38 protein-coding genes, 1 tRNA gene, 1 rRNA gene and 4 pseudogenes (1 of these 44 running past the window's edge) are annotated in these 57,671 nt (G+C 64.6%); 20 read left to right on the top strand and 24 right to left on the bottom strand.

All coding sequences use genetic code 11. From position 1 onward, the window contains the following. Positions 1-191: 191 nt before the first annotated feature. The 3 genes from rrf to SPDO_RS00020 all read left to right on the top strand — a co-directional run bounded on the left by rrf (position 192) and on the right by SPDO_RS00020 (position 2,407). Positions 192-306: ribosomal RNA gene (rrf, locus tag SPDO_RS00010) — 5S ribosomal RNA — on the top strand. A 124-nt stretch (positions 307-430) separates the two neighbouring features. After that, positions 431-507 (top strand) — tRNA-Met (locus tag SPDO_RS00015). Between the two features lie 697 nt (positions 508-1,204). Beyond that, positions 1,205-2,407, top strand: a complete 1,203-nt coding sequence (locus SPDO_RS00020) for a serine hydrolase domain-containing protein (protein ID WP_088365444.1) — start codon at positions 1,205-1,207, stop codon at positions 2,405-2,407. 54 nt (positions 2,408-2,461) lie between these two features. On the opposite strand, the gene SPDO_RS00025 is transcribed toward SPDO_RS00020, so the two are convergent. Then, positions 2,462-3,964 (bottom strand): flavin-containing monooxygenase, encoded by a 1,503-nt coding sequence (locus tag SPDO_RS00025; RefSeq protein WP_088365445.1) that lies wholly within the window; start codon positions 3,962-3,964, stop codon positions 2,462-2,464. Between the two features lie 103 nt (positions 3,965-4,067). Then, positions 4,068-4,895 (bottom strand): SDR family NAD(P)-dependent oxidoreductase, encoded by an 828-nt coding sequence (locus SPDO_RS00030; RefSeq protein ID WP_088365446.1) that lies wholly within the window; start codon positions 4,893-4,895, stop codon positions 4,068-4,070. A gap of 111 nt (positions 4,896-5,006) precedes the next feature. On the opposite strand from SPDO_RS00030, the gene SPDO_RS00035 reads away from it, so the two are divergent. Beyond that, the gene (locus tag SPDO_RS00035) at positions 5,007-6,248 is read left to right on the top strand and encodes a TetR/AcrR family transcriptional regulator (protein WP_088365447.1); all 1,242 of its coding nucleotides are present in this window, start codon (positions 5,007-5,009) and stop codon (positions 6,246-6,248) included. A gap of 18 nt (positions 6,249-6,266) precedes the next feature. Here the strand turns inward: SPDO_RS00035 and SPDO_RS00040 are convergent, their stop codons facing one another. From SPDO_RS00040 to SPDO_RS00050, 3 genes are all read right to left on the bottom strand, one after another. After that, on the bottom strand, positions 6,267-9,284 hold the full coding sequence (locus SPDO_RS00040; protein WP_158212123.1) for a TonB-dependent receptor domain-containing protein: 3,018 nt from the start codon (positions 9,282-9,284) through the stop codon (positions 6,267-6,269). Positions 9,285-9,383: 99 nt separating this feature from the next. Continuing rightward, on the bottom strand, positions 9,384-10,829 hold the full coding sequence (locus SPDO_RS00045; RefSeq protein WP_158212124.1) for an MFS transporter: 1,446 nt from the start codon (positions 10,827-10,829) through the stop codon (positions 9,384-9,386). 494 nt (positions 10,830-11,323) lie between these two features. Continuing rightward, a complete protein-coding gene (locus SPDO_RS00050) occupies positions 11,324-11,962 on the bottom strand; it encodes a TetR/AcrR family transcriptional regulator (protein ID WP_088365450.1) in 639 nt (212 codons plus the stop codon). Positions 11,963-12,012: 50 nt separating this feature from the next. Here SPDO_RS00050 and SPDO_RS00055 point away from each other — a divergent pair, with 50 nt between their 5' ends. From SPDO_RS00055 to SPDO_RS00065, 3 genes are read left to right on the top strand one after another with little or no spacing between them, the layout of a single operon-like run. Then, complete coding sequence (locus tag SPDO_RS00055) at positions 12,013-12,858, top strand: oxidoreductase (RefSeq protein WP_088365451.1); 846 nt, start codon at positions 12,013-12,015, stop codon at positions 12,856-12,858. A gap of 22 nt (positions 12,859-12,880) precedes the next feature. Beyond that, positions 12,881-13,180: a superoxide dismutase gene (locus SPDO_RS00060; protein ID WP_088365452.1), complete on the top strand. Its 300-nt coding sequence runs from the start codon at positions 12,881-12,883 to the stop codon at positions 13,178-13,180. Between the two features lies 1 nt (position 13,181). Then, entirely contained in the window at positions 13,182-13,685 is a 504-nt protein-coding gene (locus SPDO_RS00065; protein ID WP_143559545.1) for a DUF2867 domain-containing protein, read from the top strand. A 57-nt stretch (positions 13,686-13,742) separates the two neighbouring features. Here SPDO_RS00065 and SPDO_RS00070 read toward each other — a convergent pair. From SPDO_RS00070 to SPDO_RS00095, 6 genes and pseudogenes are all read right to left on the bottom strand, one after another. Then, positions 13,743-13,967 (bottom strand): annotated as a pseudogene (locus tag SPDO_RS00070) (tyrosine-type recombinase/integrase); the annotation flags it as partial. After that, a pseudogene (locus tag SPDO_RS00075) lies at positions 13,955-14,157 on the bottom strand (IS3 family transposase); the annotation flags it as partial. The pseudogenes SPDO_RS00075 and SPDO_RS00070, both read right to left, overlap by 13 nt. Before the next feature lie 111 nt (positions 14,158-14,268). Then, positions 14,269-15,684, bottom strand: coding sequence for an efflux transporter outer membrane subunit (locus SPDO_RS00080; RefSeq protein ID WP_088365453.1), 1,416 nt, complete (start codon positions 15,682-15,684; stop codon positions 14,269-14,271). A gap of 11 nt (positions 15,685-15,695) precedes the next feature. Further along, the gene (locus tag SPDO_RS00085) at positions 15,696-18,875 is read right to left on the bottom strand and encodes an efflux RND transporter permease subunit (protein ID WP_088365454.1); all 3,180 of its coding nucleotides are present in this window, start codon (positions 18,873-18,875) and stop codon (positions 15,696-15,698) included. A gap of 149 nt (positions 18,876-19,024) precedes the next feature. Continuing rightward, positions 19,025-20,284: an efflux RND transporter periplasmic adaptor subunit gene (locus SPDO_RS00090; RefSeq protein WP_088365455.1), complete on the bottom strand. Its 1,260-nt coding sequence runs from the start codon at positions 20,282-20,284 to the stop codon at positions 19,025-19,027. After that, complete coding sequence (locus tag SPDO_RS00095) at positions 20,281-20,658, bottom strand: hypothetical protein (RefSeq protein ID WP_143559546.1); 378 nt, start codon at positions 20,656-20,658, stop codon at positions 20,281-20,283. Before SPDO_RS00095 ends, SPDO_RS00090 begins: the two co-directional genes overlap by 4 nt. A gap of 423 nt (positions 20,659-21,081) precedes the next feature. On the opposite strand from SPDO_RS00095, the pseudogene SPDO_RS00100 reads away from it, so the two are divergent. From SPDO_RS00100 to SPDO_RS00115, 4 genes and pseudogenes are all read left to right on the top strand, one after another. Continuing rightward, positions 21,082-21,777 (top strand): annotated as a pseudogene (locus SPDO_RS00100) (integrase core domain-containing protein). A 787-nt stretch (positions 21,778-22,564) separates the two neighbouring features. Continuing rightward, a complete protein-coding gene (locus SPDO_RS00105; protein WP_158212125.1) occupies positions 22,565-25,816 on the top strand; it encodes a PAS domain-containing protein in 3,252 nt (1,083 codons plus the stop codon). A 247-nt stretch (positions 25,817-26,063) separates the two neighbouring features. Then, positions 26,064-26,405, top strand: coding sequence for a class II aldolase/adducin family protein (locus SPDO_RS00110; protein ID WP_211279964.1), 342 nt, complete (start codon positions 26,064-26,066; stop codon positions 26,403-26,405). Between the two features lie 133 nt (positions 26,406-26,538). Next, positions 26,539-27,158: pseudogene (locus SPDO_RS00115) on the top strand (transposase). Between the two features lie 10 nt (positions 27,159-27,168). On the opposite strand, the gene SPDO_RS00120 reads toward SPDO_RS00115, so the two are convergent. After that, a complete protein-coding gene (locus SPDO_RS00120; RefSeq protein WP_088365458.1) occupies positions 27,169-28,767 on the bottom strand; it encodes a sulfatase-like hydrolase/transferase in 1,599 nt (532 codons plus the stop codon). 193 nt (positions 28,768-28,960) lie between these two features. Here SPDO_RS00120 and SPDO_RS00125 point away from each other — a divergent pair, with 193 nt between their 5' ends. Continuing rightward, a complete protein-coding gene (locus SPDO_RS00125) occupies positions 28,961-29,884 on the top strand; it encodes a formylglycine-generating enzyme family protein (RefSeq protein ID WP_088365459.1) in 924 nt (307 codons plus the stop codon). Between the two features lie 45 nt (positions 29,885-29,929). On the opposite strand, the gene SPDO_RS00130 is transcribed toward SPDO_RS00125, so the two are convergent. The 3 genes from SPDO_RS00130 to SPDO_RS00140 all read right to left on the bottom strand — a co-directional run bounded on the left by SPDO_RS00130 (position 29,930) and on the right by SPDO_RS00140 (position 33,112). Then, positions 29,930-31,189 carry a protease-associated domain-containing protein gene (locus SPDO_RS00130; protein ID WP_088365460.1) on the bottom strand — a complete coding sequence of 420 codons (1,260 nt, stop codon included), beginning with the start codon at positions 31,187-31,189 and terminating at the stop codon, positions 29,930-29,932. Then, positions 31,186-32,097, bottom strand: coding sequence for an alpha/beta fold hydrolase (locus tag SPDO_RS00135; RefSeq protein ID WP_088365461.1), 912 nt, complete (start codon positions 32,095-32,097; stop codon positions 31,186-31,188). The genes SPDO_RS00130 and SPDO_RS00135 overlap by 4 nt, the downstream gene beginning before the upstream one ends. A gap of 91 nt (positions 32,098-32,188) precedes the next feature. Beyond that, positions 32,189-33,112 (bottom strand): LysR family transcriptional regulator, encoded by a 924-nt coding sequence (locus SPDO_RS00140; protein WP_088365462.1) that lies wholly within the window; start codon positions 33,110-33,112, stop codon positions 32,189-32,191. 103 nt (positions 33,113-33,215) lie between these two features. On the opposite strand from SPDO_RS00140, the gene SPDO_RS00145 reads away from it, so the two are divergent. Next, entirely contained in the window at positions 33,216-35,543 is a 2,328-nt protein-coding gene (locus tag SPDO_RS00145) for a TonB-dependent receptor (protein WP_088365463.1), read from the top strand. 606 nt (positions 35,544-36,149) lie between these two features. Further along, positions 36,150-36,713: a glycosyltransferase family 4 protein gene (locus tag SPDO_RS00150; protein WP_211279965.1), complete on the top strand. Its 564-nt coding sequence runs from the start codon at positions 36,150-36,152 to the stop codon at positions 36,711-36,713. A gap of 46 nt (positions 36,714-36,759) precedes the next feature. Here SPDO_RS00150 and SPDO_RS00155 read toward each other — a convergent pair whose 3' ends face one another. From SPDO_RS00155 to SPDO_RS00170, 4 genes are read right to left on the bottom strand one after another with little or no spacing between them, the layout of a single operon-like run. Then, complete coding sequence (locus SPDO_RS00155) at positions 36,760-37,128, bottom strand: hypothetical protein (RefSeq protein ID WP_143559548.1); 369 nt, start codon at positions 37,126-37,128, stop codon at positions 36,760-36,762. Beyond that, complete coding sequence (locus tag SPDO_RS00160) at positions 37,109-37,591, bottom strand: hypothetical protein (RefSeq protein WP_088365465.1); 483 nt, start codon at positions 37,589-37,591, stop codon at positions 37,109-37,111. The genes SPDO_RS00155 and SPDO_RS00160 overlap by 20 nt, the downstream gene beginning before the upstream one ends. A 12-nt stretch (positions 37,592-37,603) precedes the next feature. Continuing rightward, on the bottom strand, positions 37,604-37,945 hold the full coding sequence (locus tag SPDO_RS00165) for a hypothetical protein (RefSeq protein ID WP_088365466.1): 342 nt from the start codon (positions 37,943-37,945) through the stop codon (positions 37,604-37,606). Continuing rightward, a complete protein-coding gene (locus SPDO_RS00170) occupies positions 37,935-38,384 on the bottom strand; it encodes a helix-turn-helix domain-containing protein (RefSeq protein ID WP_088365467.1) in 450 nt (149 codons plus the stop codon). The genes SPDO_RS00165 and SPDO_RS00170 overlap by 11 nt, the downstream gene beginning before the upstream one ends. A 715-nt stretch (positions 38,385-39,099) precedes the next feature. Between SPDO_RS00170 and SPDO_RS00175 the strand changes: the two genes are divergently transcribed. The 3 genes from SPDO_RS00175 to SPDO_RS00185 all read left to right on the top strand — a co-directional run bounded on the left by SPDO_RS00175 (position 39,100) and on the right by SPDO_RS00185 (position 45,856). Further along, entirely contained in the window at positions 39,100-42,042 is a 2,943-nt protein-coding gene (locus tag SPDO_RS00175; protein WP_158212126.1) for a TonB-dependent receptor plug domain-containing protein, read from the top strand. A gap of 204 nt (positions 42,043-42,246) precedes the next feature. After that, positions 42,247-45,360, top strand: a complete 3,114-nt coding sequence (locus SPDO_RS00180; RefSeq protein WP_245828925.1) for a WD40/YVTN/BNR-like repeat-containing protein — start codon at positions 42,247-42,249, stop codon at positions 45,358-45,360. Between the two features lie 172 nt (positions 45,361-45,532). Continuing rightward, positions 45,533-45,856, top strand: coding sequence for a hypothetical protein (locus SPDO_RS00185; protein WP_088365469.1), 324 nt, complete (start codon positions 45,533-45,535; stop codon positions 45,854-45,856). 41 nt (positions 45,857-45,897) lie between these two features. Here the strand turns inward: SPDO_RS00185 and SPDO_RS00190 are convergent, their stop codons facing one another. The 5 genes from SPDO_RS00190 to SPDO_RS00210 form a co-directional block, all read right to left on the bottom strand. Next, the gene (locus SPDO_RS00190; RefSeq protein WP_245828928.1) at positions 45,898-48,711 is read right to left on the bottom strand and encodes a M14 family metallopeptidase; all 2,814 of its coding nucleotides are present in this window, start codon (positions 48,709-48,711) and stop codon (positions 45,898-45,900) included. Between the two features lie 51 nt (positions 48,712-48,762). Next, positions 48,763-50,037 (bottom strand): M20/M25/M40 family metallo-hydrolase, encoded by a 1,275-nt coding sequence (locus tag SPDO_RS00195; RefSeq protein ID WP_088365470.1) that lies wholly within the window; start codon positions 50,035-50,037, stop codon positions 48,763-48,765. Positions 50,038-50,195: 158 nt separating this feature from the next. Further along, positions 50,196-50,900 carry a cysteate racemase gene (cuyB, locus tag SPDO_RS00200; protein ID WP_088365471.1) on the bottom strand — a complete coding sequence of 235 codons (705 nt, stop codon included), beginning with the start codon at positions 50,898-50,900 and terminating at the stop codon, positions 50,196-50,198. Continuing rightward, positions 50,900-51,910: a D-cysteate sulfo-lyase gene (gene cuyA / locus SPDO_RS00205; RefSeq protein WP_088365472.1), complete on the bottom strand. Its 1,011-nt coding sequence runs from the start codon at positions 51,908-51,910 to the stop codon at positions 50,900-50,902. Before cuyA ends, cuyB begins: the two co-directional genes overlap by 1 nt. Before the next feature lie 158 nt (positions 51,911-52,068). Next, positions 52,069-53,007 carry a LysR family transcriptional regulator gene (locus SPDO_RS00210; RefSeq protein WP_088365473.1) on the bottom strand — a complete coding sequence of 313 codons (939 nt, stop codon included), beginning with the start codon at positions 53,005-53,007 and terminating at the stop codon, positions 52,069-52,071. Between the two features lie 290 nt (positions 53,008-53,297). On the opposite strand from SPDO_RS00210, the gene SPDO_RS00215 reads away from it, so the two are divergent. The 3 genes from SPDO_RS00215 to SPDO_RS00225 form a co-directional block, all read left to right on the top strand. Further along, a complete protein-coding gene (locus SPDO_RS00215; protein ID WP_245829120.1) occupies positions 53,298-54,317 on the top strand; it encodes an efflux RND transporter periplasmic adaptor subunit in 1,020 nt (339 codons plus the stop codon). Further along, positions 54,314-57,409, top strand: coding sequence for an efflux RND transporter permease subunit (locus SPDO_RS00220; RefSeq protein WP_088365474.1), 3,096 nt, complete (start codon positions 54,314-54,316; stop codon positions 57,407-57,409). Before SPDO_RS00215 ends, SPDO_RS00220 begins: the two co-directional genes overlap by 4 nt. 77 nt (positions 57,410-57,486) lie before the next feature. Beyond that, on the top strand, positions 57,487-57,671 hold the 5' end (the start) of the coding sequence (locus tag SPDO_RS00225) for a TonB-dependent receptor (RefSeq protein WP_088365475.1). The gene runs 1,747 nt beyond the window's last position; only the first 185 of its 1,932 coding nucleotides appear in the window; its start codon is at positions 57,487-57,489; its stop codon lies off the right edge, out of view.

The raw sequence follows: 57,671 nt of genomic DNA on the forward strand, positions 1-57,671 counted from the left end.
CTTGATAGATCGGATGTGGAAGTGCGGTAACGCATGGAGCTAACCGATACTAATCGTCCTATTCGCGCTTGAGAGTTCCACCATCAACAACAGCGTTGGTGCTGCGATGATCAAGTCAGACGCCAGAAACAACCATTACACATCGTAAAGTGTGCATCGATTTTAGAACCGTACAACCGCCAGCTTCATTGCCTGGTGACCATAGCGTCGGTGTCCCACCCGATCCCATCTCGAACTCGGCCGTGAAACCCGACTGCGCCAATGGTACTATCGCCTAAGCGATGGAAGAGTAGGGCGTCGCCAGGCATTGCAGCTTGCGGTTGTACGTAAAACGAACCCATTCACAAACGTCCGTCCAACAAGGACACACCGTCGCCTCCGCCACAACGCGGAGGCGTTCGTGTTTCCCCAAACGGACCACATACGGTGACGCGGGGTGGAGCAGCCCGGTAGCTCGTCAGGCTCATAACCTGAAGGTCACAGGTTCAAATCCTGTCCCCGCAACCACCATTATAGAGCACGACACGCCGCCCTTCGAGGCGGCGTTGTCGTTCGTGGCCCAGGTGATCAGATCCGAGACCTTCGCCACCAACTCGGCCTCAGCGCCATCCTCGCCGTCTGAGTAGAACGTCACCCTCTCCATGAGCGTTGACAGGTGACATCTGCGTTGCCGCGGCTCTTATGATTGAGTCGTCACAGCTTACTGCTCAACCTTAGCAAGACAATCGCGGCACCAGATGGCCGCTGAGAACCATACTTGAATGTCTCATCTCGGGAAGGTTGCGCATCGCCAGTGCGACCCGGTCGCCCGGGGCGACGCTCCGCGCCTCCAGATGCTGCGCAAGCGCAGCCACCGCGCGGAATCATGCGGCATGTGATCCGGTCCTCTTCAAGGATCACGAACGTCTGCTCACCATGGCTGCGAGCGTGCGAGGCGCGATGGGTGAGCGTGTGTGGCGCATGTTTCCAGACCGGCGTCCGGACCCCGTCGATCACCGCATCCACGATCTCGTGCGATCTCGTGCGATCCGTCTGAGCCGCAGAGCAGGGCGGTGCCTCGATCCAGCGACAAGGCCGGCCACCCGTCTGCTACCTTTTCGATTGCAGATACCGGTACGCACTCCCAAGATAATGGTCGCTGCGACTTTACACCGCTCAGGAGTGGATTAGTCAACGTGTGATCTACGGCAATGGTGGACTCGGTATGGTGAGTATGGACGGCTTCGATGAAGACAGGTTGCGCCGCCTGGCCGCGCATTTTCGGACCCGGTATATCGATCGCGGCATGCTGCCCCATGTGCAGTTGCTCGTCGCGCGCGAGGGCCGGATTGTTCACCGATCCGGCGCCGGAACGGCGCGGTCGGATGGTACCCCGCTCCGCGACGATGCCATTTTCCGGATCGCATCGATGACCAAGCCGCTGACCGCGGTTGCCTTCATGGCGCTGGTCGAGGAAGGGCGTGTCGCGCTCGACGATCCGGTCGCCGATGTGATTCCTGAATTCGCCGATCTTCGCGTGTTCGAAAGCGGTGGCGGCGATGTGCCGTGGATCACGCGACCGGCGCCGCCGATGCGCATGATCGACCTGCTTCGGCACACGTCGGGGCTGACCTACGGCTTTCTCAGCCGGACCAACGTCGATGCCGCTTATCGCGCGGCCCGGCTATTGTCGCCCGGCGGGGAGCGGGACGACGATGCGTTCGTCGCCGCGCTGGCGCAAATTCCCCTGGAGTTCGCGCCGGGGACCGCGTGGAATTACTCGGTATCGACCGACGTTCTGGGCATCGTCGTCGCGCGGCTGGAAGGGACCACGCTCGACACGGTGCTGCAGCGCCGGATCCTTGCGCCGCTCGGCATGGACGACACGTTCTTCCACTGCCCGCCCGACAAGGTCGACCGACTCACCGATGCGTGGATGATGACCCCGGCGGGTGCCAAGGTGATCGATCGCGGCTCGGATGGCCGCGCGACGCGAGAGCCCCTGCTGAAGGCGGGCGGCGGCGGCCTGTTATCGACGACCGGTGACTATCACCGCTTTTGCGCGATGATGCTGGGGGGAGGCGTACTTGACGGCGCGCGCGTGATCGGGCGCAAGACGATTGATCTGATGACGCGCAATCACCTGCCCGGCGGTGCCGATCTTGCCACGATCGCGCGCGCGCCGATCGCGGATTCCGGATCGGGCGGCCCTGGCTTCGGCCTCGGCGTGGCCGTGACGGTCGATCCCGCGCGTACAATGGTGCCGGGTTCTGCGGGCGAGTATTTCTGGAGCGGGATCTATTCGACGCAGTTCTTCATCGATCCGGTGGAGCGGATCCATGCGATCCTGATGACGCAACAGATGCCGGTGCCCAGCATTCCCGTGCGCCGCGATTTTCGCACCATGGTTTACGCTGCTCTGGCTTGAGGCGCGAAAAGGGGCGGGGCGTCGCTGCCCCGCCCGATCCCCATGTACGTTCGGCTATTCGGCGGCCTCGAACGCCATCGGCGCCGCGGTACGCCACGGCTGCCCCGCCTTGACGAGTCGGAGCACGCCGTCTGCGATCGGCTCCTTCAGCATGATACGCCGATCGGTGACATAATCCTGGTGAACCTGCCACGGATGCTCGATGCCCTGCCGCGGCATGTCGTCGCGCGCGCGCACGACATAGCCGGAGGTGAAGGTCTGCATCCATGTCGTCTTCATCGACGCCACGTGCGCCGCCGGTACCGCGATATCCGCACCGCGCCGATCGAGCTCCTTTAGCACACGCACCATGTAACGCGCCGCCAGATCCGCCTTCAGCGTCCACGACGACCCCGTATAGCCGAACACGAGGCTGAAGTTCGGGATGTTGGAGTACATTGCGCCCTTGTAGATCACCGTATCCTTGAGGTTCGCCGGCTCGCCGTCGACGCTTAGCGCAACGCCGCCGCCGCGCAGCAGCTTCAGGCCGGTCGCCGTGACGATGATGTCAGCCTCCAGGACGCGGCCCGACGCCAGCTTCACCCCTTCGGGCACGAAGCGGTCGACCGTGTCGGTCACCACCGATGCCTTGCCGCGGTGGATGGCCTTGTAGAAGTCGCCGTCGGGCGCCAGGCAGATGCGCTGTTCCCACGGCTGGTGCTTCGGGGTGAAGTGGGAAATGTCATACCCCTTGGGCAGCGACATCTTGGCCATGCCGATCAGCATCGGGCGCGCCTTGCTGGGATCCTGCATCATCCGCTGGCGCATCTTGCGGGACATGAGCACGTTCTTCCATCGCACCGCGATGCCGGCCAGGTTATGCGGCAGCAGCGTCTTGAGCCGATTGGCGTGCTTGTCGCGTCCCGGCCGCGCGACGATGTAGCTCGGGGAGCGCTGCAGCATGGTCACGTGCGCGGCGGTCTGCGCCATGGTCGGGATCAGCGTCACGGCCGTCGCGCCCGATCCGATCACCAGCACATTCTTGCCCGTGTAATCCAGCCTCTCCGGCCAGAATTGCGGATGAACGACCTGCCCGGCGAAATCCTCCTGACCTTCGAACACGGGCGCGTGGCCCTTATCATAGTCGTAATAGCCCGATCCCATATAGAGGTATCGAGCGGCGAAGACGACGCGGGTGCCATCCTTGCGTTCGGCACAGACGCGCCAGCGAGCACGGTCGCTCGACCAGTCGGCGCTGATCACGCGGTGTCCAAGCCGCAGGTGCGGGCGGATGCCGAACCGGTCGATCGTCGCCGCGATATAATCCTTGATCTTGCCACCGGCGGCGATCGCATCCTTGTCGCGCCAGGGATGCAGCGAAAAGCCCAAGGTGTGCATGTCGCTGTCCGAGCGGATGCCGGGATAGCGGAACAGATCCCACGTGCCGCCCACGTCGTCGCGCCCTTCCAGCACCACATAGCTTTTCCGCGGCGCCTTCTTGGCCAGCCACGCTGCGCCGCTGACCCCCGAAAGGCCCGCGCCAACAACGACGACGTCGACGCCGATTTCATCCATCATCCCACTCCCATCCCTCGCCGCAATGTGCCCCCGGAACGCATCGTCTGCGCACAGCAAGGTTCCGGTCAGATCATCGATCTCAAACCATACCGAGTTCTTTGTTTCAGTTCAATTGAGTTGGTCGCGAGATCGTGGCGGCGGCCGCTTGGGCGGCGGCCGGGCGCGGAGTCTGGGGGTGAACGGCGGTAAGTCCGCCATCGATAGCGATCGCCTGCCCGTTGATGAAGGACGCCGCGTCCGAGGTCAGGAACAATGCCAGTCCGGCGACCTCGTCGGGCTGTCCGGGGCGGCGGGATAGGTTGGTCGAGCCGACCATGTTGCCGAAGCCGGCGGCCCGGGCCTGGTCGATACGCCGCTTGGTCATGTTGGTTTCGATCAGCCCCGGGCAGATCGCGTTGATCCGCACCTTGGTACCGGCGAACTCCAGCGCGGCGACCTTCACCAGATTGACCACGCCAGCCTTGGATGCCGAATACGCGGCCGGTCCGGCGCCGCCGCGCAGCCCGGCTACCGACGCTGTGCATGTTATTGCGCCGCCGCCGTTAGTGCCGATTACGGGGGCGGCGTGCTTGATCGCGAGCGCCGGCCCGACCAGGTTAACGCGCAGCACCTCCAGCCATTGCGCGGAATCCGCCTCGCTCAGCGGGACCAGCCCGCCGGTGATCCCGGCATTGGCGAAGAAGCCGCGCAGCGTGCCGTGGCGCGATGCTTGCGCGATCAGCGCGGCGACATGTGCTTCGTCGCCGGCATCCCCGCGCAGCGCGGTGCAAGTGCCCGGCGGGGCTTCGGCGGCAACGGCCTCTACGCCGTCCGCGATATCGCTCGCGATCACCGTTGCGCCGGCTTGGGTGAAGGCGGTGACGCTTGCGCGCCCAATCCCAGAGGCTGCGCCGGTTACGATAACCACCGAACCCGTCCACTCGTTCTGCATGCCCACTCTCCTTGCCATACCGATTTCTTTGTTCCTGTTTTGCATAGCTGAGGGGCGAGCACAATCGGGTTGCCATGACGATCGCGGGGGATTGTGCTAGCGCGGGCCGACATGACCGAAACCGCCGCCCTCGAAAGCAAGACCGCCAAGTTCCAGGCGCGCCGTGATCGCCTGATCGATGCGGCCGCTACGCTGATCAACCAGCATGGGCTGAAGGGCATGACGTTCGCCAATGTCGCCGCGCTGGTCGACATGAACCAGAACAGCGTCGCTTATTATTTTAAGCGCAAGGAGATGCTGGCTCACGCCGCTTACGTCGAAACGCTGGGCCGGATCGCCGCCAAGGTGGCGGAAGCCGCGACGCGTCCGGATCCGCGCGCGCGGCTGCGCCATTATCTTCATCTCGTGTTCGTGTCGCATCGGCGCATGCTGCTGGGGCAGGATCGGCCGATGACCGTGCTGACCGGCATCAACTCTCTGCCGGAGCCCTATCGCGGCGAAACCAGCGCGCTGTACCAGTCGGTGCTGCGCGGGATGCGCGATTGGTTCGGCCCCACCGCGACGCCGGCGGAACTGGCGGTGAACACGGCGCGCGCGCATGTTGTACTGGAAAGCGTGTTGTGGCAGCCGGTGTGGCTGCGGCTGCATGCCGTTGAGGAGTTCGACCGCGTCGAGCGGCGCATGTTCGAGCTGTGGGAGCACGGCGTGGCCCCGCTCGGCAGTGCGCTTGCCACCATGTCCTTCTCGCCGGCACCCGCGTCGGCCGGGCGCTCGGAGGTGGATGGCGACGCCTTTCTGCGCGCCGCCACCCGGCTCATCAACCGCGATGGCTATCGCGGCGCGTCGGTCGATCGCATCGCATCCGAACTGAACGTCACGAAGGGCAGTTTCTACCACCATCTCGAGGGCAAGGACGATCTCGTGCTCGCCTGTTTTGGCCGCAGCTACGATACGATTGCGCGCGCACAAGACGACGCCCAGGCAGCCGGCGGTACGATGTGGGATCAATTGTCGCGCGCCATCACCGCGCTGATCGAGGTGCAATTCTTCAGCGACGGCCCGCTGATGCGCACCACTGCGCTCGCTGCCCTGCCAGCGGAGCATCGCGGCGAAGTGATCGCGCAGTCGAATATCCTCGCGCGCCGCTTCGCCGGCATGATCATCGACGGCATTTCCGAAGGGTCGATCACCGCCGTCGATCCGCTGATCGCCAGCCAGTGGCTGATGTCGATGCTCAATCGCGCGGTCGATCTGCACGATTGGGCCGAGCGGCTGGGCCGGGAGCGCTCCGTTGCGACCTATGCGGCGATCTTCGCGCATGGATTACTGTCGGATGCCGCACGCGCGGCGTAAGCGCGCCCGCTCGGCGGCTCAGAATTTCTTCGTCACGCCGATCTTCCACTGCCGGCCAAGCGCATTGCCGGTGAACGGATCATAATTGAGGTCGAGCCGCGCGAAGCTGGGATCGCGATCGGTGATGTTGAGCACCGACAGGCTGATCGTCGTTCCCTCGATCGGCTCCGCCCGCAGCGTGAAATCGACCGTTGACCAAGCGCCGATCTTCTTGCCGCGCGCGATGACCGGCGCGCCCGGCAGTTCGACGCGCGGCGCAAACGGCGCGGTGCGCTGATCGACGTAGCTGTCGACATAGTTGAAGGTGAAGCGGCCATCTATTCCGTCGACCCCGAATTGCGCATAGGCCTGCCCACGCCAGCGCGGGATCGGATAGGCACTGGTCTGGTAATTGAGCTTGCCCACCGCATCGAACGTCGGCTGGACCAGCACGCCCTCGACCACCTGATCGCTGATCTTGTAATCGATGACATAGGTGGCGGTGACGCCCAATCCCAGCCTGCCGCCGAGCACGTCCTCCTGATCATAATTGGCCAGGATATCGAGCCCGGAATTGGTCACCTTCGCGCCGTTCAGATAGAAGGTGTCGAGCCGCGCGACATTGTTGATCGCGCACGCGCCGTCGAAGGCGAAGCGGGCGCGTAGCGCGGCAAAGGCCGGGTTGTTGCAATTCGCAGATCCGCTGGCACCGAAGAAGGCATTGGTGATGCCGGATACCGGATCGGCGACGATCAGGTCGGTCAGTTCGTAGCGGAAATAGTCGACGCTCAGGCTCACGCCGCCGAGCTTGACGATCGCACCGGCCGAATAGTTGGTGGCCTTTTCCGGGCGTAGATTGGGATTGTTATAGACGCGCACCGCGCGCGACGAATTGCCGATCACCTGCAACGAGGTGACGTAGCCGTCCTGTAGCAGCGTATCGGGCGGGCCGCGGAACGTAGTGCCGACCGAGCCGCGCAAGGCCAGCCAGTCGGTCGTCTGCCAGCGCAGCGTCGCCTTCGGATTGAAGGTCGAGCCGACCCCGCCGCCATAATCCTCGTACCGCGCGGCGAGCTGCAGATCGAGCGTGTTCAAGATCGGCGCACGCAGCTCGGCGAACAGCGCATATACGTCGCCGTTGACGGCGAGCGGCCGGCTGGAGCCTAGATAGGCGAGCGGCCCGGATTGCGGCGAGCAGGTGACGTTGCCGGTGATCGGCGTGTCACGGCACGGATTGATCTCGAGGTTGTTGAAAGCGCCCTGCATCGAATTATAGGTCTCGCGGCGATATTGCCCGCCGACCGCGAACGCGACATCGCCGCCTGGCAGCGTCAGCGGCGTACGGCCGCTGATCGATGCCTCGCCGACGAACAACCGCGTCCTGGTCGTGGTGCGCGACCGTTCGTACAACCATTGTGAAAGCGCCGACGAGTTGGCGACCGATGCATTGTAGCCCGGATTGGCGACGCCGGTAACGACATTGCGCTCGATGGCGTTGGAAAAGGGATTGAGGAACTGGCATCCGTTGGTGCCCGCCGCGCCGCTGATGCGGTTGCAATCGGGCCCGCCGAAGCCGCGCAGCGCCAGCTGCACTCGATCGACGATCGTGTCGAGGTTCGACGTTTGGCGCGTATATTGATGAAACATGCCGGAGACATCGAAATTAAGTGCATCGCTCAACGCGCCGGTCAGTGCGCCGGTGAAGCGCATCGATTCGGATTCGCGCCAGCCCGAACTGTCGACGCCATTGGCGCCGCCGAGCAGGAACGGGCGGAACAGCAAGGCCGGGAAGGTCGCGCCAGCGACCGGAATTCTCGACACGCTGGTCGGCAGGCTTCCGGGGTTGGCGGCAGCATAAGCGGCATAGCCGGGGTTGCTGGTCGGCACGAAGAAGCCGGGCTGTGCCGTCGCGCCGAACGCGGCGGGCAACGTATAGGGCGAAGGGCGCTGCAGGATCGTGAAGGACGGCGAGCTGCGCTGGTGCGGCACCTGCGACCAGCCGTATAGCGCGGTCACCTCCAGCTCGACGTCCGGCGTCAGGTCGACGCCGACCTCCAGATACGCCTGCAGCCGATCCTCGGTATCGGTCAGCGCGTTGAAGCCGAGATATTGATTGCCGCACCGCTGGTTGGGTACGCCGTTGCTCGCCAGCGCGACCCCGCCCAGCGGCACGCAGCCGGCGTCGAGCCGTAAACCGCCGGCTGCCTGGCCATTGCCGAACACCGGCAGGAACACGCCGGGGTTGCCGCTTTGAGTGAATCCGTTCTCGGGACTGCTGGTGTAGGGCCCGATCGCGAAGTCACGGTCGGTGACCATCAACTCGCTGCGATGCTGATAACCGAACGAGGCGAGCACCCGCAGCGCCCCTTCATTGTGGCCGAAGGCGGCGCTTGCGGTCCAATCGCCACCGGACCCGCGGATGCCCTTATAGTCGCCGCTGACCACCAGCCCCTTGAGCGACCGATTGGTGATGAAATTGACCACGCCCGCGATCGCATCTGATCCGTAGGTGGCGGCAGCGCCGTCCTTGAGGATGTCGATGCGGCCGATCGCGGCGAGCGGGAGAAGGTTGACGTCCACTGTCGGAACGCCGTTGCCGGCGCGCACCAGCCGGCGGCTGTTGAGCAACACCAGCGTGCGCGACGGTCCCAGCCCGCGCAGGTTTATGCTGGCGATCCCTTCGGCGCCCTGGCTGCGATTGTCGAACTGGTTCGAATCGCCCAGCGTGCCATTCGCGACCGGCAGCGCCTTCAGCAGCTCCACGACGCTCGGGCTGCCCTGCCGCTGGAGCTCGCCGGCGGTGATCACATCCACCGGCAGGGCGGCATCCTCCTTCTGCCCGCGGATCAGCGAGCCGGTGACGATGATGTCCTGGGCGACGCGATCGTCGAGCGGCGGCTGAACCGCCGTCGATTGCGGCGGTGTCACCGAGGGCGCGGGAGCAGGTACCGTTCCGGCCGGTGGTACCGCCAGATCACCGACCTGGGCGAGGGCAGGCAGGGGTGACAGAATGGTCAGCAGGGCGCCGCTTGTGAGCAGGCAGGAACGCAGCCGCATAATCATCTCCTTGATCGGCCTCACTCTGGGGCGAGTACCGTGTTTGTTGGCTTGGGGCCGGATAGCGGTAAGGCCCGGCCAGGGATCGCCGTAGTATGGTCAGCTGGTCGGCAGGATCGCCGGTGATAGTTTGGCCGGCTCGCCGGCACGCGCCGAGAGGTCCTCGACCACGCCGTTCTCGCGCACGCGGCGCACGTTCTCCTCGTGCCGCGCGCGGTCGATCCGGTAGAAAGAGAGAAACACGATCGCGATCGCCCACAGCATGGCCATCGCCGGGATGTAGAGGCCCACCATCCGATCGATCACCGCCGCCGGCACCTGGCCCGGAACCGCCTTGGCCGGGAAGTCGGCGAGGCTGAGCAGCAGCCCCGCGCCCAGCACGCCAAAGCCGCTGGTGCAGGTCTTCATGAAGGCATTGGCGGCGAAGAACGTGCCGGCGGCATGGCGCCCCGTCCGGACCATGCTGTCCTCCACCACGTCGGCGATCATGGCGCTGGTCATGATCTGCGAGGTTGCGGAGAACATGCCGTAAATCGTGGCGAGCGCGAACAGGGTGAGCACCAGCGGCCCTTCCGGATCGACGGGCAGGAACAGCCCGAGCTGCCGCAGCAGCAGCGGCGTTAGCCCGAACGTCGCGCCTAGCACCGCCGCGCCGATCGCGACCGCGCGCTTGCCGAAGCGCTTTGCCGCTCGCGGCGCGACGAACAGCGCGACCAGCGCCGCGATCACGCCATCGAACGCCAGCAGGCCCATGCTCTTGGCGGTCAGCTCCCACACATAGGTGCCGAGGTACACGGCCATCGAGGCGTAGAGCCCCATCGCGGAGAATTTCAGGATGCCGAACGCCAGCAAGGCCAAAAACCCGCGATGGTTGAGCGTGCGGAGCAGCTCGCGGACATGCTGTCCGGCTGATTGCTGCGCGCGGATCGGCGGTTGCGGCGCGGCACGCCCCCGGGCCTGCGTGCCCCAGGCACAGAGCAGGATCGCACAGAAGATCAGCACCGCGCCGACGATGCCGAGCTGGTGATAGCCTTGCGGATTGAGTTGACCCACCGGATGCGCCGACGTCGGGCGCAGCAGCACGAAAAACAGCAGGGTGGCGATACCGAGCCCGCCGACGTAACCGAAAAAATAGCGCCACGTCATCAGCGACGTACGCTCGTCATAATCGTCGGACAGTTCGGGTGTCAGCGCTGCCGATGGCAGTTCGTACAGGTTGATCGACAGCCGTCCGAGTGTCGCGACGGCAAGGATGTACCAGAACAGGGCGTCGTTGCTCCAACCCTGCGGCGGGTTGAACATCAGCCAGAAGCAAAGCGCGGTCGGCAGCGCCGCCGCGTACATGAACGGATGGCGGCGACCCCAGCGTGAGCGCATGTTGTCGCTGACATGGCCCAGGACCGGATTGCTGATCGCATCCACCAGCAGCGACACCATCAACGCGGCCGATACGGTTGCCGCGGGCACGCCCATCACCTGATTGTAGAAGATCAGCAGGTACGAACCGAAGGCGACCGTCTGCGCGCCTTCCGCAAGCGATCCCATGCCGAACAGCAACTTCGTTCGACGATCGAGCGGCGCTGCTCCTGGCAGACCGCTTGCAGCGTTTTTTCTCTCCATACCCAAACTCGCTCTCCGACGGCGGGCTGTTATTCAACGTACCGCTTTCTTCAATATGCGCAAGGTGAGATTTGATGAGCGGTGTTGATGAGTGAGAGGTTGTCTATCGATGAGCCGAACGGCTTCGCCGATCCATGAACGAGAGGCAGGTTTCGGGTGGCGGAAGGGCGTGGGTGAATGACCGAAAGTGGGTCAATTCACGGCTGCTTAGCTAAAGGCGTTAAGCGAGTGGTGCCGGGTTGGTACGGGAAGATCGGCAGGCGCTTGTAGCTGCCAGATGAGGAAGGGTGGCATCTGACCGCTTGGCATGCGCTTGCTTGAAGTAGAGACGCCGCCAAGGTCGGGGCGCTCTCTTAGACTGAGGAACAACAGCCCTGAACGCATCGCGGAGCGACCGGCCTGTGGTTCGCTTTCCGGTCTCATTCGGGTTCTTGCTGCGCCGGGCTGCCGATCGACTCCCGCTGCCCGTCTACCACTCCCAGTAGGATCGCTACAGCCATCTCACGCGCGCGCGCGGCGAGATCATCATCGGCGAGCTCGCCGGCGGTCCAGAACGAGAGGACGCCGCGAAAGCCGAAGGCGAGCTGCCGAGGAAGCGTTAGCATTGCCTGCTTGCGTGCCGCGGGCGCGAGCCCGTCGCCAAAGGCGAGCGCAAGCGCCCAGAAGGCTTCCGAGCGTGCCAAAGCGGTGCCAGCCGCCGGGCTGGCGGTGCCGATCCACCCCATCACCGATCGGTTCACTACTGGCTCTTCGAGCATGACCGAGACCGCTGTGTTGACCGCCACGAGCACGCGGTCGAGAGCGTCGCCGGGCGGCGCGGCCTTCCTGAAGCGCGCATTCATCAGCTCGACCCGCCGGGCGGAGATCGCGTGCATGATCGCCGCCTTGCTGCCGAACTGGTTGAACGGCGTCGCGAAGCTGACGCCGGCTTCCGCCGCGAGCTCACGCATCGAAAACTCCGCTTTGCCTTGGCGCAGCAGCCGCTCCGCTGCTTCGATCACGCGCAGGCGTACCGGTTCACCCCGCACCAATGACCTATCGCTCTTGCTCTCATTCATGGCTCTATCTATATCATGATATATTGAAGTTGTCGTCTAGGAGCTAGACCATGGGTGCCTCGACCCAAAAGACCTTCCTCATTACCGGGGTCAGCTCCGGCCTTGGCTGCACCTTTGCCGAGGGCGCGCTTGCCGCCGGCCACCGAGTCGTAGGAACAGTGCGGCGTGAGACCGACGCCGAAGCGTTCGCCGCTTCCGCGCGCGACCGGGCGTTCCCGCTGGTGCTCGACGTGACCGACTACGGCGCCATCGTCACCGCTGTCGCCGACGCGGAGCGGCGGGCGGGTGCCATCGACGTGCTGGTGAACAATGCCGGCTATGGTCACGAGGGCGTGCTCGAGGAGTCATCTATCGACGATCTCCAGCGCCAGTTTGCCGCCAACGTGTTCGGACCGGTGGCGATGATGAAGGCTGTGCTCCCCGGCATGCGTGAGCGCCGGCGGGGGGACATCGTCAACGTGACCTCGATGGGCGGCTTCATTACCATGCCGGGAATCAGCTTCTACTGCGGCAGCAAGTTTGCGCTAGAGGGCATCTCCGAGGCGCTCGGCAAGGAGATCGCTGAGTTCGGCATCCGGGTCACCGCGCTCGCACCCGGACAGTTCCGAACCAACTGGGCGGGCCGTTCGATGGATCGCACGCCGCGCAGCATCGCCGACTATGACGCGGTGATGGACCCGATCCGCGCCGCACGGCACGCCAAGAGCGGCAACCAGCCGGGCGATCCGGCTCGAGCCGCTCAGGCGCTGCTGGCGCTGGTCAATGCGGAGAACCCGCCGGTACGCCTGTTCCTCGGCGAAGACGCGCTCGGGTTAGTCGATCAGAAGCTCGACGCCATGCGGGACGAGATCAAGGCGTGGGACGCGCTGTCGCGCTCGACGAGCTTTGCTGCCTGACCCAACTTATTGGAGATCGTCCATGAAGTTCCTTGTCCTGCTCACCCCCGCTCGCGGCAAGACCCCTGACGACTTCAAGCCGCACATGGTGCGGGAAGTCGAGGCAGTCTGGGCGTCGTATGTTGGTGACGAGCTGCGCGAGTTCTACTTTTCCAAGGATCCGCAGGTGCTCACCCTGATTTACGAGCTGCCCTCAGCAGAGGCAGTTCACGGCACGGTCGACGCGCTGCCGATGGTAGAGGCGGGGCTGCTCGACCGGCAGGTTGTCCATCTCGGCCCGTTCAATCAGATTGCGGCTCTGTTCACCCAGTCCGGCGCCTGACGTGCTTGGCGGTTGGCCCGTCCAGCGCGTCGAGCCCCCGACTGCCAGTGCGATCAGCGGCTGGCACGCGGGTGCGGACCTGCTGGACAGCTATGGCGTCCACGCGCCGGCGGATGGTGCAACGATGCGGGCAATCGCCGAGCGGGCGCTCGGGGCGCCGCCGCTCTGGTTCAAGGCGCTGATGGCGGTGAGCGACGCCGCGGTTACGCCGTTTGGCGTGCGAACGTCCGGCGAGTTGCGCCGCGCGCGACCGGATCGAGCTTACATCGACTTCTTCCCCATTCTGAGCGAGAGCGCCGATGAGATCGTGCTCGGGGAGGACGACCGCCACCTCGACTTCCGGCTATCGCTCCTGCGCCAAGCCGGACCGCATGGGTCGATGCTGATCGCCACCACCGCGGCCCGCACGCACAACCGACTCGGCCGCCTGTATCTTCGCGCAATCCACCCGTTCCACATCCTCGTCGTGCGCGCGATGATAGCCCGAGCGGCTGCCCGATGCTGAACGAAGGTCTGGTTCCGGAGCCCGGCAGCGGGGCTGCGAGACCGATTGTGGGTCTGCTCAGACCTCCGTGCGTTCGGCCAATTCCAGAGCATCCTCTACGTCCACGCCCAAGTACCGCACAGTGCTGTCGATCTTGGCATGGCCAAGGAGGATCTGAACGGCGCGAAGATTGCCGGTGGCCTTGTAGATGATCGACGTTTTCGTGCGCCGAAGCGAGTGCGTTCCGTATTCCTGAGGCGGCAGGCCAATGCCGACTACCCTTTCGTGTAGATGCCCTGGTCGACGTCGATCGCCAGCGCCTCACGCATGAACGCCACGGTCAGTGCCCGCAACCGGCGACCTTCGAACGGGCGTCGGAGACGAAGTTCATCGACCACATCTCGTTGGCCGCCGCAGCCGCAGGCTTCCGGTTGCGGTTGGCAGCGCTGACGTTGCACCAGGGGTTCTTGAGCCGAAGGCTCAGTTTATCATCCCAATCGCCATTGCTCGTCGGCGGCGTTAAACGAGCTTGTCACGCTGGCGGGCCAGTTTGCGGCAAAGAGTCAAGCTGCCGAGCGGTCAGTTGGCGAATACCGCTGCTCGGTCAGCGCCAGCCGCCACCCAGCGCGCGAAAGACGTCGATCTGGGCGCGCGTGATCTGCGCATCGGCCAGCGCGAGCGCCGCCTCCGCGTCGGCAAAGGTGCGCTCGGCATCGAGTTGCGACAGGCTGTCGATCTGCCCCTCGCGCCGCTGCGCGCGGGTGATGCGCGCGGCGCGCTCCGCGGCACTGCGCGCTTCCGCGAGCGCGCTGCGCCGTGCGATCGCCTGCTGATAGGCCGACAGGGCGGTTTCGGTTTCCTCCAGCGCGGTAAGGACGGTGCCGTCGAACGTGGCGAGCGCGGCCTGCGTGTCGGCCTCTGCCCCGGCGATGCGGGCGCGGGCGCGGCCCTGGTTGACGTGCCAGCTCAGCAGCGGGCCGAGCAGCCAGTTGAGCGGCCCGGCGCCGAACAGATTGCCCAGCCCCGTGCTGGTCTGCCCGATCGATCCGCCTAGGGTGATGCGCGGGTAGAGGTCAGCGGTGGCGACCCCGATCCGCGCGGTGGCGGCGGCGAGCCGGCGCTCGGCCGCATGCACGTCGGGCCGGCGCGCGAGCAGGGCGGCGCCGTCGCCGACGGGGATCGGCTGATCGAGGCGCAGCGTCTGCGTGCGCTGCGCGGCGATCGGCGGCAGGTCCTGCGGCGTGCGCCCGGTCAGCGTCGCGAGGCGGAACAAGGCGGCCTGCCGCTCCGCCGCGAGCGTCGGCACGTCGGCGCGGCGCTGGTCACGCAGCGCGGCGATACGCGTCGCGTCGAGCGGCGTGGTCATGCCGACGTCGACGCGCCGTTCGGTGACGCGCAGCGACTGGTCGAGCAGCGCCACGATGCGCTCGGCAACCGCGATCCGCTCGGCCGCGGCGGCGGCGTCGGCATAGGCGCGGGTGGTTGCCGCGACGACCGAGACGCGCACCGCATCCGCGTCCGCCGCCGCCGCGCCGACGTCGCCGCGCGCGGCGTCGACGTTGCGGGCGATGCGGCCGAACAGGTCGACCTCATAGGAAACGTCCAGCCCGCCATCGATCAGCCAGCTTTCGCTGTCGATGCCCGGCAGCCGCTGCACCTGCGAGAAGCGGTTGTAGGTCGCGCCGGCCCCAAGCGTCGCCTGCGGGGTACGATCGTTGCGGACTTCCCTGAGGCTCGCGCGGGCGCGCTGGAGCCGCGCAACGGCGACGCGCACGTCGGTGTTGGCGGCAAGCGCGTCGGCGATCAGGCCGTCGAGCACCGGATCCTGGTAAAGGCGCCACCAATCGTCGGCGGGGGCGCTCGTGGTGACGGCGGTGCCGGCCGAGACGAACGGTGCCGCTGCGGACACAGGCGTGGCAGGCCGGGCGTAATCGGGGCCGCTCGCACAGGCGGCGAGCGCAAGCGCGGAGGTGGCGGTCGCCAGCCTTGCCAGCCAGCGGGACGGGGTGCGGGTGAACATCGGGATGCTCCTTATTCGGCGGGCAGCAGGGCGGGATCAGCGGCACGGCGCGCACGCCGCTGTCCGACCCGCTCCGCCAGCGCGCGGCAGACGACATAGAAAGTGGGGGTGAAGATCAGCCCGAAGCCGGTGACGCCGATCATCCCGAAGAACACCGCGGTGCCCAGCGCCTGGCGCAGCTCCGCCCCTGCCCCACTGGCGATCAGCAGCGGCACCGCGCCGAGGATGAAGGCGAAGCTGGTCATCAGGATCGGGCGCAACCGATCCTGCGCCGCGCGCACCGCCGCCTCGACCGGCGACAGGCCGTCCTGCTCCTCCGCCTGCTTGGCAAACTCGACCACCAGGATCGCGTTCTTGGCGGCAAGTGCGATCAGCACGACCAGCCCGATCTGCGTCAGCACGTTGTTGTCCATGCCGCGCAGGTTCACGCCGATCATCGCCGCGAGCAGGCACATCGGCACGATCAGGATGATCGACAGCGGCAGGAACAGGCTTTCGTACTGCGCCGCGAGCACCAGGAAGACGAACACCACCGCCAGCGCGAAGACGATCCCTGCCGTGCTGCCCGCCGCCTTTTCCTGAAAGGCGATGCCGGTCCATTCGGTGCCATAGCCCTTGGGCAAGGTCTCGGCGGCGATCTTCTCCATCGCCACCAGCGACGCGCCCGAGGAGTAGCCCGGCGCGGTTTCGCCATCCACCTCGACCGCGGGGAACAGGTTGTAGCGCGTGACGCGATACGGCCCGGTGCGGTCCTGGAAGGTGGACACCGATCCGATCGGCACCATCGCCCCGCTGTTCGATCGCGTCTTGAGGTTCGCGATGTCCGCCGGAGTCGAGCGGTGCGCCGCGTCGGCCTGTGCGGTGACGCGATAGGTGCGGCCGAGCAGGTTGAAGTCGTTCACGAACGCGCTGCCGAGATAGACCTGGAGCGCCTCGAACACCCGCTCGGGCGGCACGCCCAGCATGTCGGCCTTGGCACGATCGATGTCGGCAAAGATGCGCGGCGTGGCGGTGTCGAAGAAGGTGAAGACCTGCGCCAGCCCTTCCGTCTGGTTTGCCTTGGCGAGCAGCTTGCCGGTTTCCTCGCCCAGCTTGCGATAATCGCCGCCCTCGCGATCCTGCACGATCATGCGATAGCCGCCGGCCGAGCCGATACCCTGGATGAGCGGCGGCGGGATGACGAGGATGCGCGCTTCGTCGATGTCGGCGGTGGCGCCGCGCACCTTGTCCATGATGCCGGCAAAGGTGACGCCAAGCTCGGCGCGCTCCTCGAACGACTTGAGCGGCACGTAGGCAGCAGCGGTGTTGGGCGCGAGCGTCTGCGACGGGCCGTCGAACCCTGCAAGCATCACCACGCCCTTCACCCCGGCGAGCGGCAGGATGCGCTTGGCGACCTTTTGCACCACCGCGTCGGTGCGCTCGACCGAGGCGCCGGCGGGCAGCTGCACCACCGTCAAGAAATAGCCCTGGTCCTGCGCGGGAATGAACCCGGTCGGCGTTGCCCAGAACACCGCGCCCGTTGCGGCGATGAGACCGGCATAGGTCAGCATCATGCGCTTGGGCCGCCGGACGAGCTTGTCGGTGAGGCGGGCGTAGCGCTCGCTCATCCGCTCGAACCCGCGGTTGAACCAATCGCCGGCGCGGGTCAGCGCCTGCGTGACGCGGTTGCCCCGCGCCTCCGCCTCATGCCCTTTGAGCAGGATCGCGGCGAGCGCCGGCGACAGCGTCAGCGACACGATCAGCGAGATGATCGTCGCGGTCGCGATGGTCACCGCGAACTGCTGGTAGAAGGCGCCCGACATGCCGGTGAGGAAGAGCGTCGGCACGAACACCGCGCACAGCACCAGCACGATTGCGACCAGCGCGCCCGACACTTCGTCCATCGACGTGCGCGCGGCCTCCAGCGGCGTGAGCCCGTTGGCGAGGTTGCGCTCGACATTCTCGACCACCACGATCGCGTCGTCGACGACGATGCCGATCGCCAGCACCAGCCCGAACAGCGACAAGGTGTTGAGCGAATAGCCGAACGCCGCCAGCACCGCGAACGTGCCGACCAGCGACACCGGGATCGCCACGATCGGGATGATCGCCGCACGCCACTTCTGGAGGAACACCAGGATGACGAGCACGACGAGGATCATCGCCTCGAACAGGGTATGGATCACCGCATCCACCGATTGCGCGATGAATTCGGTCGGGTTGTAGATGACGCGATACGCCAGCCCCTTCGGGAAGGACTTGGACATGGTCTCCATCTCGGCCGTCACCTTTTCGGCGGCGGCGAGCGCGTTGGTGCCCGGACGCTGGAACACCGCGGCGATGACGGTCGGCTGGCCCGACAGGTAAGTGTTGGAATTATAGTCCTGCGCGCCGAGCTCAACGCGGGCGACGTCGCGCACGCGCACCTGGTGCCCGTCCGCATCGGTGCGCACGATCACGTCGCCGAACTGCTTGGGATCGACAAGCCGGCCCTGCGTCTCGACGTTGAGCTGAAAGGCGTGGCCCTGGCTGTACGGCGGCTGGCCCAATGTGCCCGCGGCGACCTGCACGTTTTGTGCGCGCAGCGCCGAAACGATGTCGCCCGCGGTCAGGTTCAGCGCGGCGGCGCGACCCGGATCGATCCACACGCGCATGGCATAATCGCGGCTGCCGAACAGCCGCACGTCGCCGACCCCGTCGATGCGGGCGAGCCGGTCGCGGGCCTGGGTGAGCGCGTAATTGGAGATGTAGCCGCGATCGAGCGAGTTGTCGGGCGAGATCAGGTTCACGACCATCAGGAAGTCGGGCGACGTCTTGCGCGTGACGACGCCCAGCCGCTGCACCTCGGTCGGCAGCCGCGGCACGGCGACCGCGACGCGGTTCTGCACCAGCACCTGCGCGGCATCGAGATCGGTGCCGATCTTGAAGGTGACGGTGATGGTGACGACGCCGTCGCCGGTCGACTGGCTCGACTGGTACAGCATGTTGTCGACGCCGTTGATCTCCTGCTCGATCGGCGCGGCGACCGTTTCCGCGACCGTCTCGGCCGAGGCGCCGGGATAGGTGGCGGTGACGGTGACGGTGGGCGGCACGATGTCGGGATATTGCGCGACCGGCAGGCCCCAATAGGCGATGCCGCCGACGATGGTGATGATCACCGCGATCACCGCGGCAAAGATCGGGCGGGTGATGAAGAAGCGCGACAGGCGCATGGCATGCTCCCCGGAAACGAGGATGGATGGGATCGGCCGAAGCCGGAACTAAGCTGCTGATCCGTTCGTCCCGAGCGAAGTCGAGGGACATGCCGCGAACGGCACGCAACGTCTCTCGACCTCGCTCGACACGAACGGGAGGAAGGGATTTATCTGGCCGCGAAGGTCGCCTGGCCGGCCATCGCGACTCCGCCGGCACCGGGCGGCGGCGCCTCGTGCACCGGCGCGATCCGCCCGGCGCGCACGTTCACCTTGGTGCCCGGCATCGCCATCTGCGTGCCGCTGATCACCACGCGGTCGCCCGCCGCCAGCCCGCTGCGCACCACGCGCAGCCCGTCGACCACCGGGCCGAGCTCGATCGCCTTCACCGCCACCGTGCCGTCGCGCGCGACGGTCAGCAGCGTCTTGCGCGCCTGATCGGTCTGCACCGCGGCATCGGGCACCAGCAGCGCCGAGACCGTCCCGCCGCTCGACAGCCGCATGTTGCCGAACATGCCCGGCGTCAGGAACATGTCCGCGTTGCGCAGCACCGCGCGCCCGCGGATCGTGCCCGATCGCGGGTCGAGGCCGTTATCGGTGAAGTCCAGCCGGCCGGTCCAGCGATACGCGCCCTCGTCCTGCAGCTTGATCTCGACCGGCGACGCGGCGGCGCCGGCGGCCTGCGCGCGCTTCGTCTTCAGGAACAGCGCTTCCGATCCGTCAAAGGTGAAATAGATCGGATCCAGCGCGTTGATCGTGGTCAGCAGGGTGCCGCTGGTATCGCCGCCCGCGACGAGGTTCCCGGCATCGATCCGCCGGTCCGAGACGCGGCCACCGATCGGCGCGCGCACCTGCGTGAATTCTACGTCGAGCGCCCGCGCACGCACCCGCGCCTGCGCGGCGGCCAGCGCCGCATTGGCCGCGCGCATGCGGGCGCCCAATTGGTCCAGGTCGCTTTTCGATACCGCCTCGTCGGCGACGAGCCGGTTGGCGCGGTCGAGGTTCGCGCGGGCCAGTGCCACGTCGCTTTGCGCGGTGGCGAGCCCGGCGCGTGCCTCGGCCAGCGCCGCGGTGAACGGGCGCGGATCGACCGTGAAGAGCAGCTGCCCCTTGTTTACGATCGCACCGTCGGTGAAGTGAACTGCCGTTATCGCGCCGGAGACGCGCGGGCGCACCTCCACCGACTTGCTCGCCTCAAACCGGCCGACGTAATCGTCCCATTCGGTGATCGAGCGGACCAGCGGCGCCGAGACGGTGACGGTGGGCGGCGGCGGGGCGGCGATCGCCGGCTGTTCGCGGTTGAGCAGCGCGGCGGCGCCTAGTGCGACCAGCACCGGCGCGGCAACCAGTGCGCCGGCACGCCATTTGGGGCGCTTGCGCGCCGCCACGAGCGGCTCGGCCGCCGCCTCGAACTTATAATGCATGTTCATGCACGCTGAGCCTTGTTGATCGTCGCCGCACGAATGCTGGCGCGCAGGGTTTGATAGTGAGCGTTGGTGAAGCCGGCCGCGAGAAAGGCCGCGATCTCCTGCGCGGGCACCGCGACCAGGTCATGCCAGGACAACACCGCGAGTCGCCGAAGCGCTTCCAGCTTCGGATCGGCCAGCCGGGGGTTCGGCGTTCGACCGAAAAGATTACCGAGCGCCATCGACAGGCGACCGGGTTCACGAAGCGTCGCCAGCGTGTCGCGGCGCGCGAGTACGACAACCGCCCACTCCAGTGCGGACAGGCGAGCGTCCGTCGCGCGATCGGTCATGGCGGACTGCTGGACGGCACCGTTTTCGTCGAATGCGAGATAGGCCATGAAATTCCCCTTTTCAGACGCGGACGCAGGCCACCCTCCGGCGACCCGGATCAGCGACAAGAGCGCGCAGGAGCGATCGACGCCGCGCGCCAACGCGGCCGACCATCACAGGATTGACATTGCAGGAACGCCGCGCGGATTACGTCCCGCGGGTTGCGCCGAAAGAACAAGGAAGCATAACAGCGCCCCATGGATCAGAGCACCAAAGCGGCGCTCGTTCGATACCATACGGTATAGAAATCGTGCTGCGCTGCGTCAACCGCCTATTTGTACCAGGCGGTATTTTTATGTGCGTGACTGCGACTAGCTCCCCTCTTCTGAGTGGTCCATCGACTATGACAGTCTGTGCCAAGGAAGGGACTCCGAATGCATGCCAAGAAGCACAAGCCCGAAGAGATCATCGGGAAGCTGCACGAAGTTTAGATCGTGCGAGGCCAGGGCGGCACGACCGCCGAGGCATGCCGGCAGATCGCAGTTAGCGAGCAGACCTATTATCGGTGGCACAAGGAATATGGCGGCCTGAAGACCGATCAGGCTCGGCGGATGAAGGATCTGGAGAGGGAGAACGCCCGGCTGCGCCGCCCAATCTCGGACCTGACGCTGGACAAGCTCATCCTGCAGGATGCGGCCAAGGAGAACTTCTGAGCCTCGCACGGCGTCGGCGATGCATCGACCAAGTGCGGGAGGTGCTGGATGTATTCGAGCGGCGAATATGCCGCGTGCTCGGGCAGCACCGGTCGACGCAGCGCAAAGTGCCGACCGGGGCAGATGACGAGCTAGCGCTCGCCGAGGATGTCATCGCCCTTGCCAGACAGTACGGGCGCTACGGCTATCGTCGGGTGACGGTGCTGCTGCATACGGCGGGTTGGTCGGTGAGCCATAAGCGGGTGGAACGGATCTAGCGACGCGAGGTGCTGAACGGCGAGATCTTCTACAGCGTCGCTGAAGCCAAGGTGCTGATCGAGGCGTGGCGGCGTCACTACAACACTGTCCGACCGCACAGCAGCCTCGGCTACCGACCACCGGCCCCGGAAGCGGCGACACCGCCATCGCCAGCCCTCCAGTTCCGCTTCGCTCCACCTGCGACCGGCAACAGCGGCGGGGACCATAATGCACTAACAATCAGCCCGGACCACCCAGTGGGGGCTGCTCAGGTTTGCCGAGAAACCCGGTGCACGACTGGCACGGTTGATCCATGCGGGGCGCAGGAACGACACTCCCCACCTCATCTAGTTGATCCGACCCGCATCGTACCAAGACGCCACTCTCGGCAAACAAGCACAATGCGGTGCATCAAGACGTAGTTTGGGACACGTGCAAAAAGCGTCGAGCCAACACAACCTCTACTATTGCTCTGAAGGCCGCCGACGCAGTTGGTTCTGTCCTGAATCGTTAAGCCGGAAACGGGTTCCGCAGCGGTCAAATCCTGTCCCCGCAACCAACGTTACAGAACAGCCCCTGTCGCCACCGCGACGGGGCTGTTCTTGTTGGCGGCATATGCAATGAGGTCGGCGGTCCTCGCGACCACCTCCGCCTCGGGCCCGCGTTCACCCGCCGGGTAGATCGTCACGCTCTCCCACCGTGCCGATGACCATTCTCAGACGCGCCGCCGACGATGGTCGGGGCTCTCCCGTTTCTCCGTCTTCACCGATGGCTTCGGGAAAACGCGATGGGGAACAGATTATGGGACAGCAAACACCGCAGGCGTCTGCCCGCGCAGTGGGCGGAGCAGCATCCCTATCATGGCTTCATTCATGTGAAATGATACGGCTTAGATCGATCGCGCAGTGATGTACGAGCGAATACGTTACAAAATGGATCGAATTTGGTACCTCGCGGTGGCCGTCGATCCGGAGAAACGTCGGTGCCTTATGGCCGCGCTCTCCAGATTGGTGAGGGCAGCGCCGTGGTCGACAACAACGCTTTGCATCCTGAGCCGGCAACGAACCAGGACGATCGGCTCGCCGCCCTCAGGCGGCATAGCATATTAGATACAGCCCCGGATGGCAGGTTCGACCGTATCATCGCGCTGGTTCAGAGCATCTGCCAGGTGCCGATTGCGCTCGTCAGTCTAGTGGACGTCGATCGACAATGGTTCAAGGCTAAAGGCGGCGTTACGGTGGATCAGACGGCGCTCGACACGTCCGTCTGCGCGCTTGCCATTCAGCAACTCGGTGTCTTCCAGATTGAGGATCTGGCCGCCGACCCGCGCACCGCTGACATGTCGCTGGTGACCGGCTCGCCGCTCATCCGCTTCTACGCCGGCGCGCCATTGGTGACGGGCGATGGCCATGCGCTCGGCAGCCTGTGCGCGATCGATACCGCGCCGCGACCGAACGGGCTGACCGAGGTACAGGCCGACGCACTGACGATGTTGGCCGAACAGGTTGTCGAGCTGATCGAAGCGCGGCAGGCGATCGCCGAGCGCGATCAGGCGCTGGCGGTGGATGAAGCGCAACTTCGCCGGCAGGAGGCGGACGAGCGTCATCAGGCGATCGTCGACTCGGCGATCGACAATGCAATCATTGCGATGGACGTCGACGGTATCGTGACGAGCTGGAGCAAGGGCGCCGAGTATATTTTTGGTTGGACATCCGAAGAGATGATCGGCTGTCCGGCCGACCGGTTCTTCACGCCCGAGGATCGTGCTGCCGGCATCCCCGACCGGGAATTTTCGGTCGCGCGGGCGGAAGGGCGTGCGTCCGACGAACGGTGGCACCTGCGCAAGGATGGCAGCCGCTTCTATGCGCATGGGGCAATGACCTTGCTGAAGGGCGCACGTGCGCTTGGCTACGTCAAAGCGGTGCGAGACATCACAGCCGAGCATCAGACCAAGACCGAGTTGGGGATCGCGCTCGACCGCGCCCGTGTCATGACCGAGGCGGCCCGGCTCGGCACGTTCGACTTTGATCCTCAAACCGGCGAGCTGACATGGGACGAGACGACCCGCGCGCTCTTCGGCCTCTCGCCCCACGCGCCGGTGTCCTATGAAGAAGCGTTCCTGAAGGGTGTGCACCCAGACGATCGGGCTGGCGCGGATGCGGCGGTCGAGGCATCGAACGATCCGAAGGGCGACGGGCGGTTCGAGGCGGACTACCGCACGATCGGCATTGAGGACGGCAAGCTGCGTTACCTAGCAGCGCGCGGACAGACCTATTTTCAGGCGGGCAAGCCGGTGCGTCTCGCCGGTGCTGTTCAGGATGTGACGCAGGCACGAACTGCCGAGCTTCGACTACGCGAGATCGAACAGCGGCTGCGCTATGCGAACCGAGCGACCAACGACCCGATCTGGGACTGGGATCTCGTTCGCGACCACGTGACCTGGAACGAAGCGATTGAACAGCGGTTCGGCCATGCGCTTGAAAATATCGAGCCTACTGGCGAGTGGTGGCTGGATCACATCCATCCCGATGATCGAGCGCGCATCAACGCCAGCATCCATGCCGTAATCGATGGCAACCATACCGACTGGACCGACGAGTATCGCTTCCGGCGCGCTGACGACAGCTACGCCGATGTTCGTGACCGTGGGTACGTCCTGCGCGACGAGGACGGCAACCCGATCCGGATGATCGGCGCCATGCTGGACCAAAGCGATCGTATGACGATCGAGCGAAAGCTGCGCAATGAAGCGACAGACCTTGCCGGACAGGTTCGGGCAGGGGCCGCCGAGATCGAGCGCATGTGGACGACGTCCCCAGACCTGCTGGTCATCATATCGGCAGACGGCACCTACCGCCGCGTCAACCCCGCATGGACGTCGCTGCTGGGTTATGCCGAGCAGGAGACGATCGGTCTGGCGGCAACCGACCTAGCGCACCCCGACGATCTTGGACCCACGCAGGCTGCGCTGAAGGTGGCGCAGAACGGCAGGCTCCCGCTGTTTACTAACCGCATTCGGCACCAGGACGGGTCGTATCGGTGGGTGTCGTGGGTCGCCGCGTTGAACGACGGGGAAGTCTTTGCAATCGGCCGAGACGTCACCGCCGCTCGCGATAGAGAGGAGACGCTGCGCCAAACCGAGGATGCCCTGCGGCAGTCGCAGAAGGTCGAAGCGGTCGGCCAGCTCACTGGCGGCGTGGCCCATGACTTCAACAACCTGCTAACGGTCATTCGAGGGTCAGTCGACCTGCTGCGCCGGCCGAACCTCAGCGATGAGCGGCGCACACGCTATATCGACGCCATCTCCGATACCGCAGATCGTGCTACCAAGCTTACCGGACAACTCCTCGCCTTCGCACGCCGGCAGACGCTGCAACCGCAGGTGATCGACGTCGGGCGGAACATTGATGCGTTGAAGGAGATGCTGCGCACTCTCACTGGCTCGCGCGTCACGGCACACTACGATCTGCCTGAAACGCCTGCACTCGTGCTGGCAGATCCGAGCCAGTTCGACACAGCGATCGTGAACATGGCGGTCAATGCGCGCGACGCGATGAATGGTGAAGGCGAACTAGTAATCGCAGTGCGGCTTACGAATGGCATTCCGGCGATCCGCAAGCACGCACCGATAGAGCGACCTCAGGTCGCCATCTCGATTGCCGATACAGGCAGCGGGATCGCGGCCGACCAGATCGAGAAGATCTTCGAGCCTTTCTTCACGACGAAAGGGGTCGGGCACGGAACGGGTCTGGGCCTCAGCCAGGTATTCGGATTTGCAAAACAGTCGCTTGGCGACGTGGCGGTTCAAAGTGAGGAAGGCATCGGGACGACTTTCACGCTCTACCTGCCCGTTACGACGGCCGAGGAGCGTCAGGTATCGGTGTCGCAGACGCCGATGCAGTCCTTGGCTGAAGGATCCTGCATCCTCGTGGTCGAGGACAACAAGGAAGTCGGTGAGTTTGCGACCCAGGCTCTGGCCGAGCTCGGCTATGGTTCGCATTGGGTGGCCGACGCGGATGCTGCCTTGGGTGAGTTGAAGGCATCGCCCAACCGTTACGATGCCATGTTCACCGACGTTGTCATGCCGGGACGGTCGGGGATCGAACTGGCGGAGGAGGTGGCCGTGCTTCATCCCGACCTGCCGATTGTCCTCACCAGCGGCTACAGCCATGTGCTGGCGCAGGAAGGAACTCGCGGGTTCGAGTTGCTGCGTAAGCCCTACTCGATCGAGGAATTGGCAACCGTGCTGGCGCGGGCGACGACCGCAGAAAATTGAGGAAGGCGATCGGGCGCGCTTGCTGAGCCTGTTATGCCCGAAACACCATCGTTTTTTGGACAGCTGGCGACCGCCTTCGGTCAGGCTGATGACAAGCTGACGGCCAAGCTCACCACTGCGCTTCCCCCGTGCGCCTCGCCCGATACGATCCATTTCGATTATTCCAGCTTCTTCGACGATTTCGGGCTGATCGGCTACCGACGGCAGCAGCCCGCCCGGATCGCTGCGCCCGTCGAGCGAATGGCGCATGCACATGGGCGTCTATACCAGCCGCGCCGACGCGCAGGCGATCGTTCATTGCCACGCCCGCCGCGCCACGATCCTCGCCTGCGCCGGACGCGAGCTTCCCTCGATGCACTACATGGTCGCGGTAGGCGGGGGCGCGAGCATCCCGCTTGCGCCCTGTGGCACCTTCGGCAGCGACGAACAGGCGCGCGGCGTAGTCGACACGCTTGACGGCCGTCGCGCCTGCCTGATGGCAAATCACGGCCTCATCGCGCTCGGCAGCGACCTGAGCACCGCGCTCGCGATCACCGATGAGATCGAGCAACAGGCGGCGGTCTATCGGGGGCACGCTCGCGATCGGTAGCCCGACGCTGCTTAGCGCGGCCGAGATGCAGCGTATCCTCGCCGCCTTTGCCGGCAGCGCTGACCCATTAATAGGGTAAGGACCCTTTGATGTGAGCGTCTCGATCTGATCCAGGCTTCTTGAGGAGACCGGAATGAGCGACCTGTTTCCGCTGACGGACGAGGAGGTAGAGCGCCGGCGGCCGTTCTTTCCCAGGAGCCACGGCAAGCCTCGGGTTGATGACCGGCGGGTGCTGAGCGGCATCGTCTTCGTCAATCGCAGTGGGCTGCGCTGGCGCGACGCACCCAGCGCCTATGACCCCCAAAAGACGCTCTACAATCGTTGGAAGCACCGGGGCGAGCGCGGCGTGTTCGCCCGGATGATGGAGGGTTTGGCTTCGGCGAATGCCGAGGCGAAGACCCTCTTGATAGACGCCACTTACCTGATGGCGCACCGCACGGCATCGAGCCTGCGGGTTAAAAGGGGGATCTCGGACGCTCAATCGACCGCACCAAAGGTGGCACGAACACGAAGCTCCATGCCCTCTTCAATGCGAAAGGCATCCAACCTTGCATCCCGGGACGCAGATCCCGCAACGAGCCGGTCAAGTACGACAAGCGCCGCTACCGGCGCCGCAGTCGCATCGAGATCATGTTCGGGCGACCGGCAGCCCGCCGCCGCGTCGCCACTCGGTACGACCGCTGCCCCAGCGTCACCTTCTCCGCCATCGCCCTCGCTGCCACCGTCATCTTGGCTGTGATCAACGAGTCCTGACCCTAGTAGATCACCGAAGGGGCACTTTGGGCGGATAATTCTTGAACGTCGCCAGATGCGCGTTGATCGCGTTCTTCAGCACGGGGATCTGCGGCTGCTTGAGCGGCGCCAGCGCATGCTCCTCCTTTGGGTCGATGTAGAGGTCGAACATTTTGCCGCCGTAAATCGGAGAGGTGAAGGAAGCCGAGAACGGGCTTGATCGCGGCCAGCTGTCGTCGCTCTCAGTTGATTGGTCGCGAACGAGATATTTAAACTCGCCAACACGCGCCCCCATGAAGACGTTGGTCGCCCAATAATATTCAACCCGACGTGCCGTCTGACCTTCCGGCGCAAGCAAGAACCCGGTCTGGTCGATGCTGTCGATATACCGATCGGTAGGGATCAAATCGGCGCGCCCGGCAAGCGACAAGCTGGTGGCGAATACATCCATGAGATCGAAGAGCCCGTCCGACACCCGACCGGGAGCGATCATGCCCGGCCACGATACGATCATGGGCGTGCGCACGCCGCCCTCGTAAATCGACCCCTTGGCAGAACGGAACGGCGTCGTACCCATATCCGGGAATGTTTCCGCCATGGGCCCGTTGTCCGACGCGATCATGATGATCGTGTTTTCGAGCTGGTCCGACTGTTTCAGCGCCTCGACCACTTGACCGACGCGATGGTCAAGTTCGACGATCGTGTCTTTGTAGGGATAGCGTCCCGGCGACTTTCCAGCGAATTGCGGATGCGGATAATTGTCGAAATGTGCACCTCGCGTTGCAAAATAAAGGAAAAACGGATTTTTCTCGTTCTTTCGGGAGGCAATGAATTTGGTCGCGTGATCCGTTAGCTTCTCGTCAACGTACCTGACTGAGTCGAGGTCAATCGGGAATGCAAGCGTTGCTGTAATCCCTGGGGTTCCAGAAACGATGCCCATGATTTCTCCATCCGCCGCCCAAGCGCGGCGATCGGGATCGTTCACAAGATCGGGATTGCGCCACTGCTCGCGCCAGGCGGTATAATCGTCAGATGATGTCAGGATGCCGTAGTATTGATCGAAACCGACGTTTTGGGGCTGCGAAGACGGCGCGCCTCCCAGGTGCCACTTGCCGACCGCTTGCGTGGTGTATCCCGCTTGTTTGAGTAGCTGTGCCAAGGTGGTCTCGCCATTCAGGCCCGCCGCCTCGTTATTCTCGCCTGGTAGATACGGTTTCAACAAGCCCGTGCGCACTGGCAACCGCCCCGTCAGGATCGAGGCACGGGTTGGCGTACACGAAGGCTGCGAATAGGCAGATGTGAGTCGCAGGCCAGTGGCGGCGAGCCGATCAAGATTGGGGGTCGGACTTCCCACAGCGACCCCGCCACCAAATGCGCCCATGTCACCCCAGCCCACGTCGTCCATCAGGATCATGACGATGTTCGGCGCGTGGCCAAAGCGCGCCTTGGCACTATTCAGCGCGGCGGCGGCGGCGGCGCGATCCTTTGGATGATCAATGATCGGCTCTCTGTTAGGCGCCACGCGCTTGGTAGCGGCAAGAAAGCCGTCCACCGGCCTGTCCTGCGCAGATGCGCCCACGGCGCCTACGGCGAGCGCCAAAGCCGAGATACCCGCTGCAAGCCTTCTCATCGCGCACTCCCCGTTCTGTTTGGGCCACGCTACCCGCAGGAGCAGACGAACACGATGTTATCAGAGCTATTCACCTGGGCTATTGCCGTCGCTTCAAGAAGATCGACTAACCCTCGCTGCCGATCTTTCCCGATGTCTGCTGATCTAGCGGCGCATCGATTAGCTTGTTTCTGCTGCAGATAAGGCATTGTCGATGATTCAACTGGATGGCGGAACGTTCCTGATGGGGTCCGCGCGCTTCTATCCTGAAGAGGCGCCGGTGCGCCGCGTGCGGGTTGATCCCTTTGCCATCGATGAGACGCCGGTAACCAACGCCGACTTCGAGAAGTTCATCAACGAAACCGGCTATGTAACCGTTGCCGAAATTGCCCCAGATCCTGCCAACTTTCCGGGCATGGACAAGAGCATGGCTGTACCCGGATCACTGGTGTTTGAAAAACCTAGTGGACCTGTCGACTTGGGCGATCCTTCGCAATGGTGGCGTTTTCGTCCGGGTGCGAGCTGGCACCAGCCGCTAGGCGCCGGAAGCACGATCCACGGCTTGAACGATCATCCGGTAGTTCACGTCGCCTTTCAAGATGCACAGGCTTATGCCGCTTGGGCGGGCAAGTCGCTGCCCAGCGAAGCGGAGTGGGAGTTTGCGGCGCGAGGGGGGCTGGCGGCTGCCGATTACGCCTGGGGAGACGATCTCGCCCCCGATGGCGTCATGATGGCTAATTACTGGCAGGGGCTGTTTCCGTTCGCCAATCAGCTACTCGACGGGTTCGAGCGAACATCCCCCGTGCGCAGCTTTCCGCCCAATGGCTTCGGGCTCTACGATCTGATCGGCAACGTATGGGAGTGGACCGACGATTGGTACGCTCCTCGTCACCAGCTATCCGGTCGCAAGCGATCGACAAACTGTTGTTCGTTTCCTAACCCGCGCGGGGGTCGCCGCAATGAAAGCTTCGGCGATGATGTTGGCGCGCGCATTCCGCGCAAGGTGTTAAAAGGTGGATCACACCTGTGTGCGGCGAATTATTGCCAGCGCTACCGCCCGGCAGCGCGTCATCCGCAAGCAATTGATACAAGCACAAGCCACATCGGGTTTCGCTGCATACGACGGTACAATACCTGAGCCGACGGCAAGGGGGCAGGCGGCGAGTACCTGTGGAGACCGCGCCTATATCGCTTGCGTGAGCAGCGTACGGCATGCGGCCGCGACCTGCCAGGTCAGCGCCGCATCTACGGTCTGCTTGAGGTCTTCCCGAGTATGATGAAAGCGGTGGGCGCCAAGCAGGCCGACGGTGCGCGTGTAACCGGCGGCGATAATCGTGCCGGTCTCACCGATGCCCGCCCCCTCGATCTTCAGCGGGCTTTCCAAGCCGGGCAGCCCTGCAAAGGCAGCTTTGGCTTTTCTTGTCATGGCCGCTGTGGCCACGCACAGGCGCTGCGGATCAGCGGAAGGCAGAGGGCGAAGCGTTCCGCCAAACTCCTGCCAGTCACGCGCGGCAACTGCGGCACCAAGGTGAAGCCATAAGGGAACGGCGTCGGGCCGGGGAGCAACGCGCTCGACCAGCGCTTCGGACCCGGCATTCTCATATTCGTGGCCGCTATTGCAGGTGAAGAACAGGTTTACGCCTTTCAGCGCACCTGGCGCCCAGCGCATCAGGTCAAGCCAGACGGCGATCCCCGGCGCGCGTTCGCCACCACAAGTGAACCAGCCCGATCTTGGTGTCGAGACGACAATCGTCCGTGCCGCTCCACGATCGAGCCGCCCAAGCACGTTAAAGGCGGGGCGTCTTCCGCTCTCGCCGTCAAGCGTCAGCGTTGCGGGTCGATCGACGGCGGCAAGGAAGTACGGTGCGTCATCAGGTGCTAGGCAGGCGGTAGGAATGGGGAAAAGCGGCTTGTCCGCCGGCGCGTTGAGGGCGACTGCCTTGCCGGTCGGCCCATTGGTGATGAGGATCGCCGCGACGGCGCCATCGCCTGCCACCTTGGCAACGGTTTCGCGCACTGCCGGAGCTGTTGCGGTAGACCAACGCTGGTGTGGAAGGTCGACCAACGCAACCGCACCGCGTGGCACGGTTTGCGTTATGCGCGGATCAACGCGAACCAGGGTGCCGGTCACGCCCTGCGGCCCGGTCGGTACGACGACCGCTTGAGGAATGACTTGGCTTGTTCTGCCGCCCTGCGCCAGCGTCGCGGTACGCGGCTCGAAAAAGGGTGCGTCGAAGTGCAGGCGTGACACGGCAAAGCCGACCTGTCGCAGCTCATCGGCGATCCACTCACCGCTCGCGATATCGCCGGCACCACCAGATGCCTTGGAGCCGAAGTCGATGTAGCGGTTCAGATCGGCAGCGATGTCAGGTGGCGCGGCGCGGGCAAGCAGCGCGACTGGCGTCGCTGCGGCGGCAGTCAGGGCAGAACGTCGTGTAATCACGGTTGCACGCCCTTTCCGTAGGTGGCGCGATCAACGACCTGCTGCAAGGTTGGCGTATCCATATGCTGTGCGAAATAGCCGGCCAGTGCCTCTGAGACTGCTTCCGGCTGCTCAGGCAGAATCGCATGACTGGCATGGCTGAGCGTGATCAGTGTGAGCTTGTCACCGATGTCGCGTTTCAGCGCAGCGGCGTTTGCAGCCGGTGCGATCGGATCCTCGTCTGCCTGGATGAGCAGTGTCGGGACACCACCACCCTTCCACCAGCGTTCGGCAGGGGTGTGGCGAACGGCAAAGCTTTGTTGCTGAAGTATGTGGGGATACCAGCCTGCCAGCCAACGACTGGGATCGCTGCCCTTTGCAAAGAAAGCGAGTTGAAGGGCCGCAAGGCGCGCAGCATCTGGCGTTTTGCCCATCGCCACCGAATCTGAAAGCGCAGCGGAAATGTCCGGCGTCAGAGGCACTTCACCTCCGCCAGCAAGCAACCCGAGGCGATGAACCATCTGAGAGTGCGCGGTAGCGAAAGCACGTGCGACGCGATTGCCAAAGGCGTGGCCGACAAGGTCGACCCTCCCGCGGCAGAGCTTGTTGATGACCGCGGCAACGTCCTCTGCAAGATCAAAGAGATCTTTGGGCGCCGGTCCGCTCGAACCGTTGATCCCGCGCGGCTCTGGCAGAATGGTCATGAAGCCGCGGCTTGCAAGACGGCCTGCCACTTCATCGAAATCGGCGCTGCCACGCGCCAACGAGGGCAGCATGACCAAGGGGCGGCCGGCCCCAACCGTTCGAACGCTGATTACAACACCGCGTCCCGCATCGACCGTGGCGCCCCGGGGTGCGGCCGTACAGCCGGCTTGTGCGTGGGCGGCAGGTGCGATGCACATTGCCAAGACCGCCAACATGATCCGCATGATCTTCCCCTGACGTCATCTGTCGGATGGAATAGCGGAACGATGCGGATCCCGCTTCCCGACGAAAGTTCGGCGCAGTGATGCCGCGCGGCTATAGCGATGCGCGCGCCAAATCGGCGACCTCGCGCACCAGCGGCAGAGTCCACAAGCCCTTTGTTGTCAGCATCCAGCATTCATATGGCCAGTGTTCCGCAAACGGCAGCTCCACCAACGTGCCCGCCGCAAGTGCGGCATCAAAGGCCATGCGCGGCCCACGTGCGATCGTGTCGGTCGTTGCACAATGCTCGCATATAAGCGCCAGGTCGTTGGTGATCAGCGCCAGCATGCGTCGACGCTCCTCTTCAGTCAGAGGCGACACCCACTGCATAAATCGCGGGCTCTCTATCGGTGCCGCAACGGCATAGGACCGTATATCGTCGGGCGTCACCAGTCCGCGCCCGGCCAATGGATGATCGGGGCGAGCCAGTAAGACGACTCGTGACTCCAATACCTTCACCCGGATCAGATCGGGGAAAGGTTCAGCATTTTCACGCATCGTGAAAGCGATGTCGTGGCGCCCGTCATGCACACCACGCGCCGCCTCCGTGCCGTCGATCCGGCGAATGAGGGTCTGCAGATTCGGAAAGCGGACCGCGAGCTGTCGAAGCACCTGCGGCAACGGCTTGATAATCGTCGCCGACCCGACAGCGATCGTGAGCTGCCCCATTTCGCCGCGAGCACGCTGGCGTATCTCACGTTCGAGCGCGGCGATGTCACGCAACAATGGCTCGGCGCGCTTCGCAATGAAAGTGCCATGGGGTGTGGCGCGTGCGCCGTCCGCCGCACGTTCAAAGAGTGCGACGCCCAATTCGTTTTCCAGCCGCGCGATGCTCTTGCTCAGGGTCGGCTGTGACACGCCAAGTACACGAGCGGCGCCGTTGAAGCCTCCAGCCGTGATGATGGCTACGATCTGTTCGAGGTGTCGAAGCTGCATTCGACGGTCATAGGCTGCTGCGCGACCGATGACGAGCAGCATTATAGCTTGTGGCTATTACCTCGATGCGTTGCAAGCCTCGCCCTTTTTACGGACATAAAGGCGCCGACCGTCGGAAAAAAATAAATGGGCAGGAGAGGTCCGGATGAAAACAATACGCGCTGCAATTCTCGCGGCAGCAAGCAATGTGGCGCTGTCCACAGCGGTCTTTGCGCAGGAAATGCCTGTAGCAGCGCAGCCTGGCGTTGAAGCGATCGCCGCGACACCCACGCCCGAAGATACCGGTGAGATCATCGTAACCGCTCAGCGTCGCAGCGAAAGTGCGCAGCGCGTGCCGATCTCTCTAACCGCGCTGCCGGCAGAAAGCCTGGTAAAGGCGAACATCACGTCAGTGCAAGACATCGGTCGCGTCGCGCCAAGCTTCAATGCATTCCGGTCTGGGCAGCTAGCCAATACGCGTTTGTCGGTCCGCGGTATCGGATCTCCGGGGAATTCCGCAATTGAGCCGAGTGTCGGCGCCTATGTCGACGGCGTGTACATTGCGCGGCCGGGTCCGCTGCTCGCCGGGCTCAATGACGTGGCCAGCGTGGAGGTGTTGCGCGGGCCTCAGGGAACGCTGTTCGGCCGTAACGCGTCGGTTGGCGCCGTTAACATCCGCACTGCCGAGCCGACACGGGATTTTGAAGGTTCTGCCTTTGGTGAGATCGGCAACTACGGCCGGGTTCGTACGATCGGCATGGTAAATCTGCCTGCTTCAGACAGTTTGGCGTTCCGGGTGTCAGCGCTGTACGATCGCTTTCTTGGCTATGGCCATAATCTGGATACAGGCAAACGCTTCGGGCGCAACGATACCTTTTCGCTTCGCGGCTCAATGAAGGCTGAGATCACTCCGACGCTCACCTGGTTGCTGCGCGGCGACTATCAGAAGCAGGACGGCGACGGTGTGGCGGTGGGAACGGTCGATGCCGCCACCGTAACGCCGACGTTTGCGGCTAATTTCAATCAACGTCTGAACGGCTTGGTGCCGCGTTTAGATGCTACCTACAGCTATGGGGTACGCCAACTCACCACTGGCGATCTCGATGACCGACAATGGGGAGGGGCCAGCGACCTTGCGCTGGATGTCGGCGCTTCGACGTTGCGGCTGATCAGCGGCTACCGCGAATGGAAGAATGCTCAGAGCGAAGACGACATCACCTTCACGCCGGCCGCTCTTTTCGGGCGCAGCGCCAATTACCTGAGCCGGTCGCATTCGCAAGAGCTGCAGTTCCTCACGCCCGCGGAAAACCGGCTCAGCGCTGTGTTCGGCGTCTATTACTTTCGGGAACGCTACGACATCGACACTGACTTCAATCTCGCACCGGGCTGGTGCGATATCTTCGTTCGCAATACCGCGCCAGCACGGCTTGCCGCTTGTCGGGCCGGACCACAGCAACAGGCGGCCACAACGCAATTTCACCAGATCACCAAAAGTTATGCGGCATTCGGGCAGGGCACATTCAAGGTGACGCCCGACTGGGATATCACCGGGGGGCTGCGCTATTCCCACGATGACAAGACAGGTACGCTGCTGGCTGTCCGAGCGAACCCAAGTTATACAGGAACAGTACCAGATAACGCGAACGATTTGGCGTTCTCGGGCGGAAAATTGACCTATCGGATAAATACAACCTACCGGCCCGCGCGCGACATAATGCTTTATGCCACTGTTTCCACGGGGTATAAATCCGGGGGTTTTGACACCGGTACGGGTAGCGTACTTGGCAATAATCGTGTGTTTGAACCGGAAACGGTGACCAATTACGAGATAGGCGCCAAGACCCAGTTCGCCAACCGCAAGGTGACAGTGAACGCCACGCTGTTCCGTATGGACATCGAAGACTTCCAGCTTCGCAGCTACAATGGTACCTTCTATCTGGTGCGTAACGCTGGTTCTATTCGGCAGCAGGGCGTAGAATTTGACCTTGCCGTCCGTCCTGCGCGCGGACTAGCCCTGACCTTCTCAGGTACCCGGTTGGCATCGGAATACACCAGTTTTCAGAATGCGCCGCCTCGTCCCGGTCGGTCCGGGCCGCAGGATCTAACGGGCTATCGTGTTCCGTACTCGCCCAAGTGGCAGGGCACCGGGGCGATCGACTACACCGGAGAACTGGGTGGGGGCTATAACTTCAACATCAACGGCCATGTGGGCTTCACCAGCGACGTGGACGTGGGCATCGCAGGTGACGGCAACCCTGACGGGCGTCAGCCTGGCTACGCCCTGCTCGGCACGCGCCTGTCGCTGGCCGGACCTGACAACCGTTGGGAAGCGGCGCTTTCGGCGGAGAATCTGACGGACAAGGGGTATTGCGTCACCAAGTTCGGGCAGGTGCAAGCGGGAGCGCTTGGTCTTGTGTCCGACGGATCATCAGTGCTCCGCTGCGTTCTTGGCGAACCTCGCACGATCCGTGGGTCTATCAAGGTTAACTTCTGACGACGAGTTGGCAGGTGTGGTCAGGGTGTTGCAGTGAAGCAGCACTCAGACAGGTATCCTTCTGATTAAGTACTATGAAGATGTTTTCACGAATGTCATAAATCGTCATGGATAATTGCCCGTGAACAGCTGCGTTTTGCAGGCAAAATGAGATTATGTGAAAATAGCACTCTTGTCGTGAGGGTGGGTGCGGATAGTTGCTATCCGCGGCCAACCAGCGGCACCCGCTAGCGCCGATAAACGAAGCCGAAGGCGCCGTCGGCGAGCTTCTCGTAATCTATTGGAACACCGTCCACATAGATGGTGTATAGGGCAGGGGGCGGACGCTGCACTCGTCCCTTGAGTCCGCACGCTTCCCAGTTCGATACTGAAATGTAGGCGCGGGCCTCTCTGGGGGACGTTGCTCGCGGCGCAGACGCTTGGCGTGCCGTGCGTCGTATCGATTTAGGGCGGGGACGGACGTTGGGTCGGCTCGTGCTGCGACACGCACCGGCTCGCGATGGAGCGCGTCCTCGACCATGCCGGCGCGCTGCTGATCGGGGGGGCAGGAGTTTCGCGGGCGAAGCGCATGAGCGGCTGGGCACGCCGCTGGACCGTTTCACGATCGTGCCCGGGGCGGTCGATACCGAGCGGTTTACGCCGGGGGCCGCGCATCGCGACGGGCCGGTCTGCCTATTCTACCATGGCCGTGTGGATCGCCGCAAAGGCGTGCTCGACCTGCTGCACGCCCTGCCTATGGTGGCGGGTGCGTGGCATTGCACGATTTCGGGCATCGACCCCGATGTGGACGAGGTGCAGGTGATCGCGGCGGATCTGGAGCTCGACGATCGCGTCACCTTCACCGGCTATGCCGATTACGACGCGGTGCCGGAATTGTACCGCGCGCACCACGTGTTCGTGTCACCAAACTATGCCGAGGGTTTCTCGAACATGATCCCGGAGGCGATGGCGAGCGGGCAGGCGGTGCTGTCGTTCCGCTCGGTCGGCGTCGCCAACTGTATCCGCGACGATGAGAACGGCGTGCTGGTGGAGCCGGGCGACGTGCCGGCGATCGCTGCGGCGTTACGCGGGTTGAAGATCGTCTCTACCGATTTTGACCGCCGCCTGGAGGCAGGACGGGGCAGGACGTCGACTAATCGGCAAAGGGTGATCTCGCGCGATGTAAGATAACCCTTCGACAGTACGCTGCACGACATTCGTCTGATGTGCCGAGTTTCTAAACGTAATCCAGAAAATGCAGAATTTTCGACATGGCGGTCAGTGTCAGCCCGATGGTTTGCTCCAACGGCAGTTGCTCGTCGCCAGAGCGGTGAACAAGCCCTTGAGCCTCCAGAATATCGATCCAGCGAAGGCTGTGCGATGGTGGAACCAACCCTGCTTCGCTCGCCAGCTGTACCGTCATCTCGGCCGCACGCTCATGATTGATGAACAGTTGCAGCAGGATGTCCCAAGCCGGCTCTTCCAGAACGATCGGCGTGCCATCGAAAACCTGCGCTCGTCGACGTCGTTGTGAATCGATGGCGATTGCCTTGTCGAGGTAGCTGGGCGCTTCCGCCGACGCGCCGTCACCGCGCATCAGTCGCACGGCACTCATCGCCGACCTGCCACGACCAGTCCGCTTCGGGTCCTCGCTTGACGTGGCGCCAGGTGCCGATCGCGAGGATGGCCAGCGTCAAATAGGCCAGTTCGCCCGCCAAGCGCGCATAGACGCTCGGCAGCACGGACGCATCGTATGCCCTGACACCGTGGACGCCGACCGTCAGTAGCTGCACCGCGGCGAAATAAATGGGCCAGAACCGATCGGCGAACAACGCCACGCCGACGAGACCAGCCAGCATTACGGCATCGATTACCAGCAACGGTGCCACGACGCCGCGCCACGTGTGAGGCGGGATCAGACTGGTTGCGATAACCGCAAGACAGATCAGCGCAGCGACGATCCGCTCCGGGCTGCCGCCCCGCCGAACGGCGAACAGGCACGTCGGGATGGCGGCAACGAGGAAGATGAGCGATCTTACGATCCAGATGGCGGTCGCGGTGGCAGTCATCAGCCGGTTTGCTCACATGGCTGCTCGCGGTTCGCCTTCGAAAAGCGCCACGGGCGGCTTGGCGGTATCGCTGTACATACTCGGATCGATATGAAACGCCTCGGCGACCTTGTCCAAGAGGCGATGCCCCGCGACTGCATGCCCCCGCGCAGTCGTAATGGCCAGTTGGGCCTCAGCGACGGCCTGAAACACCTTGTGCCCGACAACGGCGGATACCTCGTGCGAGACACGCGCTTCGACCAGCGCCTGAGCCAACTCGCCGCCGGCCGAGAAAGCCTGGTCGAGCAGGTCTTCGAAGCGGCGCAACTGGTCTGCCACGGCGAGCACAGCCAGCGTGCGACGCTCATCGGACAAGCTCGTTGATGAGGTGAACGCCGGACGCGAGGGCGCCGAAGCCGATTGCGCCGATTGCCGCGATGACGAAGATCCAGAGCAATCGGGCGAGTGGGTGAAGGTCATTATGGGCTCCTGTTCGAAACGGAAGCCATCGACGCCAAGGTTCGCTCGGGGTCGAGGTTCCGTCGGCCAGCCCGACATCAGAAACGGTGGCGCGATCCACCCGCGCCGGGTCACCCCCCATCAAATCAGGGGGGCTCACGCCGAAGCAGAGGCGGGCGGCGTGGCGGCGATCGCGCGCACCCAGGCGGGTCACCGCTTCGGCGATGTACCCGTCGACGGTGTTCTTGGAGATGCCGAGCTGAAGCGCGATTTCTTTGGAAGAAAGCTGCTGCCAGACCATGCGCAAACATTCGCGCTGTTGTGGGCTAAGCGATTCGAGGAGCCGTTCGTCCATGACGAAGGCTTAACCTAACCTCCGCCTCGCCACCTTATCGTTTGTAACCTCCCACGCGCGAGTATCGGCCGGCCGCGGTCCACTATCTTATGCCAACCTCTTGGTTGATTGTGACAGCCGCTGCAGCGCCTCTGAATGCGAGCCTCATCGCGGACGCAAACGCTCGCCGGTCCTGCGCCGGTGCGATGCCTGATTTCAGCATGATAGCGACAGCATGTTTCAAGACGCCGTTGCCATGTGTCGCTTCCTTTGGTCCTTTGCGCGACAGCGGTTCATCGCCCGTCACGTGCAAGACGATGTCCGCGTTCCACAAAATATGGTACATGGCATAGCCAATAGCTATGCCAGTAAGGCTGCGCTTTCCAAGTACATCGTTACAAACGACACTAGGCAAGTTGTGGATGTTATTCTATCGGCCGTGATGACAAGAGTTGATCCATAAGACTCTGTTATGGCCGCACGTTCGATAAGCATGGACGTGTGCTTTTCATCTGCTTGACCGACCAAGTCGACCTGATAGCCCTTTGTATCGGGGAATGCGGGCCGGCGAGCGCAAGCGCGACGCCGGACATAGAGCGTCTGAGCGCCAGCATCACGCATCCCGCCGCACAGGAGGCTGAACGACCATAACAGGGGGGTCATCATGCGTGCCAATTTGCGTTCCGCCTATCATTCCGGCGCCAGGCGGCGTCTGCCCGGATCGGAGGCGATTGCCTTGGGATCCCGCCGTGCGCTGATCGCCACGCTGCTGCTGACCGGGGCGAGTGCCGCCTATGCACAGGATGCGCAGCCGACACCGGCGGCGCCGTCGGTGTCACCGATCCTGAGCCCGGAGGTGGAGGCGGCCGAAACGCCCGATACCGTGCCGGAGGGCGAAAGCGACACCATCACCGTCACCGGATCGCGCATCGTACGCAACGGTTATGATGCGCCGACCCCGGTTACCGTCATCGGGCTTGCCGATATCCAGGCGTCCGCCCCCGCCAACGTCGCCGATTTCGTCAATCAGATCCCGTCGGTGGCGGGCAGCGTCTCGCCGTCCAACACGCAGCGCAACCTGAGCGGCGGCGCGGGCGGCATCAACACCATCAACCTGCGATCGCTGGGCACCACGCGCACGCTGGTGCTGCTCGACGGCCATCGCTCGGTCGGCTCGCTCGCCACCGGGACGGTTGACGTCAACACGATCCCCCAAGGGCTGGTGAAAAGCGTCGAGGTCGTGACCGGCGGCGCATCGTCGGTTTACGGCTCGGATGCCGTCGCCGGCGTCGTCAACTTCATCCTTGATCGCGAATATACGGGATTGAAGGGCGAGTTTGCCTATGGCGAGACGACTTATGGCGACGATGTCAGCTATCGCGCGACGCTGACGGGCGGCATGGAGTTCGCCGAGGGGCGGGGGCGTGCGCTGCTCAGCGGCAATTACGTGCAGCGTGGCGGCGTGTTCGGCGCCGGACCGCGTGACTGGAAGAACCGCGGCGTCCACCTGATCCAGAACCCGCGCTACATCGCCGGCAATGGCGAGCCGGAATATATGGTGGCCTACAAGTCGGGCCTGAACACCACGACGGGTGGCGGCATCATCACCTCCGGCCCGCTGCGCGGCACCTATTTCGGCCAGGGCGGAACGGTGAACCGCTATGATTATGGCCCCAACCGGCTGAACAACCTGCCATGGACGGTGGGCGGCGACTGGCAGCTGAGCCAGCAATATTATGCCACCGCGATCCAGCCCGAGGAGAAGCTGACCAGCGTCTTCGGGCGCTTCAGCTTCGACGTGCTCGACAATTTTCAGCTGTTCACCGAGCTGTCGTACAATCGAAGCAAGCAGCACAGCTGGGGCGGGTATCACACCGACAAGGCGAACGTGTCGATCCTGGGCGACAATGCCTTCATCCCTGCGGCGGTGCGTTCGCAGCTGAACGGCGCTGGCTTTACGCTCGGCACCTGGAACCAGGACATCCCGACGCGCGAAAGCAATTACGATCGCGAGGTGCAGCGCTACCTCGTCGGGTTCGAGGGCAGTTTCGACCTCCTGTCGATGGACTGGAAATGGGACGGCTATTACCAGCGCGGCATCATGAACGCGAAGGAGGCGCTGGTCGCTGCCAATCGCGTGAAACTGGGCTTCGCGCAGGATGCCGTGCGCGATGCATCCGGCAATATCGTGTGCCGCGCCACGCGCGACGGCAGCACCAATCCGCTGGCGGCGGGCTGCGTGCCGTTCAACCGCATGGGGATCGGCGTCAACTCGCAGGCGGCGGTCGATTACATCATGGGCACGCCTTATGGTGATCGCCGGTTGCAGCAGGACGTCGCCTCGCTGAACTTCAGCACCAATGTCGACAATCCATGGCTGAAGCCGATCGGTCTCGCCTTTGGCGTGGAAAGTCGCAAGGAGAAGATCTCGGGCTATGTGCCGCCGGAATATGCCTCCGGTTGGTATTCGGGCAACTTCACCGCGACCTTTGGTCAGTACACGGTGACCGAAGCCTATCTCGAGACGTTGGTGTCGCTACCCTGGAGTTTCGAGTTCAACGGCGCGGCGCGTTACACCAGCTACAGCGAATCCGGCGATGTGGTGACGTGGAAGGCGGGGCTCAGCTTTGCCCCGATCGAGGATCTGCGGTTTCGCGTCACGCGGTCGCGCGACATCCGCGCGCCCAACCTGTCAGAGCTATTCCAGGGCGGCGCGCGCAACACCAATTCGATCGGTGATCCGTGGCAGAACAATGTCGCGGTGCGCTACACGCAAACGGTGACCGGCAATCTGACGCTGGAGCCGGAAAAAGCCGATACGTGGGGCCTCGGCGTCATCTACCGGCCCTCGTTCGTGCCCGGGCTCGGCCTGTCGGTCGATTATTACGACATCAAGATCAACGGCGCGATCGGCACCCTGGGGCCGCAGGACATCGTGGATCGTTGCTTCACCGGCAATATCGAGCTGTGTAATCGTCTGCAGGCGATCATCGGCACGGGGCAGAATGCACGAACGATTGCTTACGGCACCAACGGCTTCACCAACGCCACCGGGCCGGGCGCGGGCGTCAGCGAATATCTGATCGCCAACAGCCCGTACAACTTTCTGTCCAATCGCGCGCGCGGCATCGATCTTGAGCTGAGCTACGGCTTCGATCTCGCCGACATTGCCGGATCGCTGGGCGGCAAGGTCAGCTTTCGCGGTATCGCCACGCGCTACCTTGAGGCGTCGGAATCGAACGGTGTGCAGGCGCCGACCGATACGGTGGGTGAAAACGGCGGCAACGGTCCGCCGAAATGGACCTACCGCCTGACGTTTGGCTATGCGCTCGAGCCGTTCTCAATGCAGGTGATCGGGCGCGGGATCAGCGCCGGCGTTTACAACAACAACTGGGTAGAATGCGCCAGCGCCTGCCCGGCGTCGAACACGATCAATCGCACGATCGCCGACAATCACATCGACGGCGCCTTCTATGTCGACACCTATTTCGCCTATGATGTGCCGATCGGAAAGGTGAAGAGCCAATTGTATCTGCGCATCGCCAATCTGTTCAATCGTGATCCCGCACCAGTCGGAAAGGGTCCGTCGGACACATCGAACGTCGATCTTGGTATAAACCAGACCTTCTATGACTTTCTTGGTCGATCCTTCAGGATCGGTGTTCGCTTCGATATCTGACAGCAGGCGAACTACGTGCATGGTCGGTGGCCGGCAGATCATCAGATCTGCTGGACACCGGCTGTTTTACTTGAAAGCTTTATTGTTACAAAACAAGTCCGCGCCAGCTGGGCGTTGCAAAGAACGCGCGTATGGCATCTGCTGAATAGCCAGGCGGCGCCGCCCGATCGTGGCTGCGCGACGCTAGAATAAAGGGGGTTTGCGATGAAACATCTTGTGGCGCTGCTGGCGGCCGGCACCATGCTGGCCGGATACGGCACAGCGACGGTTGCGACGGCGCAAACCTACGACAAGAAGCAATGGGCCGCGCTCAAATATCGTCAGGTCGGCCCGTGGCGCGGCGGGCGCGTCACCACCGTCACCGGCGTGCCCTCGCAACCGCGCACGTTCTACATGGGTACGGTGGGCGGCGGTGTGTGGAAGACCATCGACGCCGGCGTGACATGGGTCAACACCACCGACGGGCAGATCAGCGTCGGCCCGGTCGGCGCGGTCGCGGTGGCGGACAGCAATCCCGACATCATCTATGCCGGCACCGGATCGTCAAAGATCCGCAGCAACGTCTCGATCGGCAAGGGCATCTACAAGTCGGTCGATGGCGCGAAAACGTGGCAGTTCATCGGGCTGAAGGATGTCGGCCAGATCGCCACCGTGCGTATCAACCCCACCAACCCCGACGAGGTGTTCGTCGCCGCCACCGGCGATCCGTTCAAATATACCAAGGCGCGCGGCGTCTATCGCACGCGCGACGGCGGCAAGACCTGGAAGCAGGTGCTGTTCCTGTCCGACAAGCTCGGCGCGGCGGACCTCGAGTTTCAGGCGGACGACCCCAGCGTCCTTTACGCCAGCATGTGGCACGGCCTGCGCCAGCCCTGGTCGATCATTTCGGGCAGCACGGACGGTGGTATCTACAAATCGACCGACGGCGGCAACAGCTGGCAGAAGCTTGGCGGCGGGTTGCCGACTGGCCTCTTCGGGCGCTCCAACGTTGGCGTCAGCGCGAAGGCACCCAACACCTTATGGGCGCTCATCGAGGCAAAGCCCGGTCACGGCCTTTACCGCTCCGACGATGCCGGCACGTCATGGCGGCTGGTCAACGGCGACGCCAAGCTCGTGACTCGCCCATTCTATTACACCACCCTGGCCGTCGACCCGAACGATCCCGAGCACGTCTTCGTCGGGAACGAGGGCTGGTTCGAATCAAAGGACGGGGGCAAGACCTTCGCCACCCGGCCCGTGCCGCACGGCGACAATCACGACGCCTGGATCAGCCCCACCAATTCGATGACGATGGTGCAGGCGAACGACGGCGGCGCCAACGTCACCTATGACGGCGGCGATACGTGGAGCAGCCAAGCGAACCAGCCAACTGCCGAGATCTATCAGGTCGCGGTGGACGATCAGTTCCCCTACCGGCTGTATGGCGCGCAGCAGGACAATACGACGGTCATCGCGCCTTCCCTGTCGCTCGGCAACGGACAGGATTTCCGCATCGGGCCGGGCTGCGAGACGGGCCCGATCATCCCCAAGCTCAACGAGCCCAACATGGTGTGGGGCGGGTGCAAGGGGCAGTTCAGCCGCATGGACATGCGCACCAACGGCAATGAGGAACGCTACTGGATCGGCAGTGAGTCGCTCTACGGCAACGATCCCAAGGACCTGAAGTATCGCTTCCAGCGCGTCGCCCCGATGGAGGTGTCGCCGGTCGAACCCGACACCGTCTATTATGGCTCGCAATTCGTGCACCGCTCGCGCGACGGCGGCGTCACGTGGCAGGTGATCAGCCCCGATCTCACGGCCAACCCGGCCGACAAGCAACTGGCCTCGGGCGCCCCGATCACGATCGATGCGACGGGCGAGGAGGTCTATTCCACGCTGTACGCGATCCGTGAGAGCACGGTGAAGCCAGGCGTGATATGGGCCGGCTCCAACGACGGCCTGATCCATGTGACGCAGGATAACGGCGCATCATGGCAGAATGTGACGCCCAAGGGCCTGCCCGCCGGTGGCCGCGTGCAGAATATCGAGCCCGGCGTGCGCGATCCCGGCACCGCCTATGCCGCGATCTACCGCTATCTGCTCGGTGACTTCGCGCCGTATATCTACGCGACCAAGGATTACGGCCGGACCTGGACGCGCCTCACCGACGGCCGGAACGGCATCGCCGCCGACGAGCCGACGCGCGTCGTGCGCGAGGATCCCGAGCGACCCGGCCTGCTTTATGCCGGCACCGAATTCGGCCTCTACGTGTCGTTCGACGGTGGCAAGCGGTGGCAGAGTTTTCAGCAGAACCTGCCGGTCGTGCCGATCACCGACCTGCGGCTCGCGCATGGCGACATGGTGCTCTCCACCCAGGGTCGCGGCTTCTACGTGCTCGATAATTTGAGCGCGCTGCGCCAGCTGCCCACGACCGGCGTGAACGCCACCCGGCTCTACAAGCCCGCCACCGCGATCCGCGTGAACGCATCGGGCGACAAGGGCTATGATTCCGACAAGGGGCCTGATTATATTCTGCCCGGCGCGCAGATCGATTACCATCTGGCCGCAACCACGCCGGTGACGCTCACCTTCCGCAACGCGCAGGGCGAGGTGCTGCGGCGCTTCACCAGCGAAGGCCCGGCCGACAAGGCGGGCGGCGGGGGCGGCGGGGACGAGGATGTCGGCCGCTATCGTCCGACTTACCCGGCAAAGCTTTCTGCCACGCCGGGCATGAACCGCTTCATCTGGGATCTGCGCCAATCGGGCGAGGCGCCCGGCGCCAAGCCAGGGACGCGTAGTCCGACCGGGCCGATGGTGCCCCCGGGCGACTATACCGTCGAGATGACCGCTGGCGGCGTCACCACAACGCAGCCACTGGTGATCCGGGAGGATCCGCGCGTGCTCGCATCCGGCATCACCGTGGCGGACCTGACGGCGCTCTACGATCACAACGTCCGCGTGCTGGCACTGGTGCACGACACCAATCTCGCCGTATCGCGCGTGACGCAGGCGCTGGCGGCCAATCCCGATCCGTCGCGCAAGGCGGCGCTGGACGGGATTGCCGATCGCCTGATCACGCCCAAGATCCGCTACATCCAGCCGCGCCTGCAGACGCATGTGACGTATCTGTACAATCAGACCAACGCCTCGGACCAGAAAGTCCCGCCCGACGCGGCGGCACGCTACACCGAACTGCGCGGCAAGATCGACGGCATCACGGCCGAGATCAACCGGGTGCTCGGCCCCGTGACGACAGCGGAACTCGGCAAGTTTCGCACCGGCACCGACGGCGCCCGGCTCGATGTCGCCGACACGACCGACGACGAAGAGGAAAGCTAAGGTTTGATGGACCCTCCCCGTGCGGCGCATTGGGAGGGCTCAGAAGTTGCCTCCCCGGCACGCGGAGAAGGACCGCGCAAGCAGCGGGTGGTGAAGGGGCTCTCCATGTGGCGCAAGGACAGCGGCCAACCGTTCTGCCATCACATGGTGCGATGCGAGTGAGCAAGCCTTCATGAGCGGGATGTTCTGGCGCTTCGCCCACCAGCGCTATCATGTCAGGCCGCCATCACGCATCACGGAACTGGCGGCGCTGACCGGGGCCGTATTCTTCATCATAGTTTACGGTGCAGCGCTGCTCGACGGCTGGCCACTCGGCACGGCTGACGCGCTCATCGGCATCGCTCTCATCGGCATCGCTCTCATCGGCATACCCCTGGCATCGGGAATCATGCATCGACGTATCCGCCTGGAAGCATCAAAGGGGCCGGACGCCCTGTGTCGCAAGCGGATTGCCACAAACAGATACGCCCGCCCTCTATCGAGGACGGACCCCTGATCGAATAAGCGGCCCCCGGATAAGGAGGCTGCATTCACACCTCAGTCGTCCGCCGTACCAGCGCCCGCGCCCGTCTGCGCCGGGCCGTACAGCGCGGCATTGAACAGGAACTTGAACGACGCATAGGGCTGGCCGCGCTGCGTCACCTCGTTCGCCAGCAGATAGACGTGGCCCTTGCCCAGCGTCCCATCGACGATCGTCGCGGTGTCGTTGAGCGCCTTCTGCCCCCAGCCCCAGCCGGAGCGGACGGGATCGTCGCTGGCGAACCACGACACGCGGCGCACGCCCGGCGTTCCGGGCGCAAAGGCAAAGGTCGGGTTGTTGTTGTAGAACACGTCCAGCGTCGCTGGCACGCCATAGGCCAGCGGATCGGTCGGATCGACCTTGGCCTGCAGCACCGATCCCGGCACGTAGAATTTCGTGCCCGGCAGCGGCGTGCGCTTGCCGCTCGCGTCCACGGTGGCCAGCGCATTGTACACCGGCAAGCCGAGCTCCGGCCCGAGTCGCGTGGCATTGCCCACCGCGATCACCGTGCCGCCCGCCTTGGCAAACGAGGCGAGCTGCGGCACCGTCTTTTCGGTCGACACATTACCCAACGCCATGCGCCATTCGGCCGGCAGGTCCGCGGCGGCGGGTTGCTTCTGCGGCGGGCGGCCCTCACGGCCAAGCACGTCGGACTGGAATACCAGCACGTCATACTTCGCATTCAATCCGCCCTTGTCGAGCTCCTGCGGGTACACGACCGAATAGGGGAACTCATACTTTTCGAAGATCCAGCGGTTCCAGCCCGACGCCATCGAGCCGCCGTAGTGATCGACTAGGCCGATCCGCACCGGTTTCAGCTTCACCGTTGCGCCCGTCGGCTTGGCCGCGACCTGCACCGCATCGATACCGAGCGACTGCACCGCGCCCTGCACGATGCCGTTCGCCGCGCCGCCCGCCGGGATCCACAAGGCGCCCGGTGCCAGCTGCGCGCCGCCAGCCGACACGCCCTGCTTCAGCCAATACACCGGCGCACCCGCCTTCAGCAGGCGATTGGTTAGGATGAAGCTGTTGTTTGTCGCGTGGCTGACGACATAGCCCGCGCCGCCAGTGCCGGTCATCTTTCCGGCCGGCGGTGTTGCGATCACCTCGCTGACCAGCGGGAAATGCGTCGGCGCGCCGTCGAGCAGCCGGTCGAACTGCACGTTCATCTGATACGCCAACGTATAGCCGGTGATGTCATACGGCCGGATCGGCGGCCCGCCAGGATAGGCGAAATCCTGCGGGTGATCCTGCGGCTCGAACATGTCGAGCACGTGCGGGCGGAACGCCTGGTCGGACCGCACCACATAGGATCCCGCCGGATAGCGCTTGCCGCCATAGCTGAAGGCGGCCGGCGCCTGTTCCACCTCGATTCCGGTCTTGATCAGCGCATTGAGGAACGCGACCGTGGTCGGCATGTCGGCCTGCTGGTCGGCCGGCAGCACGAAGGCGCGCGGCGCGCGATATTTCGGATCCTGCACCACCTTCTTGTACAGCGACGATGGCGCGATCTCGCGCGTGTCATAGCCGACCAGATCGTCGAGCGCGCTGCCGCCGCTGTCCTTCTTCATCGCCTCGGCCGCCGTTTTCACCGCCTCGATCCGCTTGGGCGTCACCACCCAGCTATCCTCGCTGCCCAGCGCGATCTGGTTCCGGCCCATGACATAGCGATTGTAAAGCAGCGGCTCGCGGTTGCGCGAGGCATAGTCGAGGATCGCCCGCGACATCTCCTTCACGTAATCGATCGATTGCTGGAAATGCCATGTCTGCGGTGCGATCGGCATGTACGCGTCCTGCCCGGCTATTTGCTTGTTCGGGACCAGGGGGATCTCCATCGGCGTCGGATTGCCGATGATCTCGGTCAGGATGCCGATCTGGTTGTGGAAATAGCCGATCGTGCGGATACCGCCGTTGAACCACGTCGAATAAGGCGCGCCGGAACGCGACACCGACCCCGCCTTCCCCTGCGCGAGCAGCCGCTCGTGCATGGCGGTGCCGACCGCGTCGGTGCCCGCGATCACCAGCGGCTCGTTGTTGAAATTGTACGGATTGCGGAACGGCGGAATGAACACGACGGTGCCGACCGGGCCGGTCTGGTGCTGGTTGTAGAGGATTTGCGGATACCAGTCGCGATAGGCGAGCCGGTTCATGTTGGTCGTCTCGGGCTGGGTCGAGGCGTAGCTGTCGCGGTTGTTATCGTGCCCGATGTACTTTTGGTACAGCACCGGAATGTCGTTGCTGTTGCGCTTCGTCTTGTCCGGCTGGCGCATGTACCAGTTCGCCACCAGTTCCAGCCCGTCGGGATTGGCGAAGACGTAAAGCCCGATTGTGTCGTTCAGGATGCGGGTGGTCTCCGCATCGTTGCGCGTCAGCATCTCGTGGATCAGCTGCACATGGCTTTGCGCATTCACCACTTCGGTGGCGTGCAGCCCGGCGTCGATCAGCACCACCGCCTTGCCCTGCTCCGACAGCGTCTTGGCCTGCGCATCGGTCAGCTCCTTGGCGAGCGCGAGCTGCTGAGAGATGCCGCGGTATTTGTCGAGCTGCCGGATGTTCTCGGGCGAGGAGATGATCGCGATATATTGCTCGCGTCCCTCGGCGGTCTTGCCGATGCTGACCAGCTTCATGCGGTCGCTTTCCTGCGCGACCTTTTCCAGCCACGCGCTGATCTGCGTGTAATTGGCGAGGAAATAATCCGATCCGGGCTTGGCCTTGAACACGCTGGCCGGGTCGGTGATCGGCCGCGTTTGCGCGATCGCAGCGCTTGGCGCCATCACCAGCGGCTTCATCGTCATCGAAAGGGCCGTCGCCGTCAGCATCAATGCACGCATCGGATTGTCTCCCCTGAACCCGTGGAACCTAAAAACCGCAGAAGCTCGCCGCTACTTCGCCTCCGCCAGCAGCAGCAGCGTGGCGAGGATGGCGGACATGCTGGCGACGTCCTTGTCCTTGTCCACCACCATCGCCTCTTCCAGCGAGTGCGCACGCATCGTCTGAAAACCCGAGCCGAGCGTCACGGCCGGAATGCCCATGCTGAACGGAATGTTGGAATCGGTCGAACCCGCCCCGAACGTCGGCGAGAACCCACCCGCCTTGCTGGCGGCGGCGGCGATCCGAATGATCGGCGCATCGAGCGGCGTTGCCCCGACCGGGCGATCGCCGACCTGTTTCAGGTCATAGCCGATCTTGCCCTTCGCGGTGGAGCGCGCCGCATTTTCCGCGTCGACCGCCGGCTTGAGCAAGGAGAGGAACTGCTGCTCCTCGGCGTCGAGCGCGGCCTTGCCGGTCGAGCGCATGTCGATCGTCATGGCGGTGGAGAAAGGGATAGAGTTCACCGAGGTGCCGCCCTCGACGATGCCGACATTGTACACCGTGCGCGGCTCCTTCGGCACGGTCATCTTGCCGAAAGCGACCATCGCATTGGCCATCGCATAGGCCGGGTTCACGATGCCGAAATCGCCCTGCGAATGGCCGCCTGGGCCGGTGAACGTCACCTTGTAGCGTTTCGATCCGATCCCGGCGTTGGTGATGCGATCGGCCCGCCCGGGCTCCAGCGAGATGAAATAGCCGATCTTGTCCTTCAGCGGGCTATTGCTGAACAGATAGCGCGTCCCGCGCAGGTCGCCGGGACCTTCCTCGCCGACATTGCCCATGAAGATGATGTCGGACTTGGTGCTATAATTGGCCGCCTTCATAGCGCGGATAAAGGCGGTCAGCACCGGCAGCCCGCAAGTCGCGTCACCGATGCCGGGCGCGTAGAGCATGTTGCCCTCGCGGCGCACCTTGGTGTCGGTGCCTTCCGGGAAAACCGTGTCGAGGTGCACGGTGACGACGATCAGCGGCCCGCCGCCAGTGCCCTTGCGCGTGCCATAAACGTTGCCGACCGCGTCGGTGGTCAGGTCACTCAGGCCCTCGGCGCGCAGCATCTCCAGAAATGCCTTGCCGCGCGCGTCTTCCTTGAAGGGCGGGGCGGGGATCTCGGTCAGCGTGACGACGTCCTCAACGATGCGGCCGTGGTCGGCGGCGATGCTCGCCTTGGCGGCTGCGAACTTCTTGCTCGCGAACAGCGCCCGGGCCTGCGCGTCGAAATCCTGCGCGCTCGCCGCGGTTGGCAGGGTCGCGGCGGCCAGCAGCGCTGCCATCATCAGCTTGGTCATTCGATGCGTTCCCCCTTGCCGACGACCCCTGCAGCGCTCGCGCCGGCGCGGTGGCGTCATGAACCCGTCAAGCGACCATGCTATCGGTGATCGGGCGCGTGGCGAGTCCCTATCGTGCGCGCCTTCTTTCCGACTGTTCCTGGCCCCATAACGATGCGTTATGCTGCGGCGTCATAGGCGTGCGCGACCGCGCGTCGCGCCAGCATGTCGGTGGAATCAATCACCGAGACGGCCAGGTCGTCAGGCCCGATTACCAGCGGCACTTCGGTGCATCCGGCGATAATCACGTCTGCCCCGCGTGCGATCAGCTGTTCGGCGGCCGTACACAGCAGCAGGCGACCGGCGTCGAGATTGCCGGCCTTGATCTGCCACACGCCCTCCATGAAGCCTGCGCGCTCCGCGTCCGACGGCGTGACCGGGGCAAGGTCGCGCGCCGCCAGCGCATCTTCATACAATCGCGCCTGCACCGCGCCGTTCACCGCCAGCACGCCGATGCGCCGTGCCGCCGGATAATCGCTGACCACCGCCGCCACCGTCTCTTCGATCAGGTGGAGGAACGGCAGCCGCGTCGCGCCGATCACCGCATCGGCAAAGGCGTGCGCGGCGTTGCACGGCATCACCAAGAGGTCCGCGCCCGCCGTCTCCAACCCACGCGTCATGGCGGCAAGGCCGGGCGCGGGGGAGGGGCCGGTGCCGGCGATCGCGGCGTTGCGGTCGGGCAGCGCCGGGTTGCTGTCGACGATCAGGCGGACAAGATCCTGCTCGCGCGCGGCATGGGCCTGGGCATGACGCAGCACCTTGTCCATGAAGTCGATCGTCGCCGCCGGCCCCATGCCGCCAAGAACGCCGATCACCTTTGGCATCAGGCGGACGCCGCCCCGCTCAGGATTCCCTGATAGGCGTAAAGCGCGGGCGCGCCCCCGGTGTGGATGAACAGCACCGTCTCGTCCGCGCCGATCGCGCCCGAGCGAACCAGGCCGATCAGTCCCGCCGCCGCCTTGCCGGTATAGACCGGGTCGAGCAGCACGCCCTCATGGCTGGCGAACAGTCGCACCGCCTCGACCATCTCGGGTGTCGGAATGGAGTAACCAGGCCCCACCCAATCATCGAGGCAGACGATCGCATCGCGCGGCACCTCGGGCACCACGCCGGCAAGGTCCGCCACGGCGCAGGCGAGCTTGTGAACATTGCCCTCCTGCTCTGGACGCGGACGCCGCACGTTGACACCGGTGACGGGAATACCGGCGCTGTTGCCGATTATCCCCGCGACGATCCCGGCATGCGTCCCCGCGCTGCCGCTCGCCACCACGATCCGGTCGAACGCCACGCCCATTTCGAAGGATTGCTGCAGGATTTCCTCGGCGCAGGCGACATAGCCCAGCGCGCCGAGCGCGTTCGAGCCGCCGCCCGGGATGATGTAGCCCTTGCGCCCTTGCGCCGCGAGATCGGCTGCGACCGCCTCCATCGCCGCCTGCAGGTCGGTTCCCGCCTCGATCACCGTCACCGCCTCGACGCCGAGCAGGTCGAACAGGAAATTGTTGCCCGATGCCGCCGGATCATAGCTGCCCGGTACGCGCTGCTCGAGCACCAGCCGGCACTTCAGCCCCTCGCGCACCGCCGCCGCCAGCGTCAGGCGGCAGTGATTGCTTTGCACCGCGCCAACGGTAATCAGCGTGTCGGCGCCCTGCGCCAGCGCATCGGCGACCAGAAATTCCAGCTTGCGCGTCTTGTTGCCGCCGGCGGTGAGGCCCAGCTGGTCGTCACGCTTGATGTAAAGCGTGGCGCCGCCCAGCGAACGGCTGAGGTGCGGCATCGGCTCGATGGCGGTGACGCCGGGCGTATATCGCCGGCGCGCGAATTGCGCGAGGTTCATTCAGGCACTCCTGGGCCGCCGGCGCGGGCGGTTCAGGAATGCCCAACCGCCGGCATGATGGACGGGCGGGGCGCGGCGATGCCGCCGTCGAAAAATCCCCGCCCTTGATGCGCTTACGCTATCCAATCCGGCGCGGCGAAGAAATCGGAAAAGACCATTCAGTGTTGGTGGCGCACCATAGCATTTGCGCATTCCACCTGCTGCCAGTCCATGTCGGCTGCGTCGGCAAGCACGGCCCGGTGCGTATCGACGAAGGAACGGGCCAGCCGTGACGGCGGATGACTGGCGAGATGCTGGACATGGAGGCCGAACTGCGTGGCCGGGGTGATCGGTCGGAAATGCAGCCGATCATCGACAAAGGCGCGTGCGGTATATTCGTCCACAATGGCAATGCCGCTGCAGCTGCGCGCCAGCGCGGCGGCGATGTAGACGGAGCGAACGGTGAGCGTAGGGCGGCCGCCGGTGGCGGCATTGACGATCGGGCCAATCAGTTCCGAAATCGCGACACTGGGCGCAAAGCCGATCACCTCATGCTGGCGCAATTCGTCGAGCGAAACACAGTCGGTTTCGGCCGGCAGCATGCCTGCGCAGAACAGCGCCCCGACCCGGCCGGTGCCGAGCGGGATGGAGGTGATCTCCAGATCGCTTGTTGGATGGTGGCCGATCACGAAATCGCATTCGCGCGACATCAGCGCCTCGCGAAAGTCGTCGTGGTGGACGGCGGCCACGTCAAACGTCACCAGCGGCAGCTTGCGGCGGAAGCGCGCGATCGCCATCGGCGTCGCCGCCAGCGCCAGCGAGGGCAGCACGCCGACGCGGATATGCCCTTCGGAGGTTGAGCGCAGGTTGCGCGCCGCCCGCTGAAAGGTGTCGATCCGGCTGTGCAGATCGTCCACCTCGCGAAACAGGATATGCGCCTCGTCGGTCGGCGTCAGCCGCCCGCGGACCAGCGTGAACAGGGGAAAGCCAAGCCGCGTCTCGGCATGTTTGACGATCTTGCTGACGGACGGTTGCGACACGTTGAGCAGCCGTGAGGCGCCACTGATCGACCCCACGGAATAGACGGCGTGGAATACCTCGATATGTCGCAGATTCATGGCAACCCCCCGGTCAAACCGTGTGTGCCGTTCCGCACCCTCTCCGCTCCCGAATCTCTTTTATGACGAAACGATAACACTGCTGCATGGCCTGCCAATCGCTTTTTGCATGATTGCGCGGATTTGGCGTGAATGCGCGCCTGCGGCATGTCGGCTTTGTTATGGCTGCCCATCGCAAAAGCTATTGGCGCCAAGCGGATAATCGTGATTGTCTCTTGGAAAGCGGTCGCACCTTGCCGCATGAAAACGGGCGGGGCAGGGAAGTGGGGACAGGATTAACGCGAGGATTGCTGGCTGCCGCGCTGCCCCTTGTGCTCGCGGGCTGCGGCGGATCTGACGGCGCGCCCAAGGCGAAAGCCGCGCCCTTGGTGAACGCCGCGCCGCCAGCGACGCGCCATTTTGTCGACGAGGTGGAGGCGGTCGGCACCGCGCGCGCGAACGAGCAGGTCACGCTGTCGTCGCCGGTCACCGAACGGATCGAGCGGATCGCTTTTGCCGATGGCGGCTTTGTCCGCGCTGGTCAGGTTATCGCGACCCTTGCACAGGCCGAGGAGCGCGCTTCGCTCGCCGGTGCGGTGGCGGCCGAGCGGCAGGCAACTACCCAATACCAGCGTATGAACGCGCTGAGCGAGCGCGGCTTCGTCACGCCGGCGACGCTCGATCAGCAACGCGCGCTGGCGCAGCGCGCGCGCGCCGACGCCGACACCGCGCGCGCGCAGATAACCGACCGAATCGTGCGCGCGCCCTTTTCCGGCTTCGCCTCGCAGCGCGACATTTCGCGCGGCGCGATCATCTCCGCCGGCACGCCAATCGCCACCATCAGCGACATTTCGCGCATCAAGCTCGATTTCACCGTGCCCGAAACCGCGCTCGCCACCCTGCGCGTCGGTGAGCGCGTCTCTGCGCAGGCCGCGGCCTATCCCGACCTGCCGTTCAGCGGCCAGGTCAGCTCCATCGACCCGGTGATCGATCCCGCGACCCGCGCGGCAAGTATCCGCGCGGTGCTGCCCAATCCCGGCAACCGGCTGAAACCCGGCATGCTGCTGACGGTGCGCGTGCTGGTTGGCGAGCGTGACGCAACGGCCGTGCCGGAGCTTGCCGTGCTCGGCGACGGGGCGGAACGCTATGTCTTTGTGGTCGACGGCAAGGGCGTTGCGCACCGCACAAAGGTGACGACGGGCGCGCGCGACGGCGGCTTTGTCGAAGTGCGCGGGCTGGCGCCCGACGCGCGCGTGGTCACCGAAGGCGTGATCAAGGTGAGTGACGGGGTAAAGGTACGGGTGAACGGCGCGCGGGCCAGCGCGGGATGATGATCTCCGACCTTTCGGTCCGCCGTCCCGTCGTCGCCGCGGTCGGCGCGATCCTGATCGTGATCGTCGGCCTCGTTGCCTTTCTCAACCTGTCGGTGCGTGAGTTTCCGGAGATCGACCCGCCCGTCGTATCGGTGCAGACCAGCTATGTCGGTGCCGCCGCCAGCGTGGTGGAAAGCCGCGTCACCCAGCCGCTAGAGGCGCGCCTCGCCGGCGTCGAAGGGATCGAGACGATCTCCTCGCGCTCCACCGACGGCCGCAGCGACATCACCATTGAGTTTCGCCCGACGCGCGACGTCGATGCCGCCGCCAACGATGTGCGCGACCGTGTTTCCGGCGCGCTGGCCGACCTGCCCGACGAGACACTGCCGCCCGAGGTGCGCAAGGTGGACGCCGATGCGCAGCCGATGATGTATGTCGTGGTGCAGGCGCCCGGCTGGGATGCGATGACGTTGTCCGACTATGTCGAACGCTCGCTCGCCGACCGCCTGTCCACGATAGACGGCGTCGCGCAGGTGCAGATCGTCGGCCAGGCGCGGCCGTCGATCCGCGTGTGGCTCGATCTGGGTCGCCTTGCCGCCTACCGCCTCACGCCCCGCGATGTGGAGGACGCGCTGCGGCGCCAGAATGTGGAACTGCCCGCCGGCCGCATCGAATCCTCGGCGCAGAACGTGTCGCTGCGCGTCGATCGCGCCTTCGCCAGTCCCGAAACCTTTCGCGCGCTGGTCGTCGGGCGCGGCGCCGACGGCTATCTCGTCCGCCTCGGTGACGTGGCCAAGGTCGAGCGCGGCCCGGAAAACCCGTACACCGCCTTTCGCTTTCAACAGCAGACCGCGCTTGGCATCGGCATCATCCGTCAGTCGGGGGCGAACACGCTGGAGGTGGCGAACGCCGTCAAATCGCTGATCGCCGCGATCCAGCCCGATCTTCCCGCCGGGGTGATGCTGAAGCTCGGATCGGACAATTCGCTCTTCATCGACCGTGCGATCAAGGAAGTGTGGCGCACCTTGGGGGAGGCGGTCGCGCTCGTCGTCATCGTGATCTTCCTGTTTCTCGGCAGCGGACGCGCGACGATCATCCCCGCGATCACCGTGCCGATCTGCTTGCTCGGCACCTTCGCGGTGCTCTGGGCCTTTGGCTATTCGATCAACCTGCTGACGTTGCTCGCCCTCGTGCTCGCCATCGGGTTGGTGGTCGACGACGCGATCGTGGTACTGGAAAACATCCACCATCGCATTCTGGCCGGCGAGACGCCGTTGGTTGCCGCCTATCGCGGCACGCGCGAGGTCGGCTTTGCCGTAGTCGCCACGACAGCGGTGGTGTGCGCGGTGTTCGTGCCCGTCATGTTCATCGCCGGGCAGACCGGGCTCCTGTTTCGCGAACTCGCCGTGGCGATGATCGCCGCCATTGCGCTGTCGGGCGTGCTTGCGCTCAGCCTGGTGCCGATGCTTTCGTCCAAATTGCTCCAGCGCGGCGAGAGTGGCCGGCTGGCGCAGGCGATCGACCGCATCTTCGGCCGGCTGGAACGCGGCTATGGCCGCGCGCTCGACGCGTGCTTGCGCCGTCCCGCGCCCGTCATTCTCGTCGTCGCCCTGTTCCTCGCGGGCTGCGGCTTGCTGTTCGCCCGGCTCGATACCGAACTCGTGCCGCCGGAGGACACCGGCGTCATCGAGGTGCGCGTCAACGCGCCCGAGGGCACCAGCTTCGCCGAGCTCAACCGCTATGCCGCTTTGGTCGAGCAGAAGGTCGCGGGGCTGGCGCAGGAGGATGGCCCGATCCGTGGCTTCAACACGCGTCTGCCGCTGGCTTACGGCATGGCGGAGGATTTCAACGCCTCCAGCATGAGCGTCTTTCTGAAACCGTGGGAGGAGCGGACCGAGGAATCGCAGTCGGTCGCGCGCAAGGTAACGGCGGCGCTGCAGGACATTCCCGCGATCCGCGGCAATGCCAACGTCCGCTCCTCGCTCGGTCGGGGGCGCGGCCAGCCGGTCGGCTTCGTCATCGCCGGCACCTCCTATGCCGATCTCGCCCGCGCGCGTGACCGCATCCTCGCCGCCGCGCGCGATAATCCCGGGCTCGTCAATCTCGACGCTGATTATGTCGAGGCAAAGCCGCAGTTGCTGATCGACGTCGACGCCAATCGCGCCGGCGATCTCGGCGTCTCGGTCGATGACGTCAGCCAGGCGCTGCAGACCGTCATGGGGTCGCGCCGCGTTTCGACCTATGTCGATCGCGGCGAGGAATATCGCGTGATGGTGCAGGCCGGCGCGGCCGATCGCGACCGCGAGGCGCGGCTCGCCAGCGTGTACGTGCGCTCGGGCTCGGGCGCGCTCGTCCCGCTGTCCAATCTGGTCCGCACGCGTGAGGCCGCCGCCGCGCGCGAGCTTGGCCGCTTCAACAAGATGCGCGCCATCACGCTCCAGGGCGGCTTGGCGCCCGGCTATTCGCTCAGCAAGGCGCTGGCCTTTCTGGAAAGCGAGGCGCGCAAGTCGCCGGAGGTGCAGGCGATCGGCTATCGCGGCGAAAGCCTGTCGCTGAAGCAGACCGGCAATGCCATCTGGCTCGTCTTTGGCATCACCGTGCTCATCATCTACCTGCTGCTCGCCGCGCAGTTCGAAAGCTTCGTTCACCCCGCGGTGATCATCGCCACCGTGCCGCTTGCCGCCGGCGGCGGCGTGATCGGCCTTGCGCTGGCGGGGATGACGCTGAACCTGTTCAGCCAGATCGGCATCGTTATGCTCGTCGGGCTCGCCGCCAAGAACGGTATCCTGATCGTCGAATACGCCAATCAGCTGCGCGACAGCGGCGCCGATTTCGCGCCCGCGATCCGTGAGGCCGCCGTGCGCCGCCTGCGCCCGATCCTGATGACGTCGATCGCGACGGTGTTCGGCGCCGTTCCGCTGGCGATCAGCCACGGAGCCGGCGCCGGTGCGCGCTCCGCGATCGGTGTGGTGATCGTCGCCGGCGTCTCGATCGCCACCGCCATCACCCTGTTCCTGATCCCCGTCCTCTACCGGCTGCTCGCCCGCCGCGCGGCCTCGCCCAACATCGTCGCGCGCCGCTTGCAGGCGGAGATCGCCGGCACCGCCTGAACACCAGGCCCCACCATGTTTTCCGAACAGGAGTTTCCCTGATCCGTCCGATCGTCACCGCCGCCTGCCTCGCCCTGTTGCCACTGGCCGCCACGCCCGCCACGGCGCAGGACGCAACCGACCCCACCGGCGACATCGTCGTTGCCCTGCCACAGGCGCGCGCGCCCACCGTGTTCGAGACGCGCCGCGTGCTGGAGGCGCGCGCGATCGACCTGATCGGTGCCAACGCCGCGGACGAGATCCTGCGCCGGCTGCCCTCGGT

The organism is Sphingomonas dokdonensis (assembly GCF_002197685.1).
Lineage (GTDB): Bacteria > Pseudomonadota > Alphaproteobacteria > Sphingomonadales > Sphingomonadaceae > Sphingomonas > Sphingomonas dokdonensis.

What these genes read in the sequence shown, in the direction of transcription:
- SPDO_RS00110 (WP_211279964.1), top strand. Translation starts at nt 26,064, where the DNA reads ATGCACATGGGCGTCTATACCAGCCGCGCCGACGCGCAGGCGATCGTT.
- SPDO_RS00085 (WP_088365454.1), bottom strand. Translation starts at nt 18,875, where the DNA reads ATGCGCCTGTCGCGCTTCTTCATCACCCGCCCGATCTTTGCCGCGGTG.
- SPDO_RS00220 (WP_088365474.1), top strand. Translation starts at nt 54,314, where the DNA reads ATGATGATCTCCGACCTTTCGGTCCGCCGTCCCGTCGTCGCCGCGGTC.
- SPDO_RS00125 (WP_088365459.1), top strand. Translation starts at nt 28,961, where the DNA reads ATGATTCAACTGGATGGCGGAACGTTCCTGATGGGGTCCGCGCGCTTC.
- SPDO_RS00195 (WP_088365470.1), bottom strand. Translation starts at nt 50,037, where the DNA reads ATGACCAAGCTGATGATGGCAGCGCTGCTGGCCGCCGCGACCCTGCCA.
- SPDO_RS00055 (WP_088365451.1), top strand. Translation starts at nt 12,013, where the DNA reads ATGGGTGCCTCGACCCAAAAGACCTTCCTCATTACCGGGGTCAGCTCC.
- SPDO_RS00030 (WP_088365446.1), bottom strand. Translation starts at nt 4,895, where the DNA reads ATGCAGAACGAGTGGACGGGTTCGGTGGTTATCGTAACCGGCGCAGCC.
- SPDO_RS00025 (WP_088365445.1), bottom strand. Translation starts at nt 3,964, where the DNA reads ATGATGGATGAAATCGGCGTCGACGTCGTCGTTGTTGGCGCGGGCCTT.
- SPDO_RS00035 (WP_088365447.1), top strand. Translation starts at nt 5,007, where the DNA reads ATGACCGAAACCGCCGCCCTCGAAAGCAAGACCGCCAAGTTCCAGGCG.
- SPDO_RS00060 (WP_088365452.1), top strand. Translation starts at nt 12,881, where the DNA reads ATGAAGTTCCTTGTCCTGCTCACCCCCGCTCGCGGCAAGACCCCTGAC.
- SPDO_RS00145 (WP_088365463.1), top strand. Translation starts at nt 33,216, where the DNA reads ATGAAAACAATACGCGCTGCAATTCTCGCGGCAGCAAGCAATGTGGCG.
- SPDO_RS00180 (WP_245828925.1), top strand. Translation starts at nt 42,247, where the DNA reads ATGAAACATCTTGTGGCGCTGCTGGCGGCCGGCACCATGCTGGCCGGA.
- SPDO_RS00020 (WP_088365444.1), top strand. Translation starts at nt 1,205, where the DNA reads ATGGTGAGTATGGACGGCTTCGATGAAGACAGGTTGCGCCGCCTGGCC.
- SPDO_RS00140 (WP_088365462.1), bottom strand. Translation starts at nt 33,112, where the DNA reads ATGCTGCTCGTCATCGGTCGCGCAGCAGCCTATGACCGTCGAATGCAG.
- SPDO_RS00190 (WP_245828928.1), bottom strand. Translation starts at nt 48,711, where the DNA reads ATGCGTGCATTGATGCTGACGGCGACGGCCCTTTCGATGACGATGAAG.
- SPDO_RS00040 (WP_158212123.1), bottom strand. Translation starts at nt 9,284, where the DNA reads ATGCGGCTGCGTTCCTGCCTGCTCACAAGCGGCGCCCTGCTGACCATT.
- SPDO_RS00090 (WP_088365455.1), bottom strand. Translation starts at nt 20,284, where the DNA reads ATGAACATGCATTATAAGTTCGAGGCGGCGGCCGAGCCGCTCGTGGCG.
- SPDO_RS00050 (WP_088365450.1), bottom strand. Translation starts at nt 11,962, where the DNA reads ATGAATGAGAGCAAGAGCGATAGGTCATTGGTGCGGGGTGAACCGGTA.
- SPDO_RS00080 (WP_088365453.1), bottom strand. Translation starts at nt 15,684, where the DNA reads ATGTTCACCCGCACCCCGTCCCGCTGGCTGGCAAGGCTGGCGACCGCC.
- cuyA (WP_088365472.1), bottom strand. Translation starts at nt 51,910, where the DNA reads ATGAACCTCGCGCAATTCGCGCGCCGGCGATATACGCCCGGCGTCACC.
- SPDO_RS00045 (WP_158212124.1), bottom strand. Translation starts at nt 10,829, where the DNA reads ATGGGATCGCTTGCGGAAGGCGCGCAGACGGTCGCCTTCGGTTCGTAC.
- SPDO_RS00160 (WP_088365465.1), bottom strand. Translation starts at nt 37,591, where the DNA reads ATGACTGCCACCGCGACCGCCATCTGGATCGTAAGATCGCTCATCTTC.
- SPDO_RS00120 (WP_088365458.1), bottom strand. Translation starts at nt 28,767, where the DNA reads ATGAGAAGGCTTGCAGCGGGTATCTCGGCTTTGGCGCTCGCCGTAGGC.
- SPDO_RS00170 (WP_088365467.1), bottom strand. Translation starts at nt 38,384, where the DNA reads ATGGACGAACGGCTCCTCGAATCGCTTAGCCCACAACAGCGCGAATGT.
- SPDO_RS00135 (WP_088365461.1), bottom strand. Translation starts at nt 32,097, where the DNA reads ATGCGGATCATGTTGGCGGTCTTGGCAATGTGCATCGCACCTGCCGCC.
- SPDO_RS00095 (WP_143559546.1), bottom strand. Translation starts at nt 20,658, where the DNA reads ATGGCCTATCTCGCATTCGACGAAAACGGTGCCGTCCAGCAGTCCGCC.
- SPDO_RS00210 (WP_088365473.1), bottom strand. Translation starts at nt 53,007, where the DNA reads ATGAATCTGCGACATATCGAGGTATTCCACGCCGTCTATTCCGTGGGG.
- cuyB (WP_088365471.1), bottom strand. Translation starts at nt 50,900, where the DNA reads ATGCCAAAGGTGATCGGCGTTCTTGGCGGCATGGGGCCGGCGGCGACG.
- SPDO_RS00185 (WP_088365469.1), top strand. Translation starts at nt 45,533, where the DNA reads ATGAGCGGGATGTTCTGGCGCTTCGCCCACCAGCGCTATCATGTCAGG.